55 protein-coding genes (1 of these 55 running past the window's edge) are annotated in these 54,634 nt (G+C 72.2%); 33 read left to right on the top strand and 22 right to left on the bottom strand.

Features of this window, described 5'->3' with window-relative positions; all coding sequences use genetic code 11:
- The 4 genes from ACFVX6_RS07605 to ACFVX6_RS07590 all read right to left on the bottom strand — a co-directional run.
- Positions 1–1,288 carry the 5' portion of an FAD/NAD(P)-binding protein gene (locus tag ACFVX6_RS07605; protein WP_389688969.1) on the bottom strand. 710 nt of this gene lie to the left of the window's left edge, so the window shows 1,288 of its 1,998 coding nt (coding positions 1–1,288); the start codon lies at positions 1,286–1,288; its stop codon lies beyond the left edge, outside the window.
- Complete coding sequence (locus ACFVX6_RS07600) at positions 1,285–2,511, bottom strand: FAD-dependent monooxygenase (RefSeq protein WP_389688967.1); 1,227 nt, start codon at positions 2,509–2,511, stop codon at positions 1,285–1,287. Before ACFVX6_RS07600 ends, ACFVX6_RS07605 begins: the two co-directional genes overlap by 4 nt.
- Positions 2,511–4,103 (bottom strand): class I adenylate-forming enzyme family protein, encoded by a 1,593-nt coding sequence (locus tag ACFVX6_RS07595; RefSeq protein WP_389688965.1) that lies wholly within the window; start codon positions 4,101–4,103, stop codon positions 2,511–2,513. The genes ACFVX6_RS07600 and ACFVX6_RS07595 overlap by 1 nt, the downstream gene beginning before the upstream one ends.
- Positions 4,104–4,233: 130 nt before the next feature.
- Positions 4,234–4,770, bottom strand: coding sequence for an SRPBCC family protein (locus ACFVX6_RS07590; RefSeq protein WP_389688963.1), 537 nt, complete (start codon positions 4,768–4,770; stop codon positions 4,234–4,236).
- 162 nt (positions 4,771–4,932) lie between these two features.
- Here ACFVX6_RS07590 and ACFVX6_RS07585 point away from each other — a divergent pair, with 162 nt between their 5' ends.
- Complete coding sequence (locus ACFVX6_RS07585) at positions 4,933–5,583, top strand: TetR/AcrR family transcriptional regulator (protein ID WP_389688961.1); 651 nt, start codon at positions 4,933–4,935, stop codon at positions 5,581–5,583.
- 111 nt (positions 5,584–5,694) lie between these two features.
- Here ACFVX6_RS07585 and ACFVX6_RS07580 read toward each other — a convergent pair whose 3' ends face one another.
- Positions 5,695–6,588: a pirin family protein gene (locus ACFVX6_RS07580; RefSeq protein WP_389688959.1), complete on the bottom strand. Its 894-nt coding sequence runs from the start codon at positions 6,586–6,588 to the stop codon at positions 5,695–5,697.
- Positions 6,589–6,887: 299 nt separating this feature from the next.
- On the opposite strand from ACFVX6_RS07580, the gene ACFVX6_RS07575 reads away from it, so the two are divergent.
- The 4 genes from ACFVX6_RS07575 (at position 6,888) to ACFVX6_RS07560 (ending at position 10,947) form a co-directional block, all read left to right on the top strand.
- A complete protein-coding gene (locus ACFVX6_RS07575) occupies positions 6,888–7,469 on the top strand; it encodes an NADPH-dependent FMN reductase (protein ID WP_389688957.1) in 582 nt (193 codons plus the stop codon).
- 140 nt (positions 7,470–7,609) lie between these two features.
- Positions 7,610–8,611: an NADPH:quinone reductase gene (locus ACFVX6_RS07570; RefSeq protein WP_389688955.1), complete on the top strand. Its 1,002-nt coding sequence runs from the start codon at positions 7,610–7,612 to the stop codon at positions 8,609–8,611.
- A gap of 88 nt (positions 8,612–8,699) precedes the next feature.
- Positions 8,700–10,166, top strand: coding sequence for an MFS transporter (locus tag ACFVX6_RS07565; RefSeq protein WP_389688953.1), 1,467 nt, complete (start codon positions 8,700–8,702; stop codon positions 10,164–10,166).
- 31 nt (positions 10,167–10,197) lie between these two features.
- Positions 10,198–10,947 carry a hypothetical protein gene (locus ACFVX6_RS07560; protein ID WP_389688952.1) on the top strand — a complete coding sequence of 250 codons (750 nt, stop codon included), beginning with the start codon at positions 10,198–10,200 and terminating at the stop codon, positions 10,945–10,947.
- A gap of 8 nt (positions 10,948–10,955) precedes the next feature.
- Here ACFVX6_RS07560 and ACFVX6_RS07555 read toward each other — a convergent pair whose 3' ends face one another.
- Positions 10,956–11,366, bottom strand: a complete 411-nt coding sequence (locus ACFVX6_RS07555; protein WP_389688950.1) for a PPOX class F420-dependent oxidoreductase — start codon at positions 11,364–11,366, stop codon at positions 10,956–10,958.
- A 149-nt stretch (positions 11,367–11,515) separates the two neighbouring features.
- On the opposite strand from ACFVX6_RS07555, the gene ACFVX6_RS07550 reads away from it, so the two are divergent.
- From ACFVX6_RS07550 to ACFVX6_RS07540, 3 genes are all read left to right on the top strand, one after another.
- Positions 11,516–12,196 carry an FMN-dependent NADH-azoreductase gene (locus tag ACFVX6_RS07550; RefSeq protein ID WP_389689013.1) on the top strand — a complete coding sequence of 227 codons (681 nt, stop codon included), beginning with the start codon at positions 11,516–11,518 and terminating at the stop codon, positions 12,194–12,196.
- Between the two features lie 85 nt (positions 12,197–12,281).
- Entirely contained in the window at positions 12,282–13,571 is a 1,290-nt protein-coding gene (locus tag ACFVX6_RS07545) for a DUF418 domain-containing protein (RefSeq protein ID WP_389688948.1), read from the top strand.
- Between the two features lie 25 nt (positions 13,572–13,596).
- Positions 13,597–13,986, top strand: a complete 390-nt coding sequence (locus ACFVX6_RS07540) for a VOC family protein (RefSeq protein WP_389688946.1) — start codon at positions 13,597–13,599, stop codon at positions 13,984–13,986.
- Positions 13,987–14,007: 21 nt separating this feature from the next.
- On the opposite strand, the gene ACFVX6_RS07535 is transcribed toward ACFVX6_RS07540, so the two are convergent.
- Positions 14,008–14,568, bottom strand: coding sequence for a GNAT family N-acetyltransferase (locus ACFVX6_RS07535; protein ID WP_389688944.1), 561 nt, complete (start codon positions 14,566–14,568; stop codon positions 14,008–14,010).
- The gene (locus tag ACFVX6_RS07530) at positions 14,565–15,779 is read right to left on the bottom strand and encodes a DUF1266 domain-containing protein (protein WP_389688942.1); all 1,215 of its coding nucleotides are present in this window, start codon (positions 15,777–15,779) and stop codon (positions 14,565–14,567) included. Before ACFVX6_RS07530 ends, ACFVX6_RS07535 begins: the two co-directional genes overlap by 4 nt.
- A 65-nt stretch (positions 15,780–15,844) precedes the next feature.
- Between ACFVX6_RS07530 and ACFVX6_RS07525 the strand changes: the two genes are divergently transcribed.
- The 6 genes from ACFVX6_RS07525 (at position 15,845) to ACFVX6_RS07500 (ending at position 22,342) form a co-directional block, all read left to right on the top strand.
- The gene (locus ACFVX6_RS07525; RefSeq protein ID WP_389688940.1) at positions 15,845–16,441 is read left to right on the top strand and encodes a GNAT family N-acetyltransferase; all 597 of its coding nucleotides are present in this window, start codon (positions 15,845–15,847) and stop codon (positions 16,439–16,441) included.
- Positions 16,442–16,612: 171 nt separating this feature from the next.
- On the top strand, positions 16,613–17,530 hold the full coding sequence (locus ACFVX6_RS07520; RefSeq protein WP_389688938.1) for a hypothetical protein: 918 nt from the start codon (positions 16,613–16,615) through the stop codon (positions 17,528–17,530).
- Positions 17,531–17,809: 279 nt separating this feature from the next.
- Positions 17,810–19,789, top strand: coding sequence for a C1 family peptidase (locus ACFVX6_RS07515; RefSeq protein WP_389688936.1), 1,980 nt, complete (start codon positions 17,810–17,812; stop codon positions 19,787–19,789).
- Between the two features lie 30 nt (positions 19,790–19,819).
- A complete protein-coding gene (locus ACFVX6_RS07510) occupies positions 19,820–20,131 on the top strand; it encodes a protease inhibitor I42 family protein (protein ID WP_389688934.1) in 312 nt (103 codons plus the stop codon).
- A 100-nt stretch (positions 20,132–20,231) separates the two neighbouring features.
- Positions 20,232–20,891: a GntR family transcriptional regulator gene (locus tag ACFVX6_RS07505; protein WP_389688932.1), complete on the top strand. Its 660-nt coding sequence runs from the start codon at positions 20,232–20,234 to the stop codon at positions 20,889–20,891.
- The gene (locus ACFVX6_RS07500; RefSeq protein ID WP_389688930.1) at positions 20,888–22,342 is read left to right on the top strand and encodes a nitrate/nitrite transporter; all 1,455 of its coding nucleotides are present in this window, start codon (positions 20,888–20,890) and stop codon (positions 22,340–22,342) included. The genes ACFVX6_RS07505 and ACFVX6_RS07500 overlap by 4 nt, the downstream gene beginning before the upstream one ends.
- 221 nt (positions 22,343–22,563) lie before the next feature.
- Here the strand turns inward: ACFVX6_RS07500 and ACFVX6_RS07495 are convergent, their stop codons facing one another.
- Together ACFVX6_RS07495 and ACFVX6_RS07490 are read right to left on the bottom strand one after the other, a co-directional pair.
- Complete coding sequence (locus ACFVX6_RS07495) at positions 22,564–23,289, bottom strand: helix-turn-helix domain-containing protein (protein ID WP_389688928.1); 726 nt, start codon at positions 23,287–23,289, stop codon at positions 22,564–22,566.
- A 40-nt stretch (positions 23,290–23,329) separates the two neighbouring features.
- A complete protein-coding gene (locus ACFVX6_RS07490) occupies positions 23,330–24,160 on the bottom strand; it encodes a maleylpyruvate isomerase family mycothiol-dependent enzyme (protein ID WP_389688926.1) in 831 nt (276 codons plus the stop codon).
- A 172-nt stretch (positions 24,161–24,332) separates the two neighbouring features.
- On the opposite strand from ACFVX6_RS07490, the gene ACFVX6_RS07485 reads away from it, so the two are divergent.
- Positions 24,333–25,112, top strand: a complete 780-nt coding sequence (locus ACFVX6_RS07485; RefSeq protein ID WP_389688924.1) for a carbon-nitrogen family hydrolase — start codon at positions 24,333–24,335, stop codon at positions 25,110–25,112.
- Between the two features lie 82 nt (positions 25,113–25,194).
- Positions 25,195–25,563 carry a hypothetical protein gene (locus ACFVX6_RS07480; RefSeq protein ID WP_389688923.1) on the top strand — a complete coding sequence of 123 codons (369 nt, stop codon included), beginning with the start codon at positions 25,195–25,197 and terminating at the stop codon, positions 25,561–25,563.
- A gap of 26 nt (positions 25,564–25,589) precedes the next feature.
- Here ACFVX6_RS07480 and ACFVX6_RS07475 read toward each other — a convergent pair whose 3' ends face one another.
- On the bottom strand, positions 25,590–26,093 hold the full coding sequence (locus tag ACFVX6_RS07475) for an LURP-one-related/scramblase family protein (RefSeq protein ID WP_389688922.1): 504 nt from the start codon (positions 26,091–26,093) through the stop codon (positions 25,590–25,592).
- A gap of 32 nt (positions 26,094–26,125) precedes the next feature.
- Here ACFVX6_RS07475 and ACFVX6_RS07470 point away from each other — a divergent pair, with 32 nt between their 5' ends.
- Positions 26,126–26,926: a hypothetical protein gene (locus ACFVX6_RS07470; RefSeq protein ID WP_389688921.1), complete on the top strand. Its 801-nt coding sequence runs from the start codon at positions 26,126–26,128 to the stop codon at positions 26,924–26,926.
- Positions 26,927–26,954: 28 nt separating this feature from the next.
- On the top strand, positions 26,955–27,476 hold the full coding sequence (locus ACFVX6_RS07465; RefSeq protein ID WP_389688920.1) for a DUF4240 domain-containing protein: 522 nt from the start codon (positions 26,955–26,957) through the stop codon (positions 27,474–27,476).
- Here the strand turns inward: ACFVX6_RS07465 and ACFVX6_RS07460 are convergent.
- Entirely contained in the window at positions 27,473–27,934 is a 462-nt protein-coding gene (locus ACFVX6_RS07460; RefSeq protein WP_389688919.1) for an SCO4225 family membrane protein, read from the bottom strand. The genes ACFVX6_RS07465 and ACFVX6_RS07460 overlap by 4 nt on opposite strands.
- Before the next feature lie 305 nt (positions 27,935–28,239).
- Here ACFVX6_RS07460 and ACFVX6_RS07455 point away from each other — a divergent pair, with 305 nt between their 5' ends.
- The 4 genes from ACFVX6_RS07455 (at position 28,240) to ACFVX6_RS07440 (ending at position 32,780) form a co-directional block, all read left to right on the top strand.
- Positions 28,240–28,761, top strand: coding sequence for a SigE family RNA polymerase sigma factor (locus ACFVX6_RS07455; protein WP_389688918.1), 522 nt, complete (start codon positions 28,240–28,242; stop codon positions 28,759–28,761).
- A complete protein-coding gene (locus ACFVX6_RS07450) occupies positions 28,758–29,648 on the top strand; it encodes a hypothetical protein (protein ID WP_389688917.1) in 891 nt (296 codons plus the stop codon). Before ACFVX6_RS07455 ends, ACFVX6_RS07450 begins: the two co-directional genes overlap by 4 nt.
- Positions 29,649–29,948: 300 nt before the next feature.
- Entirely contained in the window at positions 29,949–30,884 is a 936-nt protein-coding gene (locus ACFVX6_RS07445; RefSeq protein WP_389688916.1) for a serine hydrolase, read from the top strand.
- Between the two features lie 57 nt (positions 30,885–30,941).
- A complete protein-coding gene (locus ACFVX6_RS07440; RefSeq protein WP_389688915.1) occupies positions 30,942–32,780 on the top strand; it encodes an NHL domain-containing thioredoxin family protein in 1,839 nt (612 codons plus the stop codon).
- Between the two features lie 78 nt (positions 32,781–32,858).
- Here the strand turns inward: ACFVX6_RS07440 and ACFVX6_RS07435 are convergent, their stop codons facing one another.
- The 5 genes from ACFVX6_RS07435 to ACFVX6_RS07415 all read right to left on the bottom strand — a co-directional run bounded on the left by ACFVX6_RS07435 (position 32,859) and on the right by ACFVX6_RS07415 (position 37,685).
- Positions 32,859–34,157 carry a M18 family aminopeptidase gene (locus ACFVX6_RS07435; RefSeq protein ID WP_389688914.1) on the bottom strand — a complete coding sequence of 433 codons (1,299 nt, stop codon included), beginning with the start codon at positions 34,155–34,157 and terminating at the stop codon, positions 32,859–32,861.
- A gap of 98 nt (positions 34,158–34,255) precedes the next feature.
- Positions 34,256–34,996 (bottom strand): hypothetical protein, encoded by a 741-nt coding sequence (locus tag ACFVX6_RS07430; RefSeq protein WP_389688913.1) that lies wholly within the window; start codon positions 34,994–34,996, stop codon positions 34,256–34,258.
- A gap of 178 nt (positions 34,997–35,174) precedes the next feature.
- Complete coding sequence (locus ACFVX6_RS07425; protein ID WP_389689011.1) at positions 35,175–37,001, bottom strand: acyl-CoA dehydrogenase; 1,827 nt, start codon at positions 36,999–37,001, stop codon at positions 35,175–35,177.
- A 67-nt stretch (positions 37,002–37,068) separates the two neighbouring features.
- Positions 37,069–37,482, bottom strand: coding sequence for an ATP-binding protein (locus ACFVX6_RS07420; RefSeq protein ID WP_389688912.1), 414 nt, complete (start codon positions 37,480–37,482; stop codon positions 37,069–37,071).
- Positions 37,479–37,685 carry a hypothetical protein gene (locus ACFVX6_RS07415; RefSeq protein WP_389688911.1) on the bottom strand — a complete coding sequence of 69 codons (207 nt, stop codon included), beginning with the start codon at positions 37,683–37,685 and terminating at the stop codon, positions 37,479–37,481. The genes ACFVX6_RS07420 and ACFVX6_RS07415 overlap by 4 nt, the downstream gene beginning before the upstream one ends.
- Positions 37,686–37,804: 119 nt before the next feature.
- Between ACFVX6_RS07415 and ACFVX6_RS07410 the strand changes: the two genes are divergently transcribed.
- The 4 genes from ACFVX6_RS07410 to ACFVX6_RS07395 are packed head-to-tail and all read left to right on the top strand — an operon-like array spanning position 37,805 to position 40,338.
- Positions 37,805–38,656: a helix-turn-helix domain-containing protein gene (locus tag ACFVX6_RS07410; protein ID WP_389688910.1), complete on the top strand. Its 852-nt coding sequence runs from the start codon at positions 37,805–37,807 to the stop codon at positions 38,654–38,656.
- A complete protein-coding gene (locus ACFVX6_RS07405) occupies positions 38,637–38,840 on the top strand; it encodes a DUF397 domain-containing protein (protein ID WP_389688909.1) in 204 nt (67 codons plus the stop codon). The genes ACFVX6_RS07410 and ACFVX6_RS07405 overlap by 20 nt, the downstream gene beginning before the upstream one ends.
- Positions 38,841–38,888: 48 nt before the next feature.
- Positions 38,889–39,350 carry an SseB family protein gene (locus ACFVX6_RS07400; RefSeq protein WP_250738814.1) on the top strand — a complete coding sequence of 154 codons (462 nt, stop codon included), beginning with the start codon at positions 38,889–38,891 and terminating at the stop codon, positions 39,348–39,350.
- Positions 39,351–39,378: 28 nt separating this feature from the next.
- Entirely contained in the window at positions 39,379–40,338 is a 960-nt protein-coding gene (locus tag ACFVX6_RS07395; RefSeq protein WP_389688908.1) for a helix-turn-helix domain-containing protein, read from the top strand.
- Positions 40,339–40,352: 14 nt separating this feature from the next.
- Here the strand turns inward: ACFVX6_RS07395 and ACFVX6_RS07390 are convergent, their stop codons facing one another.
- Positions 40,353–40,790 (bottom strand): hypothetical protein, encoded by a 438-nt coding sequence (locus ACFVX6_RS07390; protein WP_389688907.1) that lies wholly within the window; start codon positions 40,788–40,790, stop codon positions 40,353–40,355.
- 244 nt (positions 40,791–41,034) lie between these two features.
- On the opposite strand from ACFVX6_RS07390, the gene ACFVX6_RS07385 reads away from it, so the two are divergent.
- From ACFVX6_RS07385 to ACFVX6_RS07365, 5 genes are all read left to right on the top strand, one after another.
- A complete protein-coding gene (locus ACFVX6_RS07385) occupies positions 41,035–41,421 on the top strand; it encodes a hypothetical protein (protein ID WP_389688906.1) in 387 nt (128 codons plus the stop codon).
- A gap of 176 nt (positions 41,422–41,597) precedes the next feature.
- The gene (locus tag ACFVX6_RS07380) at positions 41,598–42,596 is read left to right on the top strand and encodes a pirin family protein (protein ID WP_243330910.1); all 999 of its coding nucleotides are present in this window, start codon (positions 41,598–41,600) and stop codon (positions 42,594–42,596) included.
- A gap of 279 nt (positions 42,597–42,875) precedes the next feature.
- Positions 42,876–44,378: a peptidoglycan-binding protein gene (locus tag ACFVX6_RS07375; RefSeq protein WP_389688905.1), complete on the top strand. Its 1,503-nt coding sequence runs from the start codon at positions 42,876–42,878 to the stop codon at positions 44,376–44,378.
- Complete coding sequence (locus ACFVX6_RS07370; RefSeq protein ID WP_389689009.1) at positions 44,378–45,127, top strand: ABC transporter ATP-binding protein; 750 nt, start codon at positions 44,378–44,380, stop codon at positions 45,125–45,127. Before ACFVX6_RS07375 ends, ACFVX6_RS07370 begins: the two co-directional genes overlap by 1 nt.
- 80 nt (positions 45,128–45,207) lie before the next feature.
- Positions 45,208–46,368 carry an ABC transporter permease gene (locus ACFVX6_RS07365; protein WP_389689007.1) on the top strand — a complete coding sequence of 387 codons (1,161 nt, stop codon included), beginning with the start codon at positions 45,208–45,210 and terminating at the stop codon, positions 46,366–46,368.
- 5 nt (positions 46,369–46,373) lie between these two features.
- On the opposite strand, the gene ACFVX6_RS07360 is transcribed toward ACFVX6_RS07365, so the two are convergent.
- Positions 46,374–47,279, bottom strand: coding sequence for an NAD(P)-dependent oxidoreductase (locus ACFVX6_RS07360; RefSeq protein ID WP_389688904.1), 906 nt, complete (start codon positions 47,277–47,279; stop codon positions 46,374–46,376).
- Positions 47,280–47,401: 122 nt separating this feature from the next.
- Between ACFVX6_RS07360 and ACFVX6_RS07355 the strand changes: the two genes are divergently transcribed.
- Entirely contained in the window at positions 47,402–48,043 is a 642-nt protein-coding gene (locus tag ACFVX6_RS07355) for a TetR/AcrR family transcriptional regulator (RefSeq protein ID WP_389688903.1), read from the top strand.
- A 40-nt stretch (positions 48,044–48,083) separates the two neighbouring features.
- Here the strand turns inward: ACFVX6_RS07355 and ACFVX6_RS07350 are convergent, their stop codons facing one another.
- Complete coding sequence (locus tag ACFVX6_RS07350) at positions 48,084–49,127, bottom strand: AI-2E family transporter (protein ID WP_389688902.1); 1,044 nt, start codon at positions 49,125–49,127, stop codon at positions 48,084–48,086.
- A gap of 38 nt (positions 49,128–49,165) precedes the next feature.
- Positions 49,166–51,376, bottom strand: coding sequence for a SpoIIE family protein phosphatase (locus tag ACFVX6_RS07345; RefSeq protein WP_389688901.1), 2,211 nt, complete (start codon positions 51,374–51,376; stop codon positions 49,166–49,168).
- Positions 51,377–51,524: 148 nt separating this feature from the next.
- Here ACFVX6_RS07345 and aspS point away from each other — a divergent pair, with 148 nt between their 5' ends.
- On the top strand, positions 51,525–53,330 hold the full coding sequence (gene aspS, locus ACFVX6_RS07340; protein WP_274548656.1) for an aspartate--tRNA ligase: 1,806 nt from the start codon (positions 51,525–51,527) through the stop codon (positions 53,328–53,330).
- Positions 53,331–53,447: 117 nt separating this feature from the next.
- Here aspS and ACFVX6_RS07335 read toward each other — a convergent pair whose 3' ends face one another.
- A complete protein-coding gene (locus ACFVX6_RS07335) occupies positions 53,448–54,437 on the bottom strand; it encodes a LuxR C-terminal-related transcriptional regulator (RefSeq protein ID WP_389688900.1) in 990 nt (329 codons plus the stop codon).
- Positions 54,438–54,634: the final 197 nt, after the last annotated feature.

Below are 54,634 nucleotides of genomic sequence, written 5' to 3'. Positions count from 1 at the left end.
GGTTGCCGGCCTTGGCCTCCCGGACGTCCTGCGCCAGGTACCCGACGAGCCAGGTCTTGAAGTCCTCGCGGCTGGTGAACTCCCGGTCGCCGTAGGGGCGGGAGAGCCGGTCCCAGCTCCAGCGCTCCGCCGCCTCGATGCCATAGGCGTCCAGCAGCGCTTCGCGGTCCTGCTCCTGCTCCAGTGACAGGAACCGCGCGGTGAACCCTTCGCGTTCGCCGCCGCGGCCCTTGTTCTTCAGCAGGGCGCCGTAGTAGACGCTCTCCGTCTCGCGGGAGATCAGCGGCCACAGGTCCTCGGAGAAGCTGATGCCGTCGCCGTCCGCGGAGCGGCGGCGCATGTCGGCGATCACCTCGGGGGTGAGCAGGCGCGGCAGGTAGCGGCCGTAGGCGCCCTTCTCGTTCTCGCCGCGGGCGTGGTACGGGATGCCGCGCCGGGAGAAGGCGTACAGCTTGGGCTCGTTGCCCGAGGGCAGGTAGGTCAGCCGGCCGTCCTCGCCGCGGACGTACCTGCCGCCGCGGCCGGCGGTGAAGAGCGCCATGTGGTCGAAGAAGTTCAGCCCCAGGCCGCGCAGCAGCACGTTCTCGCCGGGCTTGACGACGTGCAGGTTCAGGTCCGCCGGGTTGGCGGGCGTCACGTAGGTGAGGTGGTGGATCCGGGCGAGGCTCGCGGTCTTCGCCTCGCGGGGGGTGAGCCGGGCCGGTACGTGGCCCTGCGCCATCACGATGGCGTCCAGGTTGTTGAGGCGGACGCCGTTCTCCAGCCGTACGCCCTGCGGGCCGCCCGGCACGCCGTGCGTGTCGGCCATGGCCACGGCGCGGGAGGCGTGCACCTCGACGGTGACGTGGGCGGGGGCGTTCGCCACGACGCGCTCGAAGGTGGCGCGCAGGTAGCTGCCGTAGAAGGCGCGGGTGGGGTAGGTGTTCGGGCCCAGCCGGCGGGCCTCGGCAACGGTGGACTCAAGGAGGCCCGCGGCGGCCGCGCCGCCCTCGGCGACGCTCCGCGCCCACTCGAAGAGGGTCGGGCCGGGCTCGATCGGACCCTCGGTCCGCACGCTGGCGTCCGTGTAGATGGTGATCTGCGAGGCCACCGTGTTCATCAGCAGGAGCTGGGACTGGTCCGGGCGCCACACCTGTCCGGCGCCCGGCGCCGACGGGTCGACGACGTGGATGGTGACCGCGGAGTGCGTGGGGTTGGCCCGCTCGTTGGCGCACAGCCGCTCCAGCACGGACAGTCCGCGCGGGCCGGCGCCGATGATCGCGACCTGGGTGCGTCCGTTGCTGCTCATCGCTGTTCTCCGTTCGGGGTGTTGCGGCCGTCGGTCGGGGCGGTGGTGTCGTCGAGGGTGCGGGCGCCGTGCATCCAGGCCACGTAGTCGTGGAGCTGGTCGGGGGAGTACGAGGAGAGCTGGGCGTTCCGGGCAGCGGCGGCCGGGCCCTTGGTGTGCCAGAGCTTGATGCTCTCCCGGGCGAGGAGCTGGATCTTCGCGGTGCGCTCGCGCCGGTCGGCGTTGAACTTCTCGAAGCGCTGCGGGAGTTCGGAGGCGTCGCAGTCGAGCAGGTCACCCAGGATCACGGCGTCCTCCAGGCCCTGGCAGGCGCCCTGTGCCACGTAGTGGAGCATCGGGTGGGCCGCGTCGCCGAGCAGGACGACCCGTCCGTCGGTCCAGTTCTCGACCGGGTCCCGGTCCACGAGGACCCAGGACTTCCACCCTTCGCCGAGGGCGAGCAGCCGCTGCGCGTCGGCGCCCAGCGAGCCGAACTCGCGGCGGATGTCCCCGGCCGAGGCGGGCACTCCGGCCAGCGTCTCGGTGGCCTTGTTGTCGCTGCTCGCCGCGAGGTTGAGGTACTTGCCGCCGGCGATCGGGTAGTGCACGAAGTGGCAGCCGGGGCCGGTCCACCAGGTCACGGAGGTGAGGTGGCGCAGGTCTTCGGGGATCTGCTCCATCGGGATGATCGCCCGGTAGACGGTGATCCCGGAGTTGCGGGGCGCGCCGTCCCCGACGAGCCGGCCGCGGATGGCGGAGTGGATGCCGTCGGCGCCGATGACGGCGTCGCCGGTGATGCGCTCACCGTTCTCCAGGACGACCGACGCGCCGTTCGCGTCCTGCTCGTACCCGGCGGCCGGCGCGCCGCTGCGCAGCTCGATCGCCTCCGAGGCCAGGCAGGCCTCCAGCAGCTTGGTGTGCAGTTCGGCGCGGTGGACGACCGCGTAGGGGTTGCCGAAGCGCTTCCGGTAGGTGTCGGTCAGGTCCATGCTCACGACGTGTTCGCCGGTGACGCCGTCCATGAAGCGCAGCTCGTCCATGAGGACGGCGGTGGAGCGGACGGCCTCGCCGAGGCCGAGGCGGTCGAGGGCGTGGATTCCGTTGGGGGCGAGCTGGATGCCCGCGCCGATCTCGGCGAACTCGGGGGCGCGTTCCAGGACGAGCGCGGTGTGTCCCTGCCGGGTGACGGCGAGGGCCGTGGCCAGTCCGCCGATTCCGCCACCGACGATGATCAGCTTCGACATCAGACCTGCTCCTGAAGGGTTCGGGCGGCGGTGGCGCCGGAGGTGAGCAGCCGGGCGAGTTCCAGGCGCTTGATCTTGGTGGTGGCCGTCTGCGGCAGGTCGGACTGGCGCCACTGGACGGGCTCGCCCATCTGCGGGAGTCCCGCGACGGCGGACTGCCAGGAGTCCATGTCCAGCGGCTTGTCGTCCTTGGTGCATACGACGGGGACGGCGCGGCCGTTCTCGTCGGGGATGATGATGACCTCGGCGAGCTCGTCCAGCCGGGTGAAGAGGGTGTCCTCGGCGGCGAGGGTGGAACCGAAGCCCTCGATCAGGTCGACCTCGCGGTCGAGCAGGTGCACGCAGCCCCACTTGGTGCGGTAGCCGACGTCGCCCATGCGCCACCAGCCGTCGTTGACCTGCTTGTCGTAGCGCTCCTGCTCGCCGAGGTACGTGACGATCCGGCCGTCGCTCTTGACCTCGATGAAGCCGGGGTTGGTCTCCGACGGGGGCAGGCCGTTGCGGCTGACGACACGGACGTCGGTCATGCCCGGGAAGGGCATGCCCACGCAGCGGCCGTCCGCGTCCAGGCCGCGGCGCTTGGAGAAGGACCGCGCCACGGCGGGGCCGATCTCGCTCTGCCCGTACAGCTGGCCGAAGACCGGGGCCCTGCGGCGGGTGGCCGCCAGGAGACGCTGAACGGTTCGCGGGTGGATGGCGTCGAAGGTGCTGCTGAAGAGCTTCACGTTCGCCAGGGGGCCGCGCGGGTCGTCGGCCAGCTCTTCCCACTCCATGAAGGAGTTGGGGTGTGCCTCCAGGATGCCGGGGCGGAGCTGGGCGAAGAGGTCGGCGGCCCGCTTGGGGTCGCCGTCGGCGAGTACGACGATGGGGAAGCCGCGGAAGAGGGAGATGGCCAGCGCGGTGATGAGCCGCGAGTGGACGAAGGAGACGTGCATGGCGATGGTCTCGCGGCCCCGGAGCAGCGGCTTGGTGATCATGGCCTGCGGCAGGTAGCGCGCCTGCAGGGTGTGACCGGTGTGGACGGCCAGCTTCGGGGTGCCCGTGGTGCCCGAGGTGTGGGTGATCAGGGTCGGGTAGTCCGGCGGCATGGTCACGGAGGGGACCCGCTCGACCCCGGCGAGGGAGGCCAGCTCGGTCGCCTGCTGGTAGCTGCCGGAGGTGAGCAGTACCTGCTCGGCCTCCGCGAACACCGAGTCCGGCAGCTCGGTCTCCAGCTTGTCCTGGTCGGTGAGGAGGTACGGCTGGTCGGTGCGGCGCACGAGTTCGGCGACGGTCTCTCCGTCGAGCTTCGGCGACAGCAGCACCGGTACGGCGCCGATGCGGGCCACGGCGCAGGCCAGCAGGGTGATGTCGAAGCCGTCGGACTTGTAGACGACCACGCGCCGGCCGGGGCGGACCTTGGCGGCCCAGAGCCGGGACGCGAAGTCGTCGATCAGGTCGGCGACTTCGGCCACGGTCGCCCGGCGGCCCAGTGCGGGGGCTATGTCCAGGTCGTGGTCCAGGATCACCACGTTCGTCGGGTGCTTCTCGGCGGCCCGCTCGAAGAGCGTCCCGAGCCGGATGCCTTTGTTGCCGATGCGCTGCAGAATCATCGTCTCGCCGTTCTCAAGTCACTTACAGACAAGGTCAGTTACTGGTCTCGGGGTCATCTCTGGCTGGTCTCGGGCCGCCAGCCGCTCGCGCCCGCCGTGCGCTGCCCGCCCCGCTCGCCGCTCGCGCGGCTCAGGCGGTCTTCTCGATGACGGGCTTGACGCGCTCCAGGGTCTGGGCGAGGTCGCCGGCCACCTTCTCGCCCCACTCGGCGAAGAACTTCTGCTTGGCGTCGGCGTCCATCTCGGCGGTGATGCCGACGATTCCCTCCGTGGCGGTGCCCATCCGGAAGTGGTGCGTGAGGAGGGTGCCCGCGCCCTCGGCCTCGATGGAGAAGCCCCAGAGGCTGTCCTGCTTCACGCCGGCGCTGTTGTGCATGGCCCACTGGAAGGTGCGGCCGGCTTCGGCCTCGACGACCTCGGCGTAGGTGGTCCACTTGCCGCGCACCACCGGGGCCCAGGAAACGACGTCCTCGCTGCGCTCGTTCTCGCCGCGGAAGACCGAGCCGACCGCGCCGGGGGCGCCGGAGGCCCATTCGCCGCCGAGGCACTCGGGGCTCCACTCGCCGCTGCGGGCCAGGTCGCTGACGACCGCGTACACCTGGGCCGGGGTGGCCCGGACGTGGATCTGGGCTCGCGACCCGAAGAGGGGCGTCTGGGTCTCGCTCATGGAAGTGGCCTCCTGGAAAGTCTGCTCGAGTGCTTCGGCTGGTGCGGGTGGTGCTCGTTCCGGCCGATGACTGAACCATACAGTTCAGTTCAGTTGAACGCAACGGTTCAGTTCACTTGGACCTAGACTGGGATCCCATTCGCCGAGGAGTAGGGGATCGACATGAAGGCGCGCACCACGGCAGAGCAGCCCGCCGTCCCCACCGGGGCCCGCGCCGCGCGCAAGCGCCAGGCCATCCTGGAGGCGGCGCGCACGGTGTTCCTGCGCGACGGCTTCGGAGCCGGCGTCGACCTGCTGGCGGCGGAGGCGGGGGTCTCCAAGGTGACCGTCTACAACCACTTCGGCAGCAAGGAGAACCTGTTCAACGCCGTGATCGGGCAGACGCTCGACGAGGCGCTCGAAGTGGCCCAGTCGGTGATCCAGGCCAAGCTCGCCGAGTCCGACGACGTCCGCACGGACCTGGTGGAGGCGTGCCGCACCTGGGTCGCGGGCCTGACCGCCCCGGAGGTGCTCGCGCTGCGCAACGTGCTCGCGGGGGAGCGCCACCGGTTCCCCGAGCTGGGGAGCGCCTGGCAGGAGGAGGGGCCGGGCCGCCAGCACGCCGTTCTGGCCGCGGCCCTCGGCCGCCTCAACGACCGCGGACTGCTGCGGATCCCGGACATGGAGCTGGCGGTCCTTCAGCTCTCGGGCCTGGTGCTGTCCCCGCACCTGGTCTACGGCGCGTACGGCACCGCCCTGGACGAGGACCTCGCGGAGCGTCTCGTACAGGGCGGTGTGGAGATGTTCTTGAACCAGTACGGGGTCGACCGGTAGGGCCGGTGGGGCCGGTAGGACCGGTGGGACCGGTAGAACTGACAGGACCGGCCGCCGGGCTGCCGGGCGGCCGGTCGATGCGCCGAGCGGCGGGGCGGCCGCCGGCGCCGGTCAGTCCTCGTACCGGCCGAGGCGGTCGTTCGCGTAGTCGTCGAAGGCGCGGTCGATCTCCTGCGGGGTGTTCATGACGAACGGGCCGCTGCGGACCACGGGTTCGCCGATCGGTTCGCCGGACAGGAAGAGCAGGTCGGCGCCGACAGGCCCGCCCTCGACCCGCACGCTGTCGCCGTCGTGCGCGAGGACGGCCAGGTCCCCGTCGGCGAGTTCCTGCGAGGCGACCTTCCCGCTGCCCGACAGGAGGTACACGGCGGCGTTGCGGCCCGCCGGAGCGGGGAGTACGGCGCTGCTGCCCGGGGCGACCGACGCGTGGACGACGGTCACCGGCACCCGGGTCCGGAACGGGCCGGTCGCGCCGAGCGCCGTGCCCGCGATGACCTTGAACCAGGAGCCGTCGAGCGTGCGGACCACCGGGATCCCCGCGGCGCCGTGGTTCTGGGTGCGCGGGCGCAGTCCCTTGAGGGAGGCGGGCAGGTTGACCCAGATCTGCAGGTTGTGCTGGAGGCCGCCGGCCTCGCGGAAGGCTGCGCTCGGCTGCGCCGAGTGCAGCACGCCCGCGCCGGCCGTGAGCCACCGCACGCCGCCGGGACGTACGACGCCGCGGCTGCCGGTCGAGTCCGCGTACTCGATGTCCCCGTCCAGGACGTACGTGATGCTCTCGAAGCCGCGGTGCGGGTGCTCGGCGGCGCCCCTGGGCTCGCCCGGGCCGAGGTCCACCGGGCCGACCTGGTCGACCATCAGGAAGGGGTCCAGCTGCGGGATGCGCGGTGTGGGGACGGCGCGGCGAACCGGAAATCCCTCGCCCTCCAGGGCGCGGACCGGCTGAAGCACGTCGACCACCGAACGGCTCGCGGTGGCGGTGTCGGTTGCGGAACCCAGCGTGGTCATGATGCCTTCTCTCTTGGTGGTCGGACGTCGTTCTGCCGTCCCTCCGACTTTACTGAACTATACGGTTCAGTTCAGTTATCTCGCAAGGTCACCCAGTACCCAGCAGACCCCAGTGTCCCGTGACCCGGCCGCCGGATCGGGCGCCGCGGACGGCTGAGACAGCTGACAGATACGCCCGCGCGTGCTTGAAGGCGACCCGCGCGTGCGGCCAGACTCCCGCGCATCCCCCCGACGCTCTTCGCACGGTCCTGCCGGGCACGGCGGTCACCGCACATGTCACCTTCACGGAAGAGAAGTTCATGCCCGATCTCAAGATCCTGGCCATTTCCGGCAGCCTGCGTGCCGCCTCGCTCAACAGCGCCCTGGTGCGCGCCGCGCAGAAGTTCGCCCCCAGTGGCCTGTCCATCGAGATCTACGAGGGCCTGCGCGACATCCCTCCGTACGACACGGATCTCGACAACGACACCCCGCCGGTCGCGGCGACCGACCTGCGCCGCCGCATCACCGAGGCGGACGGCCTGTTCATCGCCACCCCCGAGTACAACTACGGAATCCCCGGCGTCCTGAAGAACGCGCTGGACTGGGCGAGCCGCCCGATCGCCCCTTCGCCGGCCTCCTCGCTCGCCGCCAAGCCGATCGCGATAGCGGGCGCCGCGCCGACCAACTTCGGCACGGTCCGCGCCCAGCTCGCGCTGCGCCAGTCGTTCCTGTGGACGGACTCCAAGGTCGTCGGCAAGCCGGAGCTCCAGATCTTCCGGGCCCACGAGCGCTTCGACGAGTCCGGCAACCTGACCGACGAGACCACCATCGAGCTGCTCCAGCAGCTGCTCGGCGCGCTGGCCGCGAAGATCCACGAGACCCGGGCCATCGCGTCCGTCTGATCCCCCCACCCCCGAAGGGCCGCCCGCTTCCCCCGGCGCGGCCCTTCGGGTTTTCGTGTCCGACCCCCTCCCGGCGGGGAGTTGACGAAGCCTTCTTCGCGCCCTGCGCGGAGGGCGGGGCTGCTTGGGAGGATCGGGCCATGCGTGCAGCCTTCATCGAAGAACTCGGTCCCGCCGAGAACATCCGCTACGGCGAGATCGCCCCTCCGGCCCCGGGCCCGACGGATGTTCTGGTCGAGGTCGAAGCGGTATCCGTCAACCCGGTCGACACCTTCGTGCGGTCGGGCCTCTTCCGCACCCCGGTCGAGTTCCCGTTCGTCATCGGCCGCGACCTCGTCGGGACGGTCGTATCGGCCGGTCCCGGAGCCCCGGGCTTCGCCGTCGGCGACCGGGTCTGGTCCAACAGCCTCGGCCACGGGGGCCGTCAGGGCGCCGCCGCCGAACGGGCCGCGGTTCCGGCCGACCGCCTCTACCACCTGCCCGCCGGCGTGGACCCGGTGGAAGCGGTCGCGCTGGTGCACCCGGCCGGCACCGCCTACCTCGCCCTGTTCACGCACGGCCGGGTCCGTGCCGGCGAGACCGTGCTGATCGCCGGAGCCGCCGGGAACGTGGGCAGCGCCCTCATCGTCATGGCCGTCGAGGCGGGTGCCCGGGTCATCGCCACCGCCTCCGCACGCGACGCCGAACACTGCCGCCTCCTCGGTGCGGCGGCGGTCCTCGACTACAGGGACCCCGAACTGGCCGACCGCATCCGCGAGATCAGCCCGCAGGGGATCGACGTCCATGTGGACACCTCCGGCACGAACGACCTGACCGGCGCCGTCGCGGCACTCGCCCACCGGGGCCGCATCGTGCTCCTCGCCGGCGCCCGGTCCCAGCCGGTCCTGCCCGCCGGAGCGCTCTACATGAAGGACGGCTCGATCGTCGGCTTCGTCATCTCCCACGCCACCACGGCGGAACTCGCCGAAGCCGCCGGGTCGATCAACCGGCTGCTGGCGAGCGGCCGGCTGCGCGTCCGCTCCGTCGAGCGGGCCTCCCTGGCGGAGGGCGCCCGGACCCACCGGCGCATCGAAGACGGAGAACTGCACGGCAGCCGAGTGGTGCTCCTGCCGAAGGCCCTCGAGAGCCAACTCCTTTCGTAACACGCTTCGTTGGCCGCCGCGCAAGGGACCTGACGGACTTCCGCGCGGCCCGCGGCGGTGCACCTGGGCCGCTGCCAGACTTCGCGGCATGGACGACTTGCAGCAGGGTCCACCCGTCACGCCCGACAAGCGGGTGGCCTTCGCGACGCTCGCCGCGGTGCAGCTCCTGCTCAACGCATCCGTCTCGGTCGCCTTCGCCTCCGGACCGGCCGTGCAGCGGGAGCTCGTCCTGAGCCGTGGCGAGCTCATCCTCGTCAGCGCCTTCTACGGTCTGGCCTTCAGCGGGCTGCTCCTGCTCGGCGGACGGCTCACCGACCGGATCGGACGCCGTCGCCTGTTCACCCTGGGCACGGCCCTGTTCGGCGCGGCGTCCCTCGCCGCGGCGCTGGCCCCCGCCCCCTGGGTCCTGCTCGCCGCCCGCTTCCTGCAGGGCTGCGGGGCCGCGCTCGCCGCGCCTCCCGCGATGGCGCTGCTGCGCGGAGTCTTCCCCGAGGGCAGGGCCCGGGCCACGGCGCTGGCCGTCTGGGGGCTGCTGTCCAGCCTGGGCGCCGCGATCGGCATCATCCTCAGCGGGGCGCTCGTGACCTGGCTGTCGTGGCGGTGGACCTTCGGGCTGTTCGCGGCGGCGGCCGTGGCGGTGCTCGCGCTCACCCCCCGGGTGCTGCCGGCAGGGCCCGCTCCCGTACGGGTACCCGTGGACCTCCTCGGCGCGGTACTCGCCACCGTCGGCCTCTCCACGTTCGGCTACGGCCTCGTGATGGTCGGGCCGCAAGGCTGGGCCTCGGCGCAGGTCCTCGTACCGCTGGCCCTGGGAGCCGTACTCCTCACCGCCTTCGTCATCGCCCAGCAGCGCGTCCGCGCCCCCCTGCTGCCGCTGTCCTTCCTCGCCTCGCGGTACCGCGTGACCGCACTGGTCTGTGCGCTGCTCGGCCCGGCCATCGGCGCGAGCACAGCCTTCCTGCTGGCCCTCTACTTCCAGGAGGTACGCGGATACTCGGCGCTGCAGAACGCGTTGGCCTTCGTTCCCTACAGCGCGACGCTGCTCGGTGTCGCCTTCTTCGCAGGCCGGGTCGTCGCCCGTCACGGCGTGCGCACCGTGGCGGTGGCGGGACTGGCCGTCACGGCCTCCGGCCTCCTCCTCATCGGGAGCGTCGGGCTGCGCACGGGGTCGACGCCGACGGTGCTGCTGGGTCTGATCGTCCTGTCGGGGGGCATCGGCACCGTCATGTCCGCCGCGGTCGTGGGGGCCGTCGCCGGTGTCCCGGAGGAGCAGTCCGCACTCGCCGGAGCCGTGGTGAACACGGCCATCCTGGCCGGACCGACCGTCAGCCTCGCCCTGATCACCTCCGCGGCCGACGCCCGCACGGCCTCGCTGCTGGCCGTCGGCGACCCGGCGGCCGTGACGGGCGGCTACGCCTTCGGCTTCGAGGTGGCCGGAGCGGTCTTCCTGCCGGCTGTCTGCCTGGCCCTGTACGGACTCCGGGCCGCCCCGCGCCGGCCCGCCCCCGCGGCCTCGGAGGGCGAACACCGGGTGAACCGGGCTCCGGCCCGGTAGCCTCCCGGCCCAGGACAGGGGGTGGGGCAGGGTGTCTTTCGCCGAGTTGCAGGTGTGTGCGGTCGAGGCCGCCGATGTCACGGGCGGCGTCTGCGTGGTGCGGTGCATCGGCGGAGTGGCGCGGGCCGGGCAGGTGTACGCGGCCGGCGAGCTGCGGACCAGGCTGCGGGGGATCGAGCGGTACGGGCGCACGGTCGGGTCCTTCGACGCGGGGCACGTGGCGAAGGTGCACCTCACCGGACCGGCGGTCGCGCTGCTCGCCCGCGGGCAGGTGCTGACGTACGTGCCGCCGGCCGGGCACGCGCTGGCCGACCTGGAGGACTGGCTGGCCACCGGGCCGCCCTTGCTGGAGGAGCCGCATTCGGAGACTCTGCGGTCCCTGGCCACGTTCTGCATGCAGAACGAGGAGCTGCCCGACGGGGTGCGGCTGCGCTGGGCCCGGGTCGCGATGGCCGCCCTCGACCGGCTGGGCCGGCCGGAGGAACGGCCGTACGTGCACGCCTACTTGATCCGGTACCTCGGACCAGGCGAGGACGGGGACCCCGAGCGGGACCCCGCCGCCCTGTGCCGGGACGTGCTGGCCCGCTTCGAGCTGACCCCGGACCAGGCGGCGGCGCAGGCCCGGGTCTGGCGGGACCTGCCGCGCCCCGACATCCTCCGGCTGCGCCGCATCAAGAACCTGATCTCCTGTACGGAACCGGCCCGGTCGTACCTCGCGGAGACCGACCCCCTGGCGGCGGCGGTCGACGCCTGGACGGCGGTGCGGCCGGGGCTTCCGTAGGAAGGGGGTCAGCGCGCCGCGCTGCCGAGCACCTTGGCCGGGGTGAGTCGGATGACGACCCGTACGTCCTCGGCCGGGGCGTTCACATACTCCTCGCCCGCGCCGGGGCCCTCGTACTCCTCCGCGACGCGGACGGCGACGGCCCGGCCGATGTCCTCGGTGACGGTGGCGGTGCCGCGGATCTCGGCGTAGAGGGAGGAGTCGGCCAGGTCGAAGACCGTGAGGCCGATCCGGGCGTCCGCCACGATGTTGCGCTCCTTGCGGCGGCCGCGCTGGGTGGAGATCAGGATCTCGTCCCCGTCCCGGGTCACCCACACCACCGAACTCTGCGGACTGCCGTCGGGGTTGAGCGTGGCGAGCACGGCGGGGTGCGGAGCGTCGAGGAGCTTTCGTACGGTGTCGTTCAGCACAAGAGTCATGTGGGGAACGGTAATCGGGGTGGCCGACGGCTCGCCCTCGATTTCCCGCGGCCGCTCGGCGACTAGGGCAGGTCGGCCGGTGCGGGACGCCCGGTCAGCAGGTCTCCTCGCCCTTGAGCAGGCACTTCTCCGCCCACTCGCCCAGCTCCGTGAGCGCGGGCTTCAGTGCGGCGCCCCGCTCCGTTCTGCACCTGGACTCGTCCCTGAACCCCGCTGCCGGTTCCACCTCGCGTGCGGTGACCGCCGCGTTCCGCAAGGCCTGGGAGGAGCAGCACCCCGAGGGCACGGTCGTCTACCGCGACCTGGCGGCCGCACCCGTCCCGCACCTCGACGGCCTCGCCTGGTCCGCAGCCTTCGCCGACCCCTCCACCCACAGCCCCGAGCAGGCCGCGGCCTTCGCCGAGCGGCCGAAGCTGGTCGCGGAGCTGGAGCAGGCGGACGCCGTGCTGATCGGCGCCCCGATGTACAACTTCTCGATCCCCTCCACCCTGAAGGCCTGGCTGGACCAGGTCATCGTGATGGGCCGCACCGCGGGTCCCGAGTCGCCCCTCAAGGGCCTGCCGGTCACCGTCGTCGCCAGCCGCGGCGGCTCCTACGCGCCGGGCACCCCGCGCGAGGGCATGGAGTACGTGCAGAACCACCTGGCCGGCGTGCTGACCGAGATGTTCGGCGCCGAGGTCGACTTCATCGTCCCCGAGCTGACCCTGGCCACGTCCGTCCCGGCGATGGCCGGACTCGTCCCCCTCGCGGAGGCCTCGTACGCGCAGGCGCTCACGGACGCGGAGTCGAAGGGCAAGGCCTTCGCGGCGCAGATCGGTTCGGCCGCCTGAGCCCTGCGGCGGCCCTGACCCGCCGGGCTAACGTCACCCCAGGAGAAGGGCGCTCCACGCGCCCGCGACCACTTGGGGGGAAGCCGTGCCCGCAACGGCAGAGCACGCAGATGCAGGCCGCGCAGATGCAGGCCGCGCAGATGCAGACCGTGCAGATGCAGAGCACGCAGATACGGACCGGCCCGCACGGATACCGGAGGTCGACGCCCTGCGCGGCTTCGCCCTCCTGGGCATCCTGCTGGTCAACGCGCTGATGATGGCCGGTCCGTACGGCACCGGGGGGCCCCTCGATCCGGACGCCTCCTCCCTCGACCGGAGCGTCGAGGGGGTCGTACAGGCCCTGGCGGTCGGCAAGTTCTACTTGATGTTCTCGTTCCTCTTCGGCTACAGCTTCACCCTCCAGCAGGCCTCCGCCGCACACGCCGGCGCGAGCGCCGCTCCGCGGATGCTCCGCCGCTCGCTCGGCCTGCTCGTCCTGGGCGTCCTGCACGCCGTCCTGCTGTACACCGGCGACATCCTCATGACCTACGCACTGCTCGGTCTGATCCTGATCGCCGCACGGAATTGCTCGCCCCGAACGGCCCTGCGCGCGGCCCGGATCGTGTACGGATGCGCGAGCGCCTTCCTGCTCCTCCTGGGGCTGGCCTCGCTGCTCGTGTCGGACGCCGAGACGGCCCGAGCGGACAAGGAGCTCACCGCGGGCTTCGCCGCGATGGTCGCCGACTACCGCGGCGACGCGGCGTCCGTCGTGCGGGCCAACCTCGGGCAGCTGCCCGACGCGCTGCTCGCCGTACCGCTCATGGGCGGCTTCGTGCTGGCGGCCTTCCTGACCGGCCTGTACTGCGGCAAGCGGCGGCTCCTCGCCGACACCGGACGGCACGTGGCGCGGATGCGCCGCATCTGCGTGCTCGGCACCGCCGTGGGCCTGCCCGGCAGCCTCTTCATGGCCGCGACCGCCGCCGGCGGCGCGCTCGGTCCCCGGTGGACGCTCCTCGGCTCGGTCGTGGGCATGGTCACGGCCCCCGCCCTCACCGCCGCGTACGTCTGCGGCATGTTCCTCTTCATGAAGACGGCCCGGGGCGCGCGCACCGCGGTCCTGCTCGCCCCCGCCGGCCGGATGGCCCTGACGAACTACCTGAGCCAGTCCCTCGTCATGGCCCTCGCCTTCACCGCCTACGGCCTCGCCCTGTACGACCGCCTCGGCGCGACCGCCGTCGTACTCGGCGCGCTCGCCCTGTACGGGTCCCAACTCGCCCTCAGCAAGCACCTGATGTCCCGGTACCGGTACGGCCTGGTGGAATGGCTGCTCCGCGCGGTCACCCTCGCCCGGCTCCCGCGGAGCCGTGACGAGCACCACATCCCGGTGGCGTCCTGAGCGGTGATCGGCAAGGCTGGGGCTCATGGTTTCGGTAGTGCAGAACGTGGCGATCGACTGTGCGGATGCCTATGGGCTGGCCCGCTTCTGGAGCGACGTGACGGGCCGCCCGGTGGATCCGGACGCCAGACCGGGCGACCGGGAGACCCAGGTGCTGCCGGCAGAGGGTCCGGCGCTGTACTTCAACCAGGTGCCCGAGGCCAAGACGATCAAGAACCGGATCCACCTGTGCCTGCGCCCCGAGACCTCGCGCGAGCACGAGGTGGACCGGCTGTTGGGCCTCGGCGCCGTGCTGGTCGCCGATCGCCGGAATCCCGACGGCTCGGGCTGGGCCGTCCTGGCCGACCCCGAGGGCAACGAGTTCTGCGTCCTGCGCAGCGAGTCCGACAAGGCCGCCGTGCAATCCCGACCGTGAGCGCCGTCGACTTCGTCGACTTCAGCGCCGCAGATCGAGCAGCATCACGTCATGGAGGTCCGCGTCCGCGCCCCAGGGCCGCGCCTCGCCGATCTTGCGGTATCCCCACGCCCGGTAGGCGGCCGAGGCCGCCTCGCCCTCCGGGTGGACGTTCAGCAGCACCCGCTCGGTCCCGATGCCGTCGAGCAGCGTCGTGTGCAGCCGCCGGGCGACACCCTGACCGCGCCACGGTCCGCGCACGGCGAGTTCCATGAGCCCGAAGGTGCGGTGGCCGTCCTCGCGCCGCATGTCGGCGGACACGGGCTCGGTGAGTTCGTCCCACCACACCGTGTCGGGCGGGAGCGTCCAGCCGTAGGCCATGCCGACCGGCTCGCCCTCCGGGGTACGGGCCAAGGCCGCGCGGAAGCCGTGCTTGCGCGTCTGTACGGGGAACCGGCGGAAGGCGGCGGCGACGTCCTCCTCGGTCTCGCCGTACGGAGGCTCCGCGAACGCTTCGGCGTAGATCAGCCGGAACGCGTCCGCGGCCCTCAGCGCGGCGGCGCCGTCCATGTCCTCCATCGTGATGGTCCTTCGCTGCGTCATGTCTGCCAGGGGATGTTGCACCAGGGGCTCGCCGGGTCGGCGGTCAGGGTGAGGTGGGTGGCCAGCACGCCCGTGTACCACTCGCCGAACTCCTCCTCGTCGAAGTGCAGGCAGCGCCCCAGGGCGTAGCCGGCGGAGAACTCCTCCCACGAGCGGTACGTGGCCCTCGCCGCCTCCCCGGCGCGCAGCACGCCGTGCTCCGCGTCGGCCAGTGTTCCGTAGCGGGTGCCGAGGCCCCAGCGGGCCATCTGTGAGGCCCGGCCCTGGTCCCAGCCCTCCACGGAGCGGACCCAGCCGTCCCCGGGGAGCAGTCCGTCGGCGCGGAAACGCTGCTCGTAGCGGGCGATCCGGCCGATCAGCCGCTGTACGCCCGCCACTTCGCCCTCCACCTCGGCGGTGGGGCGGGGTGCGGCGACGGTGACCCCGTCGGGGGTGAGCTGCGGTTCGGCGGCCCGTTCGGCGCTGCGGCGCAGGGTCGTGGCGGCGGCGTGCCGCCAGTGCTCCACGTCCACGGGTCCGGCGAAGTCGGAGACGAGCACGCGGCGCACGCGCAGTGCGAACTCCCAGACGGGACTGACGAGCTCGGTGGCCAGCAGGCGGCGCAGCGTGTCGTGCCACTCGGCGGCGGTGGTGATTCCCCAGCCCGTGCGCAGCCGTTCGCGTTCGCGGGTGTAGCCGTTGCCGTGGTAGGCCAGCGCGTTCCAGAACTCCCCGTTGGAGACGGCCAGATGGGCTCCGACGGCGAGACCGTGCGCGACCGGCCCGTGCAGCGGGCCGCCGACGTGCAGGGAGTGCACGGCTCCCGGGGCGAGGCCCCAGACCGGGGCCGCGGCGTCCCAGTGGGTGCGCCAGCGGGCGAGGTCGGCGGGGGTGGTCGTGAGGTAGGCCTCGCTGGGGGAGCCGGGGTTCACCGCGAGGTGCGGCGGGTCGGTGGCGTCCCAGGCGTTCGCGAACCAGGCGAGGGACCTGGGCAGGTACACGGTGTGCGGGTCGGGGACGGGCAGCATCCCGCGGGTGTGGACGACGAGGCAGCGCCGGTCGGGGGTGGGGTGGAAGCGCGCCGACGTGGGCTCGGCGTCGACCTGCGCCCGGGACTGCGGCAGGAACAGCTCGCTCCGGGCGAGGGCGTCGAGGTACCCCGCCCAGTCCCCGCGCGCCTTGGCCTCGTACAGCTCGCGCTCGATGGAACTCGGCGCCGTCCACCCATCCATGTGATCAGCCTAACGGGGGCTGCGGGGGCCCTCGTGGCCCGGCTCGTCGGCCCTACTGTGGGGCCGTGACACCGTCCCGATTCCCGGAGTTCCGCCCCGGCGCCGCCTCCGGCGCGACCATCTCGACCCGCCGCCTGACCCTGCTTCCCCTGCGGGTCGAGCACGCCGAGGAGATGGCCGCCGTCCTGTCCGACCCGGATCTGTACGCCTTCATCGGTGGCGAGCCCCCCACCGTGGCGGCCCTGCGGGCCCGCTACGAGCGGCTGGCCGCGGGCTCCCCGGATCCCGGCGTCTGCTGGCGGAACTGGGTGATCCGGCTCGACGAGGAGGACTGCCTGACCGGGACGGTCCAGGCGACCGTCACCGGGGACGTCGCCGAGATCGCCTGGGTCGTCGGCACGCCCTGGCAGCGGCGCGGCATCGCCCACGAGGCGACCTCGGCGATGAAGGGTTGGCTCTTCCTGTCCAAGGTGCGCACGGTCGTCGCGCACATCCACCCCGACCACGCGGCGTCCGCCGCGGTCGCCGAAGGGGTCGGTCTCGAACCCACCGACCGGTGGCAGGACGGCGAGGTCAGGTGGGAGGGACCCCCATCAGGAAACCCTTCTGACGGGGGGTCGCCCGAGGGTGACGGTGTACGCGCAGGTCACGGGCGTACGTAGGCCGGTTGCGCGGCGTGTCCGCCCGGGCGGTGCGGGGGCCCGGGTTGCGGGGCCTGACGGGGTGTCGGTGAGTGGGCTGGGACACGTCCCATGTCGTGTCCCACGTAACGCCCCACGTCACGTAACGCCCCGGCACGTCCCATGCCGCGGCTCCTCGACAGGAGAGATCCGTTGCACCGCATCACGCGCTACACCGTCCCCGCCGCCCTCTGCCTGACCCTGCTGACCGCGTCCCCCGGTCTGGCGTCGGCGTCCGCGCAGTCGCCCGCGAAGCCGCAGGCCGCCGCGGTCTTCGCTGCCGCGCCGACCGGGAAGGCCATTCCGGGCACCGAGGCCCTGCTCGCGCAGGTGCAGTCGCTGGGTGGTGTCGGCGGGCTGCTGAAACCCGTCACCGATCTGCTGGCCGCGGTCCTGAAGTCCCCCGACGGCAAGATCCCGGAGGCGGACCTGGCCGCCTTCAAGGAGAAGATCGACGCGGCGATCGCGGACCTGAAGAAGAGCCTCCCCGCCGCCCCGGCCCTGCCCGTACCGCTCCCGCCGGTGGACGCCCCCAACCTCCCGGTCGACCCGCCGAAGCTCCCGGTGGAGGCCCCGAAGCTGCCGGTGGAGGCTCCGGCACTGCCGGTCGAGGCCCCGAAGCTCCCGGTCGAGGCCCCGAAGCTGCCGGTCGACGCCCCGGCACTGCCGGTGGAGGCCCCGAAGCTCCCGGTGGAGGCCCCGGCACTGCCCGTTGAGGCTCCGAAGCTGCCCGTCGAGGCCCCGAAGCTGCCGGTAGCGGCTCCGGCGCTGCCCGTGGACGCCCCGAAGCTTCCCGTGGCGCTCCCCGCCGCCGCCCACAAGGCCAAGCCGACCATCGGCCCGCTCGACCTGGCCACCGGTGCCATCGACAAGCTCAAGGCCTCCGTCGACGGGCTCACCAAGGCCGCCGGTCCCTGCGGCTGCTCCACCGACGCCAAGGCCAAGGCCACCGATGTGGTGACCGACCTGGTCGCCGCCCTCATCGCCCTCCTGACCGGCCTCGGCCTCCCGGGCCTCCCCCCGCTCCCGATCCCCGCCCCGCCCCTCCCGGTCCCGCTCCCCGTCCAGTAGCGGCGGCTCTCCACCCGGCCCCGGCGCTGCCCACCCCCACGGGGCAGCGCCCCGCCGGCTGCTCGCGGCCGACCGCGCCCGGGCCCCGGCCCGGTGTTCCCGGTACGCCCCCCGCCTGCCACGGTCGAGCAGTGGCACGCCCCGCCCCGGGGCTCCCGTTCCGAAAGCGGCCAGCGCCCCCGCGTGCCGCCGCGCGACCGTACGGACCCCCTTGACTGGGCTTCCGCGCAGGTGGACGCTCCCGGGGCTCGGATCCGTACGGTGCGTTGGGGGGCCGGAATGCCGGAGCAGTCGGAGGGGCGTGTCCAGACGGCGGGGGAGCTGCGGGCCCTGCTCGCGGCGTGCGGGGCGCGGTGGTCCGTGAGCGAGCACCTTGCCGACGGGGATCCCGTGCCGAGGCCCGCCCTGGGCCTGGGCACGAGCACGGCGGCGGCCGTGGACCTGACTCCCGCCGAGGCCGCGCCGCCGGTGGACCTGCGGAGCCTCGTGGGCCGGGTCAGCGGCAATCCGCACCTCACCCGGCGCAGGAGGGCGCACGGACTGCTCCCGGGCGCGGACACGGACACCGGCACCGGCACCGGCACGGCCGCGGGCCCAGCCACGGCCGCGCCCACGGCCACGGGAACCGGGGCCCCCGCCAGGCCGTCCGCCGTGGACTGGCGGAGCCGGTGGGGCCGGCCCTGGCTCACCAAGGTGAAGGACCAGAACCCGTGCAGCTCCTGCTGGGCGTTCGGGGCGGCCGGCCTGGTGGAGTCGATGGCCCGCATCGAGCACCACGTATGGGCCGAGCGGTCCGAGGGGGACGTGCACGACGGGCTGAAGGCCCGCTGCGGACAGACGGGCAGCCCCGAGGCCGCCCTCGATTGGATCCGGACCAACGGCGGACTCGCGGACCCGGGCTGCTGGCCGTACTCGCCGCCGCCGCCCGGAACCCCCGTCGACCGCCGGGAGGCCTGGCGGGCCGAGTACACCCCGAGCTGGGACCGTTCCGGGCGGACCGTCCGCATCACCGGGTACGTCCGGCTCGGCGACGTGGAGCAGCAGAAGGCCTGGCTGGACACGGTGGGCCCGCTGACCGCCTGCTTCGACGTGTACGAGGACTTCTTCGGGCTGGGCTCCGGCGTCTACCACCGCACCAGCGACCGGCTGGCGGGCGGTCACTGCGTCCTGATCACCGGCTACGACGACGCGGCCGGCTGCTGGCTGTTCAAGAACTCCTGGGGGACCGGCTACCACGTGGGCGGCTACGGCCGGATCGCGTACGGCGAGGTGCGCATCGACGACTGGGCGAAGTGCGGGCTCCAGGACACCAACATCGACCCGTGGAGCAAGCGCCGCCTGCACACCGGCAACGTCTACGAGAGCGGCAACGGCCGTGCCCACCGCAACTTCGAGATGGCGGCCCTAGGCGGAGCAGGTGACGGCTCGCTCCGCCACTGGTGGCGCGAGGGCGACGCCCCCTACGCCTGGAACCACGCCCAGAGCTTCGCCTCCGACGCCTCGGGCCAGCCCGCCTTCACGGGGACCACGTACAACCGGAACATGGAGTCGCTGCACGTCACCACCGGCGGCCGGCTGCGCCACTGGTACTACGAGCACTTCGGCGGCGCCTGGCGCGACGGCGGCGCCTTCGGCCCAGGCGATGCGGCGGTCGGTTCGACCCCGGCCTTCATCCAGAGCGACTACGGGGCGCCCGGCAACTTCGAGGTGGTCGTCCGCACCGCCGACGGCCGCCTGGGCCACTGGTGGCGGATCAACGGCGCCCCCTGGACCTGGAACGACGGCGGCCGCTTCGCCTCCGGCATCGCCCACTTCGGCCCGGCCCTGGTCCAGACCCGCTCCCGCCACCTCGACCTGGTCGCCACCCGCACCGACGGCCGGATGCAGCTGTGGTGGCGCGACGACCCGAACGGGTTCGTGTGGCGCCCCGGCGAGATCTTCGGCTCCGGCATCACCTCCGCGCCCTGCCTGATCGAGGCGCAGTACGGGGCGGCCGACGAGGACACCGCCGGGAACTACGAGCTGTGCGTGACGGGCCCGGGCGGCCGGGTCGAGCACTGGTGGCGCGGCAACGCGGGCGGCGCCGCCTGGCAGCGCTCCGCCGTCTTCGGCCACGACGTGCTGGCGGTCACCGGGATGCTCCAGGGCAGTTTCGGGTTCAACCTGGAGGTGATCGTCCTGCGCACCGACCGCGTGCTCCAGCACTACTGGCGCGACGGCGCCGGCTGGCACGAGGGGGCGGCGATCGGCCCGGCCTAGTCTCCGCAGATCCGTAGGAGAGGAGTCCGCGTGGAGGTGCGCGAGGTGGTGCTCGCGCCCGGTGAGCCGTACGAGCTGCGGCTCACCGGGCGAGGTGCGCGCGGCTACGTCTGGACCTGGCGGGTGACGGGCGACGCGGACGCCGTCGCGGTGGCGGAGGAGCCGCCGGCCGCCACTGCGGAGCCGCCGATGCCGCCGCTGCCCGGGGCGACGGTGGAGCGGGTGTACGTCGTACGGGGGCGGGTGGCGGGCCGGGCCAGGATCCGCTTCGCGCAGGTCCGGCCGCCGTATCCGGAGGAGGCCGCGTACGACGAGTTCGTGCTGGACGTCATCGTGCGCTGAGTGTGGCGAGCTCGGTGAGCGCGGTCAGCGCGGTGAGCGGTGAAGGTCCGCATCGTGGACACCCCCCGGCTTGCACCCCTGTTGTATCTATGCTGTGCGCATGCCACCCGCCCGTACCGCCGGTACCACCTTGACCGCTGCCGAACGCGTCTACCGACACGTCAAGCAGGCCGTGCTCGACCGCCGCTACGAGGGCGGGGTGCTGCTGACCGAAGGCGAGCTCGCGGTCGCCGTCGGGGTCTCGCGCACACCGGTCCGCGAGGCGCTGCTGCGGCTGGAGACCGAGGGACTGCTGAAGCTGTACCCGAAGAAGGGCGCCCTCGTCCTCGCCGTCTCCGCCCAGGAGATCGCCGACGTGATCGAAACCCGGCTGCTGGTGGAGGAGTTCACGGTCCGCCGGGCCGTGCCCGCCCCGGCCGGGCTGCTGGAACGGCTCGCGGAACTGGTCGAGGAGCAGCGCCGGCTCGGTGACGCCGGCGAGCTCGGGGCGATGATGGCCGCCGACCGGGCCTTCCACGCGGAGATCGTGCGCAGCGCCGGCAACCAGATCCTCTGCCGCCTCTACGACCAACTGCGCGACCGCCAGCTCCGCATGGGCGTAGCCCTGCTGCACGCACACCCCGAGCGGGTGGAGCGGACGCTGGCCGAGCACCGGGAGATCCTGGACGCCCTGCGCGCGGGCGACGCCGACACGGCCGCCGCGGCCGTACGGGCCCACGTGAGCCGGGTCGGGGAACTGGTGCGGGGGTCCGCCCGATGAGCTCCACGAGCTCCGCGTCCGCCGCCCCGGCCGTCCCCGCGGCCTCCGTCTTCAAGGACCCGCCGGGCGGCCGCAAGGCGGTGCTCGTCTGGTCCATCGGCGTCGCCGTCTACTTCGTGGCGGTCATCTTCCGCACCAGCCTCGGCGTGGCCGGGCTGGAGGCCGCCGACCGCTTCCACGTGAACGCCTCGGCGCTGTCCACCTTCTCCCTGCTCCAGCTCCTGGTCTACGCGGGCATGCAGATACCCGTCGGCCTGATGGTGGACCGGCTCGGCACCAAGAAGGTGCTCACCCTCGGCGCCGTGCTCTTCACCGCCGGCCAGATCGGCTTCGCGCTCTCCCCCTCCTACGGGATGGCCCTGGCCGCCCGCGCCCTGCTGGGCTGCGGGGACGCCATGACCTTCATCTCCGTGCTGCGGCTCGGCACCCGCTGGTTCCCGGCCCGCCGGGGCCCGCTGATGGCGCAGCTGGCCGGCCTGGTCGGGATGGCCGGCAACCTGATCTCCACGCTGGTGCTGGCTCCCGTGCTGCACGGGGTCGGCTGGGTACCGGCGTTCGCGGGCAGCGCGGTGGCGGGGCTGGTCGTCCTGGTCCCGCTCGTGCTGTTCCTGCGCGACCACCCGGAGGGCCACGAGCCCGCGCCGCACGAGGCCACCGGGGCAGGGGGCTTCGTACGGCGCCAGATCGCCGACTCCTGGAAGGAGCCCGGCACCAAGCTCGGTCTGTGGGTGCACTTCACGACGCAGTTCCCGGCGATGGTGTTCCTGCTGCTGTGGGGCATGCCCTTCCTCGTCGAGGCCCAGGGGCTCTCGCGGACCACCGCGGGCGGGCTGCTCACGCTGGTGGTCGCCTCGAACATGGCGCTCGGCCTGGTCTACGGCCAGATCGTCGGCCGCCGGCAGTCCTCACGGATCCCGCTCGCCCTGGGCACGGTCGCCCTGACCGCGCTGCTGTGGGGCTCGGTCCTGGCCTACCCCGGGGACCACGCGCCGATGTGGCTGCTGATCGCGCTCTGCCTGGTGCTGGGCACGTGCGGGCCGGCGTCGATGATCGGCTTCGACTTCGCCCGCCCCGCCAACCCGGCGGAACGTCAGGGCACCGCCTCCGGAATCACCAACATGGGCGGTTTCATCGCCTCGATGACGACCCTGCTGGTGGTGGGCCTGCTGCTCGACGCGACCGGAGACAACTACCGCATCGCGTTCTCGTCGGTCTTCGTCCTGGAACTCCTGGGCATCGCCCAGATCCTGCGCCTGCGCGGCCGCGCCCTGGCCCGCGAACGCGAGCGGGTGGGCGGCGCGGGCGCGGGCGGAGGAGCCCAGGTCCCGCCGGTGGCACTCCCCTCGCAGTCGGTGCCTCCGCCGGCCCCGGTTCCGGCCGCCACCGCCGTGGCGGCCGCCGGGGCCGGCACCCCCGTCGGCACCCCTGCCGACCCGCGGCCGGCCCGGTGACGTCCGGTGCCGGCCCGGCATGCGCGTAGACCCCCGCACCGAGGAGGACGGGCCGGGGCGGGACAGACCCCCGTCCTTTCCCACCTGTCCTTCCGTCGACTCCGCGGAGTCGGGTTCCGGCCAACGCGTGCCGAGCCTATGAGGGCTCCGCGCGGCCGCGTGTGCACTGCGCGCAGGGACCGTTGACAATCCGCGCAACGGGCCCGACGGAGGCCTAGGCCCTAGACCGTGCTCCCGGCCGCAGCCTCCGCCCCTGGCTCCGTCTCCGCCCCCGCCACCGCCGCGCGGCGGAACTCGCTGGGGCTGGCCCCGTACGTCTCGCGGAACAGGCGGCTGAACACGGACGCGTTGGTGAATCCCCAGCGCAGGGCCACGGTGTGGACGGGAACGGTGAGCTGCCCGGCATCGGCGAGGTCCTCGCGGCAGCGCTCCAGCCGGCGCCGGCGGATCGCCGCCGCCACGCTCTCCCCGCGCTCCCGGAAGAGGAGCTGGAGGCGGCGCAGCGAGAGGCTGTGCCGGGCGGCGACCACGGACGGGCTCAGCTCGGGATCGCCGAGGTTGTGCCCGATGAAGCCGTCGATCCGCGCCAACAACGCCCGGGTCCGGCTCTCCTCGGACAGCTCCTCCTCGGCGCCGACCCGGCCCGCGAGGCAGGCGCCGGCCAGGTCGAGGGCGACGGAGCCCAGCTGTTCCAGCTCGGCGGGCGTGCACTCCTCCCCGTGCGCGGCCAGGGAGCGCATGTACTGCGCGAGGATCGCCCCCATCCCCCGGTCGGCGGGGATCCGCTCGGCGAGCACCCGGTCCACCCGGTCCGCCCGCAGCGGGAGCGCCGTGCGGGGGAGCGAGAGGATCACGGCCCGGACCGGCTCCGTGCCCGGAACGGCCGACTCGAAGGGGCGCGAGGTGTCGAACCGGTCCGCTGCCGGTACGGCAGCGGACGAAATCACCGACCACACCAAGGCTTCTCCGACCTACGGGGTCACGGAGTCACGGAGTCACGGAGAAGTGGGCCAGGATGGCCTCGGCCAGCGCCGGGTCACCCTCCACCTTCACCCGGTCGGCGACGGTGTGCGGACGCACCCGGCCGGCCGCGAGGCGTACGTACGTCTCCCAGTCCAGGGTCAGCGTCACCGCGGGCCCCAGCGAGGGGGCCTTGTCGATGGTGCCGCGGCCCTCCGCGTCGACCCGTACGGTCCGCATGAACTCCAGCGCGCCGTGCACGTCGATGACGACGGCCGAGTTCGCCGGAGCGCCCGCCTTCTTCGCGACCACCTTCGGCAGCCCGGCCAGCAGGAGGTCCCGGGCCACGTAGGCCCCCGGCGAGTCCCAGTTCCCCGGTACGCCCAGGGCCGCCCGCAGGTCCTGCTCGTGGATCCACACGTCGAACGCGCGCAGCCGGAGCGAGTGCTCCAGGGTGGCCGGCTCGCCCAGCGGGCCGCGGATCATCGTGTCCGGTTCCCGCTTCTCGTTCCGCAGCTGCCGGGAGCGGCGGATGATCGTGTACTCCAGCTCGGAGGTCATCTCGGGCGCGGTGTGGTGCCGCCGCACGTCGACCTGCACCTCCATGTACCGGGAGAACTCGTCGACCACGTGCCGCAGGTCCCGCGGCAGGGTGTGGATCGGCCGCGGGTCGCCCAACTGCTCGCACTCGATCCCGATGACGTGGGACACGACATCGCGCACGGACCAGTTCGGGCAGGGCGTCGCCCGGCTCCACTCGCCTTCCGTCAACGGAAGGACCAGCTCGGATATCGCCTCGATGGAGTGGGTCCACGCGTCGGCATAGGGCTGAAGGCTGGGATGCGGATGGACGGTCAACGGGACCCCTCGCGTGCTGTTCATTGGCCTGTTGGCGCGTTAGGCGCATTGGCGCGTTCTGGAAGCTTGTGCAATGGCTTCAAAACTACGCTGCCGGTGAGCACCCCGGCAGTGCTTTCGTGTGACGATCGTAGGCCCGAGTTGACGGCTTGAAAGCCAGGACGGTGGTACTGTGCGCGCTTCCCTGATCCAAATCGCGGTGAATGAGGGGGAGTCGGTGGATTCCCGCCGCTCCCGGGCCGCTGACCTCGTACGCGAACAGTCCGGGTCGGACCTCGTCGTCCTGCCCGAGCTGTGGACCGTGGGCGCCTTCGCCTACGAGCAGTTCGAGACAGAGGCCGAGCCGCTGGACGGCCCGACCTACGGGGCCATGGCCGCGGCCGCCCGCGACGCCGGGGTCTGGCTGCACGCCGGTTCCTTCGTGGAGCGCGCGGGCGACGGCTCGCTCTACAACACCGCGCTCGTCCTCTCCCCGACGGGCGAGCTCGCCGCCACGTACCGCAAGATCCACCGCTTCGGCTTCGACCAGGGCGAGGCCGTCCTGATGTCCGCGGGCGAGTCCCTGACCACGGTCGCCCTGCCGGAACAGACCCTCGGCCTGGCCACCTGCTACGACCTGCGCTTCCCTGAGCTGTTCCGCGGACTGGTCGACGCCGGGGCGACGACGCTGGTCGTCTCCGCGGGCTGGCCGGCCCGCCGCCGGGGCCACTGGACGCTGCTGAACCGGGCCCGTGCCGTCGAGGACCAGTCGTACGTCCTCGCGTGCGGGACGGCCGGCACCAACGGGGGCGTGGAGCAGGCCGGCCACAGCCTGGTCGTGGACCCGTGGGGCGAGGTCCTCGCGGAGGCGGGCCCGGGGGAGGAGATCCTGACGGTGGAGCTCGACCCCAAGAAGGTCGCCGAGACCCGAGAGCAGTTCCCGGCCCTGAAGGACCGCCGTCTCGGCCTCTGAGCCCGTCGAAGGGCCCGCAGCACGTGCGTGCTTCACTCCCCCGGAACCACCGCGGGACGAGGACACGGACGGGGTGCGGGCCATGACGGACGTAAAGGCGGACGCGGGACCGCCAGGCGCGGGACCGGCGTACGCGGGGCCGGTGATGGCAGGGGCCGAGCAGTCGGGGCCGGTGGAATCTGAGCCGGTGGAATCGGGGCCGGTGGAACGGATCCACTGGCTCCAGCGCTCGATGGCCGGCCCCGCCACCCTCCTCATGGCCGCCATGACGGCCTTCTTCGCGACGTCCCCGCTCGGCATGGTCCTGCTCCTCCCTCTCGGCGCCATCGCCTGGACCCTCTTCGTCCGGGAGCGCGATGCGTTCCGGACCCTGTGCGCCCTGCGCAAGGCCCTGACGGCCATCCCCGGCGCCGGCCCGCTCGAGGACTGCGGCACCGGCGACCGCGACTGACCGGGCTGCTCGTCGACTGACCGGGGCTACTCGTCGCCCGGGCCCTCCCGCTCCTTCTCCGCCATCCGGATCACGCACACCGCGACGGCGATCAGCAGCGAGGCGTCGGTGTCCTCGCGGACCACGTCGACGGCGTACGTCTCGCGGACCCGGTACCACTGGCGGGAGATCAGCGCGAGCAGCTCCCCGTCGTACTCGACCTTGAACTCCCGGTCCAGGATCCGCCCGCTGACATCGAGCTCGGTGCCCTCGTTGAGCGTGACCAGGTAGTGGTTGCGCAGCAGCGAGAGCCGCTTCTTCCGGATCACCGCGAGCCGCCGCTCGTCGCGCTCCAGCGTCATCGCGTCGCGCAGGGCGAAGAGCTTCTCCCGCAGCGTGATGAGGATCCGCCCGTCGGGGTCCTTCAGCTCCAGGGTGTCCCGGAACCGCAGGGCCTTCCCGTCGACGAGGAAGGCGTGCCGGCCGTCCTCGTCCTCGATCCAGTAGTCGTCCCCGATGGCCAGCATTTTGTCCCGTACCAGGTATTTCACGCCCTCATCGCTGCCCGCGATAGGTTCCGGTCATGCCACTCCTCTATGTGACCGACCTGGCGTATCCGGCGCGCGGCCGCCGCTACGGCGACGAGGACGTCTTCCTCACCGCACGCCTGCGCGAGCACTTCCCCCTCGCCCTGTGCCATCCCCTGGACGCGGAGGCCCTCCTCCCGGCCTTCGACACCGTGGTCGTCCGCAACAGCGGCCCGGTCCTCCACCACCAGGAGGCCTACGACTCCTTCCGCGCGGCCGCCCTCGCCGCCGGCACCCGGGTCTACAACCCCCTGACGGGCCGGGGCGACATGGCGGGCAAGCAGTACCTGGTGGACCTGACCGCCTCCGGCCACCCGGTCATCCCCACGATCGACGACCCGGCGCACTTGTCCCTCCTCCCCGCGTCCCCCACCTACGCGGTGAAGCCGAAGCAGGGAGCGGACTCGATAGGCCTCGCCTTCACCCCGCACCCGGACTGCGCCCCGGGGGAGTTCCTGATCCAGCCGCGCATCGACTTCGCGTACGAGGTGTCCTTCTACTTCGTGGACGACACCTTCCAGTACGCCCTCTACGCCCCCGACCCGGCCCGCCGCTGGGAGCTGATCCCCTACGACCCGACCCCCGCGGACCTGTCCTTCGCCCGCACCTTCATCGACTGGAACACCCTCACCCACGGCATCCAGCGCGTGGACGCCTGCCGCGCCCCCTCGGGCGACCTCCTCCTGGTGGAGCTGGAGGACCTCAACCCGTACCTCTCCCTGGACCTCCTCCCGCCCGAGGTCCAGAACACCTTCGTCACCTCCCTGGTCCGCTCCCTCCACAGCTTCGGAGCCTGATGTCAGACCCGGGTGCGAGCCTCGGGCCATGGACACGCAGACGTTCTGGAAGCTGATCGAAACGGCCCGCGCGCAGGCGGAGCCGGACCAGGTGGCGCGGCGGGCGGCGGCGCTGCTCGCCGAGCACCCCGCGGCGGAAGTGGCCGCGGCCCAGCAGGTGTTGTGGGACCTCCTGGCGGAGTCCTACCGGGCCCCGCTCTGGGCCGCGGCCTACCTGATCAACGGCGGCTGCTCGGACGACGGCTTCGACTACTTCCGCGGCTGGCTCCTCACCCAGGGCGAAGCCACCTTCACCGCCGCCCTGACGGACCCGGACTCCCTGGCGGCCCACCCCCGGGTCCGCGCGGCGGCGGCCGGAGGCGAGTACATGGAGGACGAGAGGGCCCTGTCCATAGCCTGGACCGCCTACGAGTCCGCCACGGGCAAGCAGCTCCCGTCGGGCTCCTTCACGATCACGTACCCGTCCCTGGACCCGTCCTGGGACTTCGACTTCGACGACCGCGCGGAGCTCGCCCGCCGTCTCCCGCGGCTGACCGCCCTCTTTGCCTAGAGGTGTGCGCCCCCGGCATCGCGCCGACGCGCCACGTAGCGGAGCAGGGCCCAGATCGCCGCGGCGTTGACGAGGGCGCCGACCAGGACCGCGCCGTAGAGGCCGAACTCGGACCACATGTCGAACTTGGAGTCCATGGACATGTCCGGTGCCACCCAGTCCGAGGGGCGCGGGGCGGACTCCGGTACGAACTCCGTGGGGAGCGGCTCGGGAGGCGGCTGCGAGCCTTCGTAGATCGGCCCCTCGACCGGGGCCGACTCGTCCAGGGCGTCCGCCGCGGGTCCGAAGCTGCTCAGCAGCAGGAGGCTGACCGGCGCGGTGAGAAGGATCGGCAAGGCGGCGAACATCCCGATGTCACCGGTCCGGCTGCCGATCGCGACGTAGACCAGCATCGCGACCACCAGCGCCAGGTATCCACCGGGCACCCACATCTCGGGCTTGGACCAGCGCCGCACCATGACGTTCCTCGTTTCCCGTTCTGCGTTCTGCTTCGTTCGTTCTGCAGTCAGTGTCGAAGCTGCCGCGGCCCGCCACCTGAGTACGCCTACTCATCCTGCGCTGCCCTGCGTACCTGGTCAGAACCGTGCAGGGGGTGGGTGCCGGGGCGTGCACACGGCGACGGAGGGGCCGAGGGAGATAACGCTTGGGTCACGGTCGGAGATCGCGTGCAGCAGTCGGGGAGCGGGCTCCGTCAGGTACGTCGGGGGAGCCAACGGGGCTTCGGGAGGGGTGCAGATGCGCAAGAGGCACGGGCCGGGTGGCCATGCGAACCGCTGACGTTCCCGCCTTCACGGCCTTCGTGCAGGCACGGTCCTCGGCACTGTTCAGGACCGCCCTGCTGATCACCGGCGAGCGGCACGTGGCCGACGACCTGGTGCAGTCCACGCTGGAGCAGGTGTGCCGACATTGGCGCAAGGTCCGCTCCGCCGACGCACCGGAGGCCTATGCGCGCCGGATCCTGGTGAACCTCGCGAACGACCGCTGGCGCAAGCTGCGCGGACGTGCGGAAGTCCCCCTGGACGACGGCATCGGGGGCGGGCACGTCGATCCGTACAAAGGGCTCGTGGTCCGTGACGAGTTGATGCGCGAACTGCAGTCCCTGCCGGTCGGCATGCGCACCGTACTGGTGCTGCGGTACTTCGAAGACCTCGACGACGCGGAGATCGGCCGCTTGATGAACATCTCGGCCGGCTCGGTCCGGTCCCAGGTGGCCCGGGGCCTGTCGAAGCTCCGGTCGACCGTCGGTACACAGGCACTGCGCGCAGGTTCGGAAGGGGCGGCATGAAGGACTTCGACCTGGAGGAGGAGCTGGCCGCGGCCATGCTCGACCGTGCACAGCAGGAACCGCCGCGCAGCTACGACGTGGACGGCCTCGTCGGGCGGGTGCGGCAGCGCAGGCGCCGCCTGCAGACGGGTGCGGCGGCGGCCGCGGTGATCGTGGCCCTGGGCGCCGGCTTCGTCGTCCAGGAGGGCCGGGACGGCACCTCGACGCCCGCACCGGCGGCGACCGCACCGCGTCCCGAGATGCCTCCCGCCCCCTCCCCCTCCCTGCGCGTCAAACTGCCCCCGATCGACCCGGCCCGGGCGATGAACACCCTGTTCCTCGCCGCCCTGCGCTACCAGAACCCGGCCACCCGCTCCCAGGTTGATCCGGCCGAGGTGGCGGCGCTGTTCGCCAACGAGCCCACGTACCGGCGGATCTGGGGCACCGACTCGCTCGGTGTGACCTGCGGCGAGGCGGTCGACGGCGTGCTGGTGCCGGGTCAGGTCCTGCTGTACCGGGGGACCGAGCCGCTCGACCGGGCCCCTTCCCTCACCTTCGACGGGACCACGGGTCTGGTGGTCGACCTGACCTGCGCGACGGGCTCCGGAGGCGGCAAGGGCGGTGACCCGACGGTGTCCGGCTTCTACGGCGGACTGGTGACGGCCGCCAAGTCCGGTGACTCCACGGCACGGGAGACGCTCGGGAAGCAGTTCGTGACCGCGAACCTTCGATCCGCCCAGGGCCCGACCGCCGGCACCTGTTCCCCCACTGCACCCCCCTTCTGGCTCGCCGACAACCCCTCGTCCGGAACCGTCACCCACGGATGGACCGTGAACCTCGGCGGCGCCTCCGCCTTCCCGATCGACATCGACGAGAACGAGAAGATCGCCAAATCCTGCGGCGGATGAGCCGCACCGCCGGCCGCGGCTGAACCGGCCGGCGGCACCGGACGACACCGGACTGCGCCCACACGGCGGCGCGTCCGAAGCCCCTGACACGCCTAGCGGCACCTGACACGCCTAGCTGCACCTGACAGGCCTAGCGGCACCTGACGGGCCTTGCCGCGCCCTGACGCGTCCGGCCGCACGCCGACAGGCCCTGCCGCACCCCGACACGCCCCGACACACGCCCCGGCATGCCCTGACGCGTCCTGATGCGCGCCGCGGGGCGATGTCCGCGTGCCCGGACCTCCGAAAGCGAGTGCCCGTATGAAGCGCCGGACACCCTTCTTCCTCCTCCCCGTGCTCGTGGGCGGCGCCCTGGTGGCCCACCTCACGACCCCCACCCCGGGCCTCGCCGAGGGCACGCCTCCCCGCCCCCTGCCGACGGCGACGGCGGCAGCGCCGACGGCCGCGGCCCCGACAGCGCCCGGCACGCCGCCGCCCCGGCCGGGACCCGCCCCCGCGGACACGGCGACTCCGGAGCAGGCCGTGCGCCGCGCGCTCGACGGGCTCGGCGCGCACCACGGCCGGTACGCGCTCGCCGTCGAGGACCTCACCTCGGGCCGAGCGGCCGCCTACGGCGCGTCCACCGAGACCTTCACCTCCGCGAGCATCATCAAGGTCGACATCCTGGCCGCCCTTCTCCTCCAGGCCCAGGACCGCGGGGTCCCGCTCACCTCCGCCCAGCGACGGCTGGCCGCGGCCATGATCCGCTTCAGCGACAACGACGCGGCGCAGGAACTCTGGGCCGGCATCGGCCGGCGCCAGGGTCTGGACGCGGCCAACGCCCGACTCGGACTCACCCCGGCACACGCCGGCCAGCGGGGCCCCTGGGGACTCACCCGAACCACGGTGGGTGACCAAATGGCCCTCCTGAAAGCCGTGTTCACGCAGAACTCCCCCTTGACCGCCGCATCCCGGTCCTACGTACGCACCCTCATGGGCGACATCGCCGCCGGGCAGAACTGGGGCGTCGGCGCAGCGGGAGCCCCCGGCGCCCGGCCCGTGCTCAAGAACGGCTGGCTCCCGACCGGGACACCCTCGCTGTGGGCCGTCAACAGCATCGGCCTCGTCGAGCGCGCGGGGCACACGCTGCTGGTCGCCGTACTCACCGATGGCCAGCCCACACGCGAGGCCGGCACCGCCCTCATAGAGCGCGCCGCGGCGACCGCGGCCGAGGCTCTGGCGGTGCGTACGCCCTGAGCAGGCGCTTCGTACCGGCGTGATCCTGCGTTCACAGGTGGATGGCAAGCTTGAAGCATGAACGATGCCGCCCCGGCGCCCACCCCTGCGCCCGCGCCCCGCCGACGTGCCCGTGTCCGTGCCCCCGAGCTGATCGGCAAGGGTGGCTGGCTCAACACCGGCGGGAAGGACCTGACCCTCGCCGACCTGCGAGGACGCATTACGATCCTCGATTTTTGGACCTTTTGCTGTGTGAACTGTCTGCACGTCCTCGACGAGTTGCGCGAGCTGGAGGAGAAGCACCGCGACACCGTCGTGATCGTCGGTGTGCACTCGCCGAAGTTCGTGCACGAGGCGGAGCACTCCGCCGTCGTCGACGCCGTCGAGCGGTACGGGGTGCACCACCCCGTGCTCGACGATCCCGAGCTCGCGACCTGGAAGCAGTACGCCGTCCGTGCCTGGCCCACGCTCGTGGTGATCGACCCCGAGGGGTACGTCGTCGCGCAGCACGCCGGGGAGGGGCACGCGCACGCCATCGCGAAGCTCGTGGAGGAGCTGGAGGCCGAGCACGAGGCCAAGGGGACGCTGCGGCGCGGGGACGGGCCGTACGTGGCGCCCGAGCCGGTGGCGGGTGACCTGCGGTTCCCCGGGAAGGCGCTCGTGCTGCCGTCCGGGAACCTGCTCGTCTCCGACACGACCCGGCACCAGCTGGTGGAGCTGGCTCCCGACGGGGAGAGCGTCGTACGGCGCATCGGTGGCGGGGAGCGGGGCTTCGGGCCGGGCTCCTTCAGCGAGCCCCAGGGGCTGGCGCTGCTGCCCGACGGGTCCGTCGTCGTCGCCGACACCGTCAATCACGCGCTGCGGCGGTTCGACCCCGGGACCGGGGCCGTGGAGACCGTCGCCGGGACCGGGCGGCAGTGGTGGCAGGGGTCCCCGACCTCCGGGCCGGCCCTCGACGTCGACCTGTCCTCGCCGTGGGACGTCGCCTGGTGGCAGGGCCGGGTGTGGATCGCGATGGCGGGCGTCCACCAGCTGTGGACGTGGGACCCCGAGAGCAACACCGTGGAGGTTGCCGCCGGGACGACCAACGAGGGGCTGCACGACGGTCCGGCCGCCGAGGCCTGGTTCGCCCAGCCGTCCGGGCTCGCGGCCACGGAGGACCGGCTGTGGATCGCCGACTCCGAGACGAGCTCGCTCAGGTACGTCGAGGCGGGCGACGACGGCTATGCCATCCGTACCGCCGTCGGCAGCGGGCTCTTCGACTTCGGGCACCGGGACGGCGACGCCGCGCAGGCGCTGCTCCAGCACCCGCTGGGCGTCACCGCGCTGCCCGACGGGTCGGTCGCGGTGTGCGATACGTACAACCACGCCCTGCGGCGCTACGACCCGGCGAGCGGGCAGGTCACCACCCTGGCGACCGACCTGCGCGAGCCCAGCGACGCCGTGCTGGTGGGTGACGACATCGTGGTGGTGGAGTCGGCCCGGCACCGGCTGACCCGGCTGCGGCTTCCCGAGGAGGCCGTACGGGTCGACGCGGTCGCCCACCGCACCCGGCGGGCCGCCACCGAGGTGGCCCCCGGCACGCTCCGGCTCGACATCGTCTTCCAGGCGCCGAGCGGCCAGAAGCTCGACACCCGTTACGGTCCCTCGACCCGGCTGCTGGTCTCCTCGACGCCGCCCGAGCTGCTGACGGCGGGGGAGGGGGCCGGGACCGACCTGTTCCGGGAGCTCGCGCTGAACCCGGAGCTGACCGAGGGCGTCCTGCACGTCTCCGCGATGGCCGCGTCCTGCGACGACGACCCGGAGAACGAGTACCCGGCCTGCCACGTCCACCAGCAGGACTGGGGCGTGCCGCTGAGCATCACCCCCGGCGGCGCGACCCGGCTGCCGCTGGTGCTGGCGGGGATGGACGACTGAGTCGCTGCGTCACCGTCACCGTGCCCGCCGGGGGAGGTTCCCCGGCGGGCACGGTCATGACGGTGTGATGGCGGCGGGTCAGTTCTCCAGGAACGCCAGCATGACGTTGGCCAGGAGGTACGGGTCGTCCGCGCCGCACAGTTCGCGGGCGCTGTGCATCGAGAGGATGGCCACGCCGATGTCGACCGTCTGGATGCCGTGGCGGGCCGCGGTGATCGGGCCGATCGTCGTGCCGCACGGCATCGAGTTGTTGGAGACGAAGGTCTGCCACGGGACGCCGGCGCGTTCGCAGGCGTTCACGAACACCGCGCGGCCGCTGCCGTCGGTCGCGTAGCGCTGGTTGACGTTGACCTTGAGGATCGGGCCGCCGTTGGCGCGCGGGTGGTGCGAGGGGTCGTGCCGCTCCGCGTAGTTGGGGTGCACGGCGTGGCCGGTGTCCGAGGAGAGGCAGATCGCGCCGGCGAAGGCCCGCGCGCGGTCCTCGTAGGAGCCGCCGCGCGAGAAGACTGAACGTTCCAGCACATTGCCCAGCAGGGGCCCGTCCGCGCCGGTGTCCGACTGCGAGCCGTTCTCCTCGTGGTCGAAGGCGGCCAGGACGGGGATGTGGTCGAGCGTGCCGGCCGTGGAGGCCGCGGCGAGCGCCGCGACGCCCGCGTGGACGGAGAGCAGGTTGTCCATGCGCGGGCCCGCGAGGAGTTCGCGGTCGCGGCCGAGGTAGGCCGGGGGCTCGATCGAATGGACCATCAGGTCCCATCCGGCGACGGAGCCGCGCTCGAGTTCTTCCTCGTCCTCCAGGAAGGCGATCAGGTCGCCTTCGTGGACGTCGCCGAGGCCCCAGATCGGCTGCATGTGCCGCTGCTTGTCCAGCTTGAGCCCGTCGGTGTTCACCGACCGGTCCAGGTGCACGGCGAGTTGGGGTACGCGCATCAACGCCCGGTCGATGTTGACGAGCCGTTCGGTGCCGTCGAGGAGGGTCAGCCGTCCGGCCAGGCCCAGGTCGCGGTCGAGCCAGGTGTTGAGCAGGGTGCCGCCGTAGATCTCCACGGCGATCTGCCGCCAGCCCTGGGTTCCGGTGTCGGGCAGCGGCTTGACCCGGAGGTTGGGGGAGTCGGTGTGCGCGCCGATGATCCGGAACGGGGTGTGCGCGGCCGCGCCCTCGGGCACGTACCAGGCGATGATCGCGCCGCCGCGGAGTACGAACTTGCCCCCCGTGCTCGCATCCCACGCGTCGGTCTCGGCCAACTGCCTGAATCCGGCCTTCTCCAGCCGCTCGGCCGCGTTGGCCACGGCGTGGTACTGCGACGGACTCGCCGCCAGGAAGGTCATCAGGTCGTCGGTGTGGCCGCGGTCGAAGCGGGCGGCGGCGGGAGAGCTCATGTGGGTCACCTTAACGACGGTCGTGTTCGTCATGGCCGGACTGCGGCGGATAGCCGGAGAAGGGGCCGCGGGGGTGTGGCCCGGGCCCCCGGGCTGTGTCAGCCCGGCGGACGGTCGAAGCGGCGCTGCAACTGCCTGCGCTCGCCCCGGCGGATGCGCGGGAGCATCTCCGGGGTCTGCGCGGAGCGCTGCGCGCGTCTCTTGCGTCCGGCGCAGAAGATACAGGCCTCACCGGGAGGGGCGTCGGGATCGATGGGTGCGCCCGGGTGCTCGGAGCAGCCGGAGGCGTTGCGCGGCCGGGACAGCTCGCGGGCCACGATGAAGGCCCGGTGCAGGTCGTCGGCCATCGCGACGAAGTCGTCGGGGGGCGAGGACAGGCTCAGGTGGAAGCGCCGCTCCTCGACCGTGCGCAGGCGGGTCTGCAGCGCCTGGAGCGTGTACGGGGGATCGGGTACGGGGTATCCGAGCCGGCGCTGCTCCCCGGCGGGCGGGGCGGCGGAGGCTGCCCGGGCGCCCTGCGCGCGCAGTCCGAGGCGGCGCCGGTCGTTGCAGATCAGGCAGCGCCCCCAGCCGTCGGGCGCTTCGGGGTCGAGGGCGCCGTTGGGGTGTTCCGGACAGCCGGTGTAGCTCTTGGCGGGGGCGAGCCCGGCGGCGGTCTGGAAGGCGGTGTAGAGGGCGTCGGCCACCGATTCGTACTCGGTGGGGTGGGCGCCCTCGTAGAGCTCCTTGAGGTGGTCTCCGAGGCTGCCCACGGCGGACTGCAGCTCCTTGAGGGCATAGGGCCGCCCGGTGGGGACCGAGTACCCCCTGCTGCCGCGCTGCTGCTCCTGTGGACTCATACCCACGAGCGTCCCACGAACCACCGACATCCCGGGAACCCCGCAGCCCACAGGCGGTACGGGGCTGCGGGGGAAGGCCGCCGCCGCGCGCACGCCGACGGCCGGGCCCCCGTGCGGAGGACCCGGCCGCCTGCGCGTACGTACACCGCGTACAGCTGGGGGATGGAGGTTACGGGGCCTAGAAGGCGGCCTCGTCGAGCTCCATCAGGGTGTTGTCGACGGCCTCGGCGAGCGCGCGGGCCACCGCGACGCCCGGGAGGACCTCGCCGGCGAAGAACTTCGCCGCCGCGATCTTGCCGGTGTAGAACGGCACGTCCTTGGCGGAGGCGGCCGGCAGCTTCTCGGCGGCCACGGCCGCGCCCTTGAGGAGCAGGTAGCCGACGACCACGTCACCGGAGGCCATCAGCAGCCGGGTGGTGTTCTGGCCGACCTTGTAGATGTTCTTGACGTCCTCGCCGGTGGCGGTGAGGTCGACGACCATCTGGCCGACGATGGCTTCCAGGTCGACGGCCGCCTTGGCGAGCGCGTCGCGGGCCGGGGCGAGGTCCTCGCCGCCGGGGCCCTCGGCCAGGAACTTCTTGACCGTCTCGGTGAGGACGTTCAGGGCGGCGCCCTGGTCGCGGACGATCTTCCGGAAGAAGAAGTCCTGGCCCTGGATGGCCGTGGTGCCCTCGTAGAGGGTGTCGATCTTGGCGTCGCGGATGTACTGCTCGATCGGGTATTCCTGCAGGTAGCCCGAGCCGCCGAAGGTCTGGAGCGACTGCGCGAGCTGCTCGTAGGACTTCTCGGAGCCGTAGCCCTTCACGATCGGCAGGAGCAGGTCGTTGAGGCCCACGAGGGACGCGGTGTCCTCGCCGGCGGCCTGCTTGACCTGGATCTCGTCCTGGACGGAGGCGGTGTACAGGACCAGGGCGCGCATGCCCTCGGCGTACGCCTTCTGCGTCATGAGCGAGCGGCGCACGTCGGGGTGGTGCGTGATGGTGACCTTGAGGGCCGTCTTGTCCATGAAGTTGGCCAGGTCCGGACCCTGCACGCGCTCCTTGGCGTACTCCAGGGCGTTCAGGTAGCCGGTCGACAGCGTCGCGATGGCCTTCGTGCCGACCATCATCCGGGCGAACTCGATGATCATGAACATCTGGCGGATGCCGTCGTGCTTGTCACCGATGAGCCAGCCCTTGGCGGGGTGCTGGTCGCCGAAGGTCATCTCGCACGTGTTGGAGGCCTTGAGGCCCATCTTGTGCTCGACGTTCGTCGCGTAGACGCCGTTGCGCTCGCCCAGCTCGCCGGTCTCCCAGTCGAAGTGGAACTTCGGGACCAGGAAGAGGGACAGGCCCTTGGTGCCCGCGCCGTGGCCTTCGGGGCGCGCGAGGACGTAGTGGAGGATGTTCTCCTCCATGTCGTGCTCGCCGGAGGTGATGAAGCGCTTCACGCCCTCGATGTGCCAGGAGCCGTCGTCCTGCTGGACCGCCTTGGTGCGGCCGGCGCCGACGTCCGAGCCGGCGTCCGGCTCGGTGAGGACCATGGTGGAGCCCCAGCGCTTCTCGACCGCGAGCGCGGCGATCTTCTTCTGGACCTCGTTGCCCTCTTCGAAGAGGACGCCGGCGAACGCCGGGCCGGAGGAGTACATCCACACGGCCGGGTTCGCACCCAGGATCGTCTCGGCGAAGGCCCAGATCAGGGAGCGGGGCGAGGTGGTGCCGCCGATCTCCTCGGGCAGGCCCAGGCGCCAGTACTCGGAGTCCATGAAGGCCTTGTAGCTCTTCTTGAAGGACGCCGGGACGGGCGCGGTGTTCGTCGTCGGGTCGAAGACCGGCGGGTTGCGGTCGGCGTCCTCGAAGGAGGCGGCCAGCTCGTTCTCGGAGAGCTTGGCGATCTCGCTGAGGATCGTCTTGGCGGTCTCGGTGTCCATCTCACCGAACGGGCCAGTGCCGTAGACGTTGTCGCGGCCGAGTACCTCGAAGAGGTTGAACTCGATGTCGCGGAGATTCGACTTGTAGTGCCCCATGGCGACGGCTCCGTTAAGGCTCGGTGAGAGTGGTTCCTCGTGCATACCAATCGGTAACGTAATGATGCTACCCACCGGTAATAAGAGCAACCCTTCCGTGGCGACTGTGACCAGGGTCAAGTTCGAGCTCGCACCAGACGGTCTTGCTCCCGGGCCCCTTGATGACGCCCCATTGCAGCGCCAGCGCGTCGAGCAGGGCTAGACCCCGCCCGGATTCGTCGCCGTCTGTGGGGTGTCGCCTTACGGGCCATGCGTGCGGGGCGGGGTCGGTGAGCTCGACCCGCGTACGGGCTGCCCTTCCGGTGATCCGCAGCGTGACGGGCGTGCCTTCGCCCAGGTGGGCGAGGGCGTTGGTGAGCAGCTCGCTGACGCAGAGCTCGGCGTCGGGGGAGGCCCCGGGCCCCAGGTGCTCCCGCACTGCGTGGCGGGCCAGGGGGACGGCGCCGGGGGTGGCGAGCAGTCGGAGCGTGAGGCTGTTCATGGCGTGGCCAGGGCGTTGGCGAGGCGCTGCGCGGTGGCGGGGTTGCAGTTGCCGAGGGCGATGAGGGGTGGATTCGTGTACCGCCCGGCGTAGGAGAGGAGGTGGAGGTCGAGGGAGGGGAGCGTGATGCCGTGCCCTGCGAGGGCGGCTCGGAGGTTGTCCAGGGCCTGGGTCGCCTCGTGGTCGTGGGGGTGGTCGCTCATGACGGAGCCGGCCTTTCGCAGCGGGGAGTGACGAACTGCTCACAGCGTGGCGTGGCCGGGCGTAGCTTTGGAAGAGTTTCGAGTTCCGCTGGACAAGTGGCAAATGGCGGTGGTGGGTTGTGCCCGCTCGTAAGGACCCCGACGCTTCGGCGAACGTCCCCTCCTTCTATGGCGCCGAGCTGCGCTACAAACGGGAATCGGCTGGTCTCACGCTGGAACAGCTGGCGGAGGGCAGCTTCCGGGGGGTGCCGTTCCTGAGCCAGATCGAGCACGGCGAGCGGCGCATGCCGCTGGATCTGGCCCGGCACGTGGACGGGAAGCTGGGCACGGACGGGTTTTTCGAGCGGCGCTGTGAAGATGCGCGCAAGGCGAGGCAGTCCGGGCATGCGGAGTACTTCGCCGACGTCGCGGAGATGGAGCCGTACGCGGAGACCATCGAGGAGTGGGCTCCGATGCTCGTCCCCGGCCTGTTGCAGACACCCGCTTATGCGCGGGCGCTCACGCGGGCAGCGATGCCCCGGGCCCTCGATAGCGAGGTTGAGGAGAAGGTACGAGCCCGTGTCGCGCGGGCTCAGCTGTTCAAGGGCGAGTCGCCCCCGGCGTACTGGGTGGTAATGGACGAGTCGCTCATCCGGCGGCGGGTGGTTCCTGCGGGAGGGATGGCCGAGTTGCTGGACCACATTGCGAACGTGGTCAGAACCACTCGTTCCATTCTGCAGATCGTTCCGGAAAACGCTGCGGCCCATCCGTTCATGATGGGCATGGCCAAGGTGATGACCTTCGTGGATGCGCCACCCGTCGTGTACACCGAGAGCCTGCACAGCGGACAACTCATCGACTTTCCGGCCCTCGTGAAGGACTACCGCAGGTCGTACGATCTGCTCAGGGCTGTCGCGCTGTCACCTGAGGCGTCCCTGGCGAGGATCGACGCAGCTGCAGAGGACTTCAGAAATGGCAAGCACCGCGATTGACTTGACGTCCGCCTGCTGGCGCAAGAGCAGCTTCAGCAACGGCACCGGCGGTGACTGCGTCGAGGTGGCCGACGGCCTGACCGGCGTCGTCCCCGTTCGGGACTCCAAGGTGCAGGACGGGCCCGTCCTGGTGATCGGTGCCACGGCCTGGCACGGCTTCGTGCAGGGGCTGAAGTCCCACTGACCGGAACTCGACGTCCCGGCGGCCTGCCACCTCGGTAGGCTTCGGGCCATGTACGGCTATGACCAGAACGTGAGCGCGGGGCAGCAGGGCTACGCCCAGCCCCAGCAGGGCTACGCGCAGCAGCCTCAGCAGCCGCTGTACCCCGAGCCCTCGCCGCCCTCCCTCGCGGACGCGGTACGCGCCTTCACGACCGGGTCGCTGTCCGCCGAGGACTTCCAGCAGATCTTCGCCTCCTCGAAGGTCTACTGCCCGCGCGGCGACACCCCGGGTTTCCTCGCGCTGCACAACACGCAGCAGCCGGTCATCCCGATGTTCACCACGCTCAAGGAGCTGCGCCGGTACGCCGGCAAGGAGTCCAAGTACTTCGTGATCACCGGCGCCGAGGTGATCGACCTGCTGCCCACCGGCTACGGCTTCGTCCTCGACATGGAAGGCGACCACCGGATGGTCTTCGACGCGAAGGCGGTCGAGCAGATGGTCGACTTCGCCATGCGCCGCATGTACGGCTAAACACCGAGAGCCGGGTCGGGGGGCGGACATGCTGCGCGTGCACTTCGAGGCCGAGGACCTGCTCAACGTCACCTTCGCGAGCGAGCCCCTGCCCTTGGTGGAGCTGGCCCTCGCGCTCGTCGCGGCGCAGCGGACGGACCAGCAGGCGGTTTTCGGCCGCTGGCGGAGCCTCGCCGCGCGGGACCTGCCCGGGCGGGTGCGGCCGCTTTTCGACCTTCTTCGCCCCGACGGCGACAACCCCCACTTCGTGGAGCCGTACGCACGGAGCCTGGAGGAGGGCCTCACCGTCATCCGGGACCGGGTCTCCTTCCTCACCCCGGAGGGGCTGGCCCGCGCCGCCACCCGCGCGCCCGGGTCCCCGTCCTGGCTGCGCGCCCTGTGGGGGCAGGACCGGGAGGCCTGGGAGCAGCTCGACTCCGCGATCCGGTCCGCGTACGACGTGCTCATCGCCCCGCAGTGGCCGCGCATCCGGCAGTCCTTCCAGGCGGACGTGGCCTGGCGGACCCGGTTGCTGGCCGCGCACGGGATCAAGGCCTGCCTGGCCAGTACCCACGTGGCGGCCGACTGGTCGGGCCTGGTCTTCGAGGTGGACCGGCCGCCGGACTACGAGGTCCGGCTCGGCGGGCGGGGGCTGGTGCTGATGCCCTCGCCGTTCTGGACGGGCCGCCCGCTGCTGGACGACCACCCGGACGGGACGTACGTACTCCTCTACCCGGCGCTCACCCCCCTGCCGCTGGTGTCCCCGGACCGGGCGGAGGGCGCGCTGGACGCGCTGCTGGGGCGGACCCGGGCGGCGGTGCTCCAGCTGCTGATCGAGCAGCGGACCACCTCCGAGCTGGCCCGCGACCTCGACATCAGCCTCCCTTCGGTCTCGGAGCACACCCGCACCCTGCGCGCGGCCGGCCTGATCACCACGGCCCGGGACGGCAAGGCGGTCCTGCACTCGGCGACCGCGCTGGGCGTGGACCTCCTCCACAGCGGCGGCTGAGCGTTTCCGTCGTGTCAGGAGCGGTGGCGGAGCCGCCAGAAGACCGCCGCCACCGCGGCCAGTGCCAGGGCGAGGGCGCCGTACGTCCACAGGACGGCGAGGTCGGGGCGGTGGGCCAGGGAGGTCCGGATGCCCCCGACGGACAGGGCGCCGATTGCCTGGGCACCGCCCTCCAGGCCCTTGAACCCCGTCGACCAGCGCAGCAGCAGGCAGCAGGCCAGGCAGAGGACGCCCCAGGTGGCGAGGTAGGGCCACGGTGAGCCGGGGAGCGGTTCCAGCGGGAGGCCGGTGGCCGGCCACCGGAAGAAGGCGTACCCGACGGCCACGACCACGGCCGTGACGGCGGCGGACCAGCCCAGTGCCGCGAGCGCGGCCCGCGGGTTCGCGGGCTCGGTGGCCACCTCCGCGCCGGGCTGCGGCGTGCCGTCGGCCTCGTTCGTCGAGGTGGTCACTGATCGGGCTCCTGTCGTGCGGCTGCGCCGGTCCGTAGGGATCGACGATGTCGATCATGAGGACGCCCGTCCGGGGCCTCTGGTTGTCCCGGGCATGACCGCTCTCCCCGGACCGGGCGGTCCCGGCGCCGAGCGCAGGTTTCGGCGGTACCCGAAAGGATCGCGGCGGCGGCCGGGAGTCCCGAGTATCAGTGCTGCGGGGGAACCACGGGGGGTCCTCCGCACCACCTACGAGGAGGCAGAGATGGCTCGCACGTCGATCCGTACGACGCTCGCCGCAGTGGCGGCCACGGGAATGCTGGCGCTGGGTACGGGGGTCCTGGCGGCAGCACCCGCGCAAGCCGCGGACGGTGACCGGTGGCACGGGTGTCCGTGGGAGGCGGTCTGCATCTACCCGCAGGACGCGGGTTGGAACAACGACCGCCCGTCGGCCGTCTACTGGGACGGCGTCTATCAGCTCTACAACCAGGAGGGCTGGCACTTCGTGGTCAACAACCAGAGTGACAAGTGGGTCGACCGGCTCTGCTACGACTCCTGGGGCAACAACTGCGACTCCTACGTCCAGCCGGCCGGCACGACGTGGATGGTCAACCTCAGCCCCATGAACTCGATCAAGCTCAGCGCCCACTAGCCCCGGCCGGTTCGGGGCCCGCCCCCGGGCCGTTCGGGGGCGGTGCTGGTGGCGGGCTCTGGTGCCCGGTCGGATCCTGAGACCCCGGGGGAATTCCCCCGGGGTCTTCTCTGTTCTGTCGGGTGGCAGAAAGTTCGGGTTTCAACTAAACTCGACGCCAGAAGGAGGTTCCGACCATGCCTGCAGTGACTGTGGAGAACCCGTTGACGCTCCCGCGCGTCGGGGAGCCGGCCCAGGAGACGACCGCCCGCAAGGTGCTGGCCGTCACGACCGCCCCGGGTGGCTTCGAGGGCGAGGGATTCCCGGTGCGCCGTGCGTTCGCCGGGATCAACTACCAGTACCTCGACCCGTTCATCATGATGGACCAGATGGGCGAGGTGGAGTACGCCCCGGGCGAGCCCAAGGGCACCCCCTGGCACCCCCACCGCGGCTTCGAGACCGTCACCTACCTGATCGACGGAACCTTCGTCCACCAGGACAGCAACGGCGGCGGCGGCGTCATCAACGGCGGCGACACCCAGTGGATGACGGCCGGCAGCGGCCTGCTGCACATCGAGGCCCCGCCGGAGTCGCTCGTGGTGTCCGGCGGGCTCTTCCACGGCCTCCAGCTGTGGGTGAACCTCCCCGCCTCCGACAAGATGATGCCCCCGCGCTACCAGGACATCGGCGGCGGCCAGGTCCAGCTGCTCTCCACCCCGGACGGCGGCGCCCTGCTCCGCGTCATCGCCGGCGAGCTGGACGGCCACCAGGGCCCCGGCATCACCCACACCCCGATCACGATGATCCACGCGACGGTCGCCCCCGGCGCGCAGATCACCCTCCCGTGGCGCGAGGACTTCAACGCCCTGGCGTACGTACTGGCCGGGCGCGGCTCGGTCGGCGAGGACCGTCGGCCCATCCACACCGGACAGACCGCGGTCTTCGGCGAAGGCGGCTCGCTGACCCTGCGGGCGGACGAGGGCCAGGACTCCAACGCGCCCGCGCTGGAGATCGTCCTGCTCGGCGGGCAGCCGATCCGGGAGCCGATGGCGCACTACGGGCCGTTCGTGATGAACAGCAAGCACGAGCTGCAGCAGGCGTTCGACGACTTCCAGGCGGGCCGACTGGGCCGCATCCCCACCACCGAGCGCACCGGCCTCGGCCACCGCGGCACGGGCGAGGCCGCGGAGGACTGACCCCCGCCCCCTGTGCTCGAGCCCGTACGACGAAGCCCCTGGCCACCGGCCCGGGGCTTCGTCGTGCAGTGACGATCACGGAAGAACAGCCGCAGGATCATGGCCGGAACTTGATCGTCTCGGGCCGATGAGACGGTGGACGCACCCTCAACCGCGCCATATTCTTTGGGCGCTCGGCCCGGAAGGCGCCGGCAGACCCGTGCCCCGGTCGGCCTCTGGCGGAGCCGCCGGGCGAGGCCGGAGCGCTCGTGCCGACTCGCGATGCGAAGAAGGACACGGATGGCGCAGGAACTGGGCACGACGACCGACGTGGCTCGGCTGAGCCTCCCGGAGTCCGACTTACCCGAAACGGCCGAGGCTACGAGCGGTACGTCCGGTCGCCGCCGACGCCGTTGGGTGGTGGCCGTGGCCATCGGCGCCGTGGTCACCACGCTCGGGGGGCTGGGTGCGACGGTGCTGGTGAAGTCGCCGGCGCAGGTCGCCGCGGACGCCGCTGCGCCCCGGCCCGACGTGCTGACCGCGACGGTGGAGCACCGGGTGCTCACGTCGTCCGTCATCACTCGCGGCCAGGTCGTCGCGGGCCAGACGGTCGAGGTGATCCCCCAGGTGACCGCCGGGGTGGGTGCCGCACGCCCGGTGATCACCAAGCTGCGGGTGCGGCCCGGGGACACGGTGAAGGCCGGGCAGGTCCTGATGGAGGTCTCCGGGCGGCCCGTGTTCGTGCTGGAGGGCAGCCTGCCCGTCTACCGCGACCTGAGCCCGGGCGCCACGGGCGACGACATCGCTCAGCTGCAGAAGGCGTTGAAGGCACTCGGCCACTCCTCGACGCCCGACGCCGCGGGCAGTTTCGGTGCCGGTACGAAGGCTGCGCTCAACTCCTTCTACAAGGCCGTGGGTTACAGCCCGGTGTCCGCGAACGGCGTCGAGGGCGACCCGGTCGCGGAGGCCCGGAGCCAGGTCGTCGCAGCCGAACGCGCCCTGGAGGACGCCCGGAGTGCGCAGGCGGAGGCTTCCGAGCCGGGGGAGAAGCCGGGCTCCGAGGCGGCGGCCGCCACCCGTGGCGACGGCGGGAAGGCCGTGCGCAGGGCGAAGGAGGACCTGGCCGAGGCGAAGAAGAAGCTCACCGCCGCGGAAGCGGCCGCCGGGCCGAAGCTGCCCGCGGCCGAGGTGGTGTTCCTGCAGAGCTTCCCGGCCCGGGTGGACTCGGTGGTCGCGAAGGTGGGCGCCGAGGCGACCGGTACCGCCATGACGCTGTCCGCGGGCAGGCTGGTGGTGCAGGCCTACGTCCCCGAGCACCAGAAGGACCTCATCCAGGCGGGGCGTGCGGCCGAAATCTACTCCGAGGTGACCGGCCTGTCCGCGAAGGGCGAGGTCACGCTCGTCTCCGACGAGCGCTCCGAGCCCGGCTCCTCGACCGGACAGGCGAAGCCCGGCGCGCCCGCGCCCGCGCCGGGTGGCCAGGGAGCGACCGGGTGGCTCGTGGAGATCACCCCCAGTGAGCCGCTGAAAGCGGAACTGACCGGCCAGGACGTACGCGTCACCGTCGCCGCGGCGTCCACGGACGGCAAGTCGCTCGTCGTACCGATCACCGCGATCAGCTCCGGGGCCGACGGCCGGACCACCGTGACCGTGCTGGACGAGAGCGGGGAGCGGCGCCGGGTGGAGATACGGGCGGGCACGGCGGGGGACGGCTTCGTGGCCGTCACCCCCGTGGTGGACCGCTCGCTGGCGGGGGGCGACCGGGTGATCACCGGAGTCGCGCGCGCGAAGGCTTCCCCGTGATGGAGTCCGAGCCGGTCATCGAGTTCCGCGGGATCGGGCTCACCTACCCCGGGCCGCCCCCCGTGGCCGCCCTCAAGGCCTGCGATCTGACCGTCGGGCGGGGCGAGTTCGTCGCCGTCGTCGGTCCGTCGGGTTCGGGGAAGTCCACGTTCCTCAACATCGTCGGACTGCTGGACGCGCCCACCGGCGGCACCTACCTGCTGGACGGCATCGACACCGGCACCCTCCGGGACGCCGACCGCACCGCCCTGCGCGGGCTGCGCATCGGGTTCGTGTTCCAGTCCTTCCATCTGCTGCCCCAGCGCAGCGCGTTGGAGAACGTCACGCTCGCCCTGGTCTACGACGGCACCCCGCGCCGGGAGCGGCGCGCCCGCGCCCGCCACGCGCTGGAGCAGGTCGGTCTCGGCCATCGCATCGAGGCGCTGCCCACGCGGCTGTCCGGCGGAGAACGCCAGCGGGTGGCCATCGCCCGCGCGCTGGTCACCCGGCCGTCCCTGCTGCTGTGCGACGAACCGACCGGAAACCTCGACACGGCGAACGCCGATTCGGTACTGGCCCTGTTGGAGAGGCTGCACGCGGACGGCATGACGGTCCTGGTGATCACCCACGATCCGCTCGTCGCCGCCCGTGCCAAGCGCACGGTGACGATCCGGGACGGAGTGCTGAGCGTCTCGGACGTGGCCGCGTCCGGGTCGTCCGCGTCCGGGTCGTCCGCGTCCGGGTCGTCCGCGTCCGGGTCGTCCACGTGAGGCGGCGCACGCGGCGTGACAGCCGTATTCGGCCCTCCGTGTTCGGCTGGCGCGACGTGCTCTCCGAGTCCCTCGCCGGCATGCTCCAGCGGCCGGGCCGCTCGGCGCTGACCGCCCTCGGCACGGTGCTCGGCGTGGGCACGTTCGTGGCGATCCTCGGGCTGACCGCCACCACCTCGTCACAGATCGACACCCGGTTCAACGCCCTCAGCGCGACCGAGGTGACCGTCGAGGACATCGCCCGCGAACGGGACGAGTTCGCCGGGCCCGCCTTCCCGAAGGACGCCGACGCACGGATCGAGAGCCTCAACGGGGTCGAGTACGCAGGGGTGTTCTGGCCGGTGAGGCTGTCGGCGGAGGAGGCCGTACGGTCCTCCGCGGTGGTCGGGGACCGCCTCGCCCAGGGTGCCACCGACGTCGTGGCCGCCTCGCCCGGGGTGCTCGCCGCGGCGGGCGCCCGCCTGGCCGAGGGAAGGCTCTACGACGCCTACGCCTCGGACCAGGAGGCGCCGGTGGCCGTCATCGGTACGGGAGTTGCCGACCGGCTCGGCATCACCACGCTGGAGACGAACCCGGCGATCTTCATCGGCGGCCGGCCGTTCACCGTCATCGGCATCGTCGCCGACACGGAACGCAAGGCCGACCTGCTGATGTCGGTCGTCGTACCCCGCACCACGGCGGAACGGATCTGGGGCGAGCCCGACTCCGGCGGAGCGAGGATGCTGGTCACGACCAGGCTCGGCGCGGCCCGGCAGATCGGGCACGAGGCCCCGACGGCGCTGCGCCCCGACCATCCGGAGTACTTCAAGGTCGTTCCGCCGCCCGACCCCAAGATGCTCCGGGGCCAGGTCGGCGACGACCTGAACCGGCTGTTCCTGCTGCTGGCGGTCATCTGCCTGGTGATCGGCGCCGTCGGCATCGCCAACACCACCCTGGTCGCCGTCCTGGAGCGCACGGGAGAGATCGGCCTGCGCCGGGCCCTTGGCGCACGCGGCCGCCACATCACCGTGCAGTTCCTCGCGGAGTCCGGAGCGCTCGGCGCGCTGGGCGGCCTCGTCGGGACCTCCCTGGGCGTCCTGACCGTGGTGATGGTCGCCGTGGTCCGCGACTGGACCCCGGTGGTGCACCCGGCGACGGCGGCAGCGGCACCGGTCATCGGACTGGCGACGGGCCTCCTCGCCGGCCTCTACCCCGCATGGCGCGCGGCGCGCATCCAGCCGGCGGAGGCCCTGCGCCGCTGACCCCCTCAGGCTGCCGGGGCCGCCCCGCTCAGCAGACCGATCAGTCGCGAGCTGCTGTCGGCGCCGAAGCCCGCGGCGACTCCGCGCCGGTACAGGTCGGCGTGCGCCGTCAGGATCCCGGTGTCCACCCCGGAGTCGGCCGCGGTGTGCAGGACGTGCTCCACGCTCGCCGCGCACATGGTGAGGCGCTGGTGCGTGCCCTCGTGCGCGTCCGCGTCGATCAGCGGGGCGGAGCCCTCGTAGAAGCCGCGCATGGTGTCGGCCGTGTAGCCGGCGTACGGCACGATGTCCGCGGCCGTCAGACCGTTGGCCCGCGCCACGGCGAGGGCCTGGTACCAGCCGGTGTACGCGGTCCAGAACATGATCATGTTGAGCTGGTAGTAGAGCTGCGCGTACCCGGCGTCGGCGCCCCGGTAGTCGGTGGCGGCGAGCACGTCGAGCGCCGCGCGGTGCGCCGCGTAGACCTCCTCCGGGCCGCTGATGAAGACGGACGAGCCCTCCCGGCCGATGCCGGACGGCGGGACGTTGACCCCGCCGGTGAGGTACGAGGCCCCGCGCTCCTGCGCCCAGCGGGCGGCCGCCCGGGCCTTGTCGGGCACGTCGGAGGACAGGTTGGCCAGGACCCGGCCGCCGAGGTCGGCGTCTCCGAGGGCCGTGTACATGGCGTCCACGTCGATGAGGCTGAGCACGGTCAGCCCGCTCGCGGCGACCGCGTCGGCGGCACTGCCGGCCCGCCGCGCACCGCGCGCCACGAGCTCGGTGTCCTTGCCGGGGCTGCGGTTCCAGACGGTGACCTCGTACCCGGCGTCCAGGTAGGCGGCGGCCATGGCGCGGCCCATGGGGCCGAGTCCGACGACGCTGACGGTGGCTGTGGCGGCGGTGGGTGTCGTTCCGGTCGTGACCTGGTTCATGGCAGAGCTCTCCTCGGTGCGCGGGTCCGCTTCTAGAACGAACGCTCTATCCAGCGCTCGGAACGAACGTAGCACGCACTAGAACGAACGCTCTATCTAGATCCCGAGGTATGGTTCCCTCCATGGCAGCAGCAGAGGTGAAGACGGCGGACGGACTCGGGACGCGGGAGCGGCTGGTCCGCACCGCCTCGCGCCTCCTCCAGCACGGCGGGTACGAGAACACGCCGGTCAAGCAGCTCGTCCGCGAGGCGGAAGCCACCCTCGGCTCGCTCTACCACTTCTTCCCCGGAGGCAAGCAGGAGCTCGCGGTCGCCGCGATCCACTTCGGCGACGAGGAGTTCGCCGAGGCCCTCCGCTTCGGGCTGTCCGCCCACGCGGACCCGGCGCGCGCCGTGGAGGCCGTCACGGAGCTGCTCGCCGAGGCGCTCGAAGCGTCCGACTGGCGCGACGGCTGCCCCGTGACGACCACGGCGCTCGAATCGGTCGGCCGCCTGCCGGAGCTCCAGGCGGCCTGCGCCCAGGCCTTCGCGAACTGGCAGGAGCTCGTCGCCGCGAAGCTACTGGCCTGCGGCCACCCGGAGGCGGAGGCGCGCGAGCTGGCGGTCACCGTGATCAACACCCTGGAGGGCGCCGAGATGACCTCCCAGGTCACCCGGAGCCGCACCCCGCTCCTCCTGGCGGGCCGTCACCTGTCGCGCCTGGTCTCCTCGTACGCCCCGTACGCCCCGTACGCCACTGGAACCGCGCCGGGACGATCGGACTGATCAGCAGGCCGCCGCCCGGGAGCGGTCGGGGGACTGGGGCTCAGGCCTCCGCCGCGTACCGGGAGCGCAGCTCCGAGACCACTCCGAAGAAGGCTGCGGTCAGCGGTACGGCCAGCAGCATCCCGAGGATGCCGGCGACGCTCGCCCCGGCCGTGATCGAGAGCATCACCACCGCCGGGTGCATCTGCACGGTGCGGCTCTGCACCATGGGCTGGAGGATGTACCCCTCGATCATCTGGACCGCGAGCACCACGCCCAGCGCCCACAGGCCGATCACCCAGCCGCGGTCGGCGAGGGCGACGAGGACGGCCACGGCGCCGGAGAGGAAGGCGCCGAGGTAGGGGATGTAGGCGGTCACGAACACCAGCGCGGCCAGCCCCACGGCGCCCGGGACCCGCAGGATCAGCAGGCCCGCGCCGATGAGCACGGCGTCGACCAGGGCCACGAAGGTGGTCCCGCGCATGAAGCCCTCGACGGCTTCGTACGCGCGCCGCCCCATCGCCTCCATCAGGTCGCCCGAGCGGCTCGGCACCATCGAGCGCAGGGTGCCCACGGCCCGGTCGGAGTCGCGGAGGAAGAAGAAGATCAGCACCATGGCCAGCAGGGCCGTCGCGAGCATCGCCGCGACCACGCTGAGCCCGGTGACCACGCCCGAGGCGGCCGTCCCGCCGAACTTGGTGAGCAGCTCCTTGGAGTTCTCGGCCACGTCCTCCAGGGAGGTGCCGAGCGCCCCGAAGTGCTTCGCGAGGTCCTCGCCGGCCTTCCGCAGGGAGTCGATGATCTGGTCGCCGGTCTCGATGAGCGCGAGGACCACGATGTAGCCGGCCCCGCCGACCACGGCGGCCACGGTGAGGCAGGTGAGGGCCGCGGCGAGCGAGCGGTCGACCTTCATGGCGACCAGCCGCCGGTGCATCGGCCCGAGCAGGGCCGTGCCGAGCACGGCGAGCAGGACGGGCGTGACCACCGTGCGGAAGACCGTGCACAGCCACACGACGAGGGCGAGCACTGCGGTGACGAGGAGGACGACGACGCACCAGGCGGCGAGTCGGCGTACGGGCTCGGGCAGCAGGGGGGTTGTCGGCACGGCTCATACAAACACGGCCGGGGCCCGCCGCCCGGAGGTCAGTCCAGCGGGTCGGTTTGGGGTTTGGAACGTTCGTTCAGTACGAACCACGTGGACTTGCCCTCGCCGCGCGGGTCGACGCCCCAGTCGTCCGCCAGCATCTCCAGCAGCAGGACGCCCCGCCCGCTCGACGCCATCTCTCCCGGGTGGCGCTTGTGCGGCAGCTCGTCGGAGGCGTCCGCCACCTCCAGCCGCAGCCGGCGCGAGCCGAGCTCGCCCACCGCCTCTGCGATCAGCAGCGCGTCCCCGTCCGTGTGGACCAGTACGTTCGTCACCATCTCGGAGACCATCAGCACCGCCGCGTCGACCTGCTCCGGGTCCGCCCAGTCGTGCAGCAGCTCCCGGATCTGCTGGCGGACCCCCGCGACCCGCTCCGGCTCCGCCTGGGCGACGGTCGTCATCGTGCGCCGGGCCGGCCGCGACGGGTGCAGCAGCGGGGTCTCGCAGCCGCAGCCCTCGCCCTCGCGGCAGAGCAGGACGACGGCGATGTCGTCCTCGCGCCGGTCGGCCAGCGGACCGGTGGTGTGGTGGGAGGACGGGCCGTGCACCGCCTGGACCAGCAGGTCGGCCAGCCGTTCCAGGTGGCGCGGCTCCGGGTCCGCGTCCTGCGCGGCGTAGGGGGTCTGCGACTCCAGGATGGCCCGCAGCCGGGCCCAGCCCGTGTCGAGGTCGTGCCCGCCCGTCTCGATCAGCCCGTCGGTGCAGAGCATCATCGTCTCGCCGGGTTCCAGGGTGAACCGCGTCGTCGGGTAGTCGGTGTCCGGCACGATGCCGAGGGGCAGCCCGCCCGCCGTGGGCCGCATCAGGACCGTGCCGTCGGCCATCCGCACCGCCGGATCGGGGTGCCCGGCGCGGGCCACCTCGAGCAGGCCGGTCTGCGGATCGCACTCCACGTACAGGCAGGTCGCGAAGCGCGGGCTCGTGAAATCGGAGTCCCCGCCGCCCCCGCCCGTGCCCGGGCGGCCCGTGTCCGAGCCCGTGTCCTGCTCCGAGCACAGGCCCGCCAGGAAGCGGGAGGCGCGCGAGAGCACCGCGTCGGGCCGGTGGCCCTCGGAGGCGTACGCGCGCACCGCGATCCGGAGCTGGCCCATGAGGCCGGCCGCCCGGACGTCGTGGCCCTGGACATCGCCGATGACCAGCGCGAACCGTCCCGACGGCAGCGGGATCATGTCGTACCAGTCGCCGCCGACCTGGAGCCCGCCGCCGGTCGGCACGTAGCGCGCGGCCAGCGTCATCCCGGGGATCTCGGGGCCGAGCTGCGGCATCATCGACCGCTGGAGGCCCGTGGTGAGCTCCCGCTCGGATTCGGCCACGCCGGCGCGCTGGAGCGCCTGCGCGAGCATCCGGGCCACCGTCGTCAGGACGGAGCGCTCGTCGGGGGAGAAGGACACCGGGTGCTTGAACGCGGCCATCCAGGCGCCCATGGTGCGTCCCGCGACGATCAGCGGCAGGAAGGCCCAGGAGATCCGGCCGAAGCGCTGGGCGAGGGGCCAGGTGGCCGGAAAGCGCCGCTTGTAGTCCTCCGGGCTCGGGAGGTAGATCGCCCGGCCGGTACGGACGACCTCCGCGGCCGGGTAGTCGGTCTGCAGCGGCATGTCGGCGAAGGGGCCCTCGTCCCCGGGATCGTGCCCGTGGTGCCCGATGATCGACAGCCGGTCGCCGGACACCCCGAAGACGGCCAGCCCGTCGGGGATGAACCCGGGCATGGAGAGGGAGGCGGCGACCCGCAGCACCTCGGCGGTGGAGCGGGCCTCGGCCAGCGCCCGCCCGGCGTCCAGCAGGAACGCCTCGCGCGAGCGGCGCCAGTCGCCGGTGATGGGGGTGTGCACGGCCGTGGTGCCGGGCTGGGCCTCGGCTATTTCCTGGATGGTGCCGATCAGCTCGTAGTCGAGGCGGCCGTCCGCGGCGCGGTTCTCCAGCGGCTTCGAGCGGCTCCGTACGGTGCGCAGCACGCGCCCGTCCTCGTCCATGATCCGCAGCCGGGCCTCGGCGAGGGTGCCCTCGGCGACCGCGAGGTTCACGATGCCGTTGATCTCGTTCCAGTCCACCGGGTGGAAGCGCGAGCGCACGGCGACCTCGGGAAGCGCGACGGGCTCGGCGGGCAGCCCGAGCAGCCGGGCGGCCTCGCTGTCGAGGGTGACCGTCCCGGACGCGTTGTCCCATCGCCACAAACCGGTCGCGATGGCGGCCAGGACGTCCTCTGTGCGCACCCGGTCATCTTTACAGGTCATCCGCCTGACGTGCCTGTTCGCCACCCCGGCGGGACCCCCGGCGAGCGGGCCCGCACGGGCTCCCGCCCCGGACGGTAACCTTGGGACGGTTGAATCCACCCTGGTATCACGTAGAACTGGATGACTGATGCATCGGTACAGGTCCCACACGTGCGGCGAGCTTCGTGCCTCCGACGTCGCCTCCGACGTCCGGCTGAGCGGCTGGCTGCACAATCGTCGAGACCTGGGCGGCATCCTCTTCATCGATCTGCGTGACCACTACGGCATCACGCAGCTCGTCGCCCGTCCCGGCACGGCCGCGAACGAGGCGCTCAGCAGCGTCACCAAGGAGACCGTCGTCCGCATCGACGGCAAGGTCGTCTCCCGCGGCGCGGACAACGTCAACCCCGAGCTCGCCACCGGCGACATCGAGGTCGAGGTCACCGCGGTCGAGGTGCTCGGCGCTGCCGCCCCGCTGCCCTTCACCATCAACACCGACGACGGGGTGAACGAGGAGCGCCGCCTGGAGTACCGCTTCCTCGACCTGCGCCGCGAGCGCATGCACCGCAACATCATGCTGCGCTCGGCCGTCATCGCCTCCATCCGCTCCAAGATGGTGGCCCTCGGCTTCAACGAGATGGCGACCCCGATCCTCACCGCGACCTCCCCCGAGGGCGCCCGTGACTTCGTGGTCCCGTCCCGCCTGAACCCGGGCAAGTTCTACGCGCTCCCGCAGGCGCCGCAGCAGTTCAAGCAGCTGCTGATGATCTCCGGCTTCGACCGGTACTTCCAGATCGCGCCCTGCTTCCGCGACGAGGACGCCCGCGCCGACCGTTCGCCGGGCGAGTTCTACCAGCTCGACGTCGAGATGTCCTTCGTCGAGCAGGAGGACGTCTTCCAGCCGATCGAGCGGCTGATGACGGAGATCTTCACCGAGTTCGGCAAGGGCCGCCCGGTCACCTCCCCGTTCCCGCGGATCCCCTTCCGCGAGTCGATGATGAAGTACGGCAACGACAAGCCCGACCTGCGTTCCAAGCTGGAACTCGTCGACATCACCGACGTGTTCGAGGGCTCGGAGTTCAAGGCGTTCGCCGGCAAGCACGTGCGCGCCCTGGCCGTCCCGGACACCGCCGCCCAGCCGCGCAAGTTCTTCGACGGCCTCGGCGAGTACGCGATCTCGCTGGGCGCCAAGGGCCTGGCCTGGGTCCGCGTGGGCGAGGACGGCGGCCTGACCGGCCCGATCGCCAAGTTCCTCACCGAGGAGAACGTCAAGGTCCTCACCGAGCGCCTCGGTCTGGCCGCCGGTCACGCCGTGTTCTTCGGCGCGGGCGAGTTCGACGAGGTCTCCAAGATCATGGCGGGCGTCCGCGTCGAGGCCTCCAAGCGCGCCGGGCAGTTCGAGGAGGACGTCTTCCGCTTCTGCTGGATCGTCGACTTCCCGATGTTCGAGGCGGACGAGGAGACCGGCAAGATCGACTTCTCCCACAACCCGTTCTCCATGCCGCAGGGCGGCATGAAGGACCTGGAGGAGAAGGACCCGCTCGACATCCTGGCGTGGCAGTACGACATCGTCTGCAACGGCATCGAGCTGTCCTCCGGCGCCATCCGCAACCACGAGCCCGAGGTCATGCTGAAGGCCTTCGAGATCGCCGGTTACGAGGCCGAGACCGTCGAGCGCGAGTTCGCGGGCATGCTCCGCGCGTTCCGCCTCGGCGCCCCGCCGCACGGTGGCATCGCCCCGGGCGTGGACCGCATCGTGATGCTGCTCGCCGACGAGCCGAACATCCGCGAGACCATCGCCTTCCCGCTCAACGGCAACGCGCAGGACCTGATGATGGGCGCGCCCACCATCCTGGAGGAGTCCCGCCTGCGCGAGCTGAACATCGCGCTGCGCAAGCCGGTCGAGACGAAGAGCTCGGAGCCGGTCGAGAAGGCCGTCAAGCCCCACCAGTAGGCCGTTGAACGCGAAGGGGCCCGGGATCCGTACGGATCCCGGGCCCCTTCGCGTGTGAAGGCCCTCCCGGCCCTCCCGGCCCTCCCGGCCCAGCCGGCCCGGCCGGGTCAGAGTCAGTCAGAGCCAGCCGCGCCTGCCCGCCTCCAGCCCGGCCTCGAAACGGCTGCTCGCCCCAAGCCGTTCCATCAGCCCCGCCATCTGCCGGCGGACGGTACGCAGGGAGAGGCCCAGCCGCTTGCCGGCCGCCTCGTCGGTGAGCCCGCCGGCGAGGAGTTTGAGCAGTTCCCGTTCGGTCGCGTTGAGTTCCTCGTCGTCGGCGCGGCTCCGGGTGTCCGCTCCCAGCGGCACGGCAGCCTGCCAGGCCCGCTCGAACAAAGAGACCAGCGAGCTCACGATGCCGGGCGAGGTGGTGCACAGGGCGCCCGCCCGGCTGTTGTCGGGGTCCACGGGGACCAGAGCGGTGGTCCGGTCGACGACGAGCAGCCTGGGCGGCACGATCGGGCTGGTGCGCACCTCGCCGCCCAGATCCGTCATCCAGCGCGCGTAGGCGTGGGTGGCGGGATCGTTGCGCGCACTGTCCTGGTAGAGCGTCCTCATCACCACCCCCCGGGCCAGCAGGACCTCGTCCAGCGGGCGTGACGCGTCGAGGGCCGCCTGCGACTGCGCACCGCCCGGCATGATGGACAGGCATTCCTCGCGGAGGTCGCGGGTCAGCTCGCGCAGCCGGTCCTGGACGGAGTCCAGTCCGACGAGCCGCTCGAAAGCGTCCACCTCCCGCTCCGGCCGGGCCGCTTCGAGCCCGGCCACCAGCCGCGCCACGGCCTCCTTGCCGCGCACCAGTTCCTCCTGCCGGCGCAGCACCTCGGCTTCCTGCCGGCGCAGGATCATCTCCAGGCCGATGTCCGGGCTGACCGCACGCAACGCTCCCGGTACGTCCCGGGAGGGCTGGAGCAGCTCCAGATCGATCAGCCGGTCCAAGCCGGCGCGTACTTCCGCCTCCGGGAGCCCCAGCAAGAGGCACAACTCGGCTACTCCTGCGGTCGGTTCCTCCAACAGCCCTCGGTAGACCGCTTCCACGGACCGGCCCAGGCCCAGTACTTCCAACATGTCGATTCCCCCCCAACAAAGCCACCGCGGGACAACATCCTTCAGATGTCGCGCGGTGGGATTCCTCCCCGCACCGATTGTCCTTGCCGGGGAAGGGGATCTGCAAGATCAATAAGGTGGGGGGTGGGGGGGCGGGGTGTTGAGGCGGGCTTGGAGCCGCCGGCCGGACAGGCGGGCGGGATGGGGGGGAGGTGTGG

The organism is Streptomyces sp. NPDC058289 (genome assembly GCF_042880975.1).
Classification (GTDB): domain Bacteria; phylum Actinomycetota; class Actinomycetes; order Streptomycetales; family Streptomycetaceae; genus Streptomyces; species Streptomyces stoeckheimensis.
This window is presented reverse-complemented; position numbering and strand designations above follow the sequence as displayed.

Excerpts from the sequence above, each read along its gene's own strand:
- ACFVX6_RS07450 (WP_389688917.1), top strand. The coding sequence starts at position 28,758 with ATGAAGGACTTCGACCTGGAGGAGGAGCTGGCCGCGGCCATGCTCGAC.
- ACFVX6_RS07595 (WP_389688965.1), bottom strand. The coding sequence starts at position 4,103 with ATGATTCTGCAGCGCATCGGCAACAAAGGCATCCGGCTCGGGACGCTC.
- ACFVX6_RS07445 (WP_389688916.1), top strand. The coding sequence starts at position 29,949 with ATGAAGCGCCGGACACCCTTCTTCCTCCTCCCCGTGCTCGTGGGCGGC.
- ACFVX6_RS07555 (WP_389688950.1), bottom strand. The coding sequence starts at position 11,366 with ATGACTCTTGTGCTGAACGACACCGTACGAAAGCTCCTCGACGCTCCG.
- ACFVX6_RS07500 (WP_389688930.1), top strand. The coding sequence starts at position 20,888 with ATGAGCTCCACGAGCTCCGCGTCCGCCGCCCCGGCCGTCCCCGCGGCC.
- ACFVX6_RS07530 (WP_389688942.1), bottom strand. The coding sequence starts at position 15,779 with ATGGATGGGTGGACGGCGCCGAGTTCCATCGAGCGCGAGCTGTACGAG.
- ACFVX6_RS07570 (WP_389688955.1), top strand. The coding sequence starts at position 7,610 with ATGCGTGCAGCCTTCATCGAAGAACTCGGTCCCGCCGAGAACATCCGC.
- ACFVX6_RS07355 (WP_389688903.1), top strand. The coding sequence starts at position 47,402 with ATGGCAGCAGCAGAGGTGAAGACGGCGGACGGACTCGGGACGCGGGAG.
- ACFVX6_RS07385 (WP_389688906.1), top strand. The coding sequence starts at position 41,035 with ATGGCTCGCACGTCGATCCGTACGACGCTCGCCGCAGTGGCGGCCACG.
- ACFVX6_RS07380 (WP_243330910.1), top strand. The coding sequence starts at position 41,598 with ATGCCTGCAGTGACTGTGGAGAACCCGTTGACGCTCCCGCGCGTCGGG.
- ACFVX6_RS07515 (WP_389688936.1), top strand. The coding sequence starts at position 17,810 with ATGCCGGAGCAGTCGGAGGGGCGTGTCCAGACGGCGGGGGAGCTGCGG.
- ACFVX6_RS07565 (WP_389688953.1), top strand. The coding sequence starts at position 8,700 with ATGGACGACTTGCAGCAGGGTCCACCCGTCACGCCCGACAAGCGGGTG.
- ACFVX6_RS07600 (WP_389688967.1), bottom strand. The coding sequence starts at position 2,511 with ATGTCGAAGCTGATCATCGTCGGTGGCGGAATCGGCGGACTGGCCACG.
- ACFVX6_RS07580 (WP_389688959.1), bottom strand. The coding sequence starts at position 6,588 with ATGACCACGCTGGGTTCCGCAACCGACACCGCCACCGCGAGCCGTTCG.
- ACFVX6_RS07420 (WP_389688912.1), bottom strand. The coding sequence starts at position 37,482 with ATGAACAGCCTCACGCTCCGACTGCTCGCCACCCCCGGCGCCGTCCCC.
- ACFVX6_RS07360 (WP_389688904.1), bottom strand. The coding sequence starts at position 47,279 with ATGAACCAGGTCACGACCGGAACGACACCCACCGCCGCCACAGCCACC.
- ACFVX6_RS07505 (WP_389688932.1), top strand. The coding sequence starts at position 20,232 with ATGCCACCCGCCCGTACCGCCGGTACCACCTTGACCGCTGCCGAACGC.
- ACFVX6_RS07455 (WP_389688918.1), top strand. The coding sequence starts at position 28,240 with ATGCGAACCGCTGACGTTCCCGCCTTCACGGCCTTCGTGCAGGCACGG.
- ACFVX6_RS07470 (WP_389688921.1), top strand. The coding sequence starts at position 26,126 with ATGCCACTCCTCTATGTGACCGACCTGGCGTATCCGGCGCGCGGCCGC.
- ACFVX6_RS07460 (WP_389688919.1), bottom strand. The coding sequence starts at position 27,934 with ATGGTGCGGCGCTGGTCCAAGCCCGAGATGTGGGTGCCCGGTGGATAC.
- ACFVX6_RS07430 (WP_389688913.1), bottom strand. The coding sequence starts at position 34,996 with ATGAGTCCACAGGAGCAGCAGCGCGGCAGCAGGGGGTACTCGGTCCCC.
- ACFVX6_RS07365 (WP_389689007.1), top strand. The coding sequence starts at position 45,208 with ATGCTCCAGCGGCCGGGCCGCTCGGCGCTGACCGCCCTCGGCACGGTG.
- ACFVX6_RS07405 (WP_389688909.1), top strand. The coding sequence starts at position 38,637 with ATGGCAAGCACCGCGATTGACTTGACGTCCGCCTGCTGGCGCAAGAGC.
- ACFVX6_RS07440 (WP_389688915.1), top strand. The coding sequence starts at position 30,942 with ATGAACGATGCCGCCCCGGCGCCCACCCCTGCGCCCGCGCCCCGCCGA.
- ACFVX6_RS07370 (WP_389689009.1), top strand. The coding sequence starts at position 44,378 with ATGGAGTCCGAGCCGGTCATCGAGTTCCGCGGGATCGGGCTCACCTAC.
- ACFVX6_RS07335 (WP_389688900.1), bottom strand. The coding sequence starts at position 54,437 with ATGTTGGAAGTACTGGGCCTGGGCCGGTCCGTGGAAGCGGTCTACCGA.
- ACFVX6_RS07535 (WP_389688944.1), bottom strand. The coding sequence starts at position 14,568 with ATGACGCAGCGAAGGACCATCACGATGGAGGACATGGACGGCGCCGCC.
- ACFVX6_RS07435 (WP_389688914.1), bottom strand. The coding sequence starts at position 34,157 with ATGAGCTCTCCCGCCGCCGCCCGCTTCGACCGCGGCCACACCGACGAC.
- ACFVX6_RS07395 (WP_389688908.1), top strand. The coding sequence starts at position 39,379 with ATGCTGCGCGTGCACTTCGAGGCCGAGGACCTGCTCAACGTCACCTTC.
- ACFVX6_RS07400 (WP_250738814.1), top strand. The coding sequence starts at position 38,889 with ATGTACGGCTATGACCAGAACGTGAGCGCGGGGCAGCAGGGCTACGCC.
- ACFVX6_RS07480 (WP_389688923.1), top strand. The coding sequence starts at position 25,195 with ATGACGGACGTAAAGGCGGACGCGGGACCGCCAGGCGCGGGACCGGCG.
- ACFVX6_RS07425 (WP_389689011.1), bottom strand. The coding sequence starts at position 37,001 with ATGGGGCACTACAAGTCGAATCTCCGCGACATCGAGTTCAACCTCTTC.
- ACFVX6_RS07575 (WP_389688957.1), top strand. The coding sequence starts at position 6,888 with ATGCCCGATCTCAAGATCCTGGCCATTTCCGGCAGCCTGCGTGCCGCC.
- ACFVX6_RS07465 (WP_389688920.1), top strand. The coding sequence starts at position 26,955 with ATGGACACGCAGACGTTCTGGAAGCTGATCGAAACGGCCCGCGCGCAG.
- ACFVX6_RS07585 (WP_389688961.1), top strand. The coding sequence starts at position 4,933 with ATGAAGGCGCGCACCACGGCAGAGCAGCCCGCCGTCCCCACCGGGGCC.
- ACFVX6_RS07590 (WP_389688963.1), bottom strand. The coding sequence starts at position 4,770 with ATGAGCGAGACCCAGACGCCCCTCTTCGGGTCGCGAGCCCAGATCCAC.
- ACFVX6_RS07375 (WP_389688905.1), top strand. The coding sequence starts at position 42,876 with ATGGCGCAGGAACTGGGCACGACGACCGACGTGGCTCGGCTGAGCCTC.
- ACFVX6_RS07540 (WP_389688946.1), top strand. The coding sequence starts at position 13,597 with ATGGTTTCGGTAGTGCAGAACGTGGCGATCGACTGTGCGGATGCCTAT.
- aspS (WP_274548656.1), top strand. The coding sequence starts at position 51,525 with ATGCATCGGTACAGGTCCCACACGTGCGGCGAGCTTCGTGCCTCCGAC.
- ACFVX6_RS07415 (WP_389688911.1), bottom strand. The coding sequence starts at position 37,685 with ATGAGCGACCACCCCCACGACCACGAGGCGACCCAGGCCCTGGACAAC.